Genomic DNA, 55,742 nt, shown 5'->3' with positions numbered 1-55,742 from the left:
AGATTCCTGGTTTTCCGGCAGCCGGGTTTGGAAAAGCCCAGGTCGGCGGGGGACAGGGAGGGAATGTGGTGCGCGCGGGGCCTCCGAGGGGCCTCAGCGGACCCACCGAGGGGCTTAATCCTCGGAGAAGCCGGCCTGGTTGAGCTCCCAGTAGGCGCCGCGGCGGGCGAGGAGAGAGGCGTGATCGCCTTGCTCGACGATGTGGCCGTCCTGCATGACCAGGATGAGGTCGGCGTCGCGGATGGTGGAGAGCCGGTGGGCGATGACGAAGCTGGTGCGGTCGGCTTGGAGGGCGGCCATGGCGTGCTGCACCATCAGCTCGGTGCGGGTGTCGACGCTGGAGGTGGCTTCGTCGAGGATGAGCAGGGACGGCTTCGATACGAAGGCGCGCGCAATGGTGATCAGCTGGCGTTCGCCGGCGGAGAGGGCGCCGCCGTCCTGGTCGATGACGGTGTGGTAGCCGTCGGGGAGGGTGTGCACGAAGCGGTCGACAAGGGTGGCTTTGGCGGCGGCGATGACGTCCTCGTCGGTGGCGTCGAGGCGGCCGTAGCGGATGTTTTCCAGGATGGTGCCTTCGAAGAGGGTGGCGTCCTGAAGCACCATGCCGACCTGGCTGCGCAGGTCCTGGCGCGACATCGACTGCGTATCGACGCCATCAAGGAGAATCTGGCCGGAGTCGATGTCGTAGAAGCGCATCAACAGGTTGACCAGGGTGGTTTTGCCGGCTCCGGTCGGCCCGACGATGGCGACTTTCTGGCCCGGTTGTACCTCGAGGTTGAGGTCCTGGATGAGGGGAGTGTCGGTGTAGGAGAAGTGGACGTCGATAAATTGGACGTGCCCGGAGGCGCGTGTGGGGGTGGGGTGTGACTCGCGGGGCTCCTCGGGGGCGTCGAGGAATTCGAAGACGCGCTCGGCGGAGGCGACGCCGCTTTGCACCATCTGGGCCATGCCGCCGAGCTCCCCGAGCGGCTGGTTGAACTGGCGCGAATACTGGATGAACGCCGTCGCCGCGCCGAGCGTGAGCGAACCGTTGGCGACTTTCAGGCCGCCGAAGACCGCGATGAGGACGTAGGAGAGGTAGGAAATGAACTGCATGATCGGCATCATGAGCCCGGAAAGGAACTGCGCGGAGGCGGAGGCGGTGTAGAGGTCGTGGTTGCGGGCGTCGAAAAGTTCTTGAGAGGCGTCCTGGCGGCCGAAGAGCGTGATCACCTCGTGGCCGGAGAAGGACTCCTCGATGTGCCCGTTGAGCTGGCCCGTTGCGCGCCACTGCTGCTTGAAGTGACGCTGCGACCGCTTGCCGATCACCCCAACCACCAGGCCCGTCAGCGGAATCGAGACGAGGGCGAGGAGGGTGAGCTGCCACGACACCGTAAACATCATCGCCATGATGCCCAACACCATCAACACCGACTGCAACGCCTGCGACAGCGCCTGCTGCAACGTCTGCTGCACATTATCGACGTCGTTCGTGGTGCGCGACAGGATATCGCCGCGCTGGCCGCGGTCGAAGTAGCTCAGCGGCACCCGGTTCAGCTTCGCCTCCACCTGGGCGCGCAGGTGGTAAATCTCGCGCATGACCATGCGGTTCAGCAGGAAACCCTCCAGCCACATCAGGAGGCTCGCGCCGACGTAGAGCGCCAGCACCGCCAGGATCAGCTCGCCGAGGCGCGAGAAATCGACGCCCACACCAGGGGTCACATCCATCCCGGACAGCATGTCCGCGAAGGTGTCCTGGCCGTTTGCGCGCAGGCCCTCAATCACCTGCTCCTGGGTGGCGCCGGCCGGCAAGTGGGCGCCGATCGCGCCCGAAAAGATGACGTCCATCGCGTGGCCCATCACGCGCGGGGCGTACACATTCAGCCCGACGGACACGCACACCAGCGCCACCACCAGGGCAAACATCGCCTTGTGCGGGGCCAGCAGGCCGACCAGGCGCTTCGCGGACGGCCAGAAGTTCTTCGCGGAGCGCGGGGCGCCGCCGAAGTGGCCGTCCATGGAACCCTCGAGCTTCTGGATTTCCTCGTCGGTCAACTCGACGTGGTCCTTGCTTTGGTGCGCGGCCATTATTTTGCCTCCACAGTCTGCTGGGAACGGACAATTTCCTGATACGTCGGCGAGGACTGCAGCAGCTCATCGTGGGTGCCGCGGGCAACGATACGGCCGGCGTCGAGAACCAGGATCTGGTCCGCGTTCTGGATCGAGCTGACACGCTGCGCCACCACGATCACCGTCGCGTCCGCGACGTGCTCGGCCAGCGCTGCGCGCAGCCGCGCGTCCGTGGTCATGTCGAGGGCGGAGAAAGAGTCGTCGAAGAGGAGGACGCCGCGCCGCTCCACAATCGCGCGCGCAATGCACAGGCGCTGGCGCTGCCCGCCGGACACGTTCGTGCCGCCCTGGGAAATCGGCATCTCGAGGTCATCCACGAAGGTGGCCTGCGCGATCTCGAGCGCCCGCCACAGCTGCTCATCCGTCGCATCCGGGCTGGCCACACGCAAATTCGACGCCACCGTCCCCGAGAACAAATACGGCTTCTGCGGCACCATCGCCACCGCGCCCACCAGCTGTGCACGGCGTAACGACGCCACATCCCGACCACCAACCAGCACCCGACCGCCCGTCGGCGCGTACAGGCGCGGAATCAACCCCAACAACGTCGACTTGCCCGAACCCGTCGAACCGATAATCGCGGTTGTTTCGCCAGGGTTGGCTTGGAAGGAAATGCCGTCCAGCACCGGCTCCTCCGCGCCCGGGTACGTGAAGGTCACGTCCTCGAAGGTGACGGTGCTGTTTGTCGGGGCGGCTGCGCTGGCCGGTGGCTCGATCAGCGACGGCTCGTGCTTCAACACCTCCGTGATACGGGTGGCGCACACCAGGGCGCGCGGCAGCATCATCGCCATGAACGCGCCCATCATCACCGCGGCGAGGATTTGTAGGAGGTACTGCAAGAACGCCGTCAACGACCCGACCTGCACCTCACCCGCGTCCACACGGTGGCCGCCGAACCAGAGGACCGCCGCCGTCGCCAGGTTCAGGATCAGCATGATCACCGGGAACATCATCACAAACAAATTGCCGATCCTCAGACTCAACCGCGTGAGGTCGGCGTTGGCGGCGTCGAAACGCTCGGACTCGAACTCCTCCCGCGTAAACGCACGCACCACGCGCACGCCCGCGATCTGCTCGCGCAGCACGCCATTAATACGGTCAATCTTCGACTGCATCGAGCGGAACAACGGTAGGAGGAGGCCGATCAGCACCGCCACGACCACCGCCAACACAACGACAGAAACCGCGACCAGCCAACTCATGCCCGGATCCTCCCGAACCGCCATGACCACGCCGCCGACCATCATGATCGGCACCGCAACCATAAAGTTCAAGAACATCAAGAACACCTGCTGGACCTGCTGCACGTCATTCGTCCCGCGCGTAATCAGCGTCGCCGATCCGAAGTGCGACATGTCCTCCGCCGAGAACCGCGACACCCGACCAAACACTTCCTCGCGGATATCGCGGCCCGTGCCCATCGAGGCCCTCGAGCCGAACCAGACGGCCGCACACGCCGCGATCACCTGCACAAACGCCACGGCCAACATCACGCCGCCGGTACGCCAGATGAAGGGGACGTCACCTTGGGAGACGCCTTCGTCGATAATTTTTGCGTTCAGGCTGGGCAGGTAGAGCGTCGCCGCAGTCGTGATTGCCTGCAGCAACACCACCGCGAGAATCGCGCCGCGGTATGGGCGCGCGTGCCTGCGCAGGAGCCTTACGAGATCCATGGGCGGTCCTTTACAGATCGTGGAATTGGAAAGTTTGATTGTAGACGTCATTTTTGGAGGGGGACAGGTAGTGATGATGAGTTTGCTCGAGATTTTGTGAACAGAATTGCGTTTTTGCTTGCGCCCCACTTTTCGCTTTCCGACGCCCACTTCGCCCCCACCGCGCCAACCGGGTACCATGGAATGCGGTCAGTCACCATTGCCTGTCACATTGCTAGTCTCTGATGACAGCAACAGCGTGACGACCTCCTTTCGGGTCTGGTGGGGCCCGAACCTAAAGGGCCTGGTGGGGCCCATGGTGGGGCAGCCCGCGCGGTACTACGGTACGGCGCGGGCTGTTTTGGTTGGGGGTGGGGCGGTGGTGCTGAAAAGCCTGTTAAACTGGCCCTCATCGGCTCATCCCCGCGGGCGCGGGCTGGGGTTCAGTTTCTAACCACCCTGATAGACTTCCGGTCTTGGTCACCAGGCGTGTCAACAATGCTGGGGTTCAGTTCCCAAACACCCTGATAGACTTCCTGTCCAGCTTGCCCGCCTCCTGCAACTGCTGGGGTTCAGTTCCCAAACACCCTGATAGACTTCGTTGCCAGTCGGGTAGGGATTCCCACAGGCTGGGGTTCAGTTCCCAAACACCCTGATAGACTTCCGACATGATGCCACCATCAGCGAACGCGGCTGGGGTTCAGTTCCCAAACACCCTGATAGACTTCATCCTGAAGCAATCAGACGGCAAAACCAGCTGGGGTTCAGTTCCCAAACACCCTGATAGACTTCCGTCAACGTCAGCTCCGCTGAACACATCGCTGGGGTTCAGTTCCCAAACACCCTGATAGACTTCCAATCATTCGAGCGCGTGACTTTCGCGACGCTGGGGTTCAGTTCCCAAACACCCTGATAGACTTCCCCCGTTGCCCCCGCCGACATGACCACGGCTGGGGTTCAGTTCCCAAACACCCTGATAGACTTCGCTCGAGCGCCACATCGAGCGCCCGGCGGCTGGGGTTCAGTTCCCAAACACCCTGATAGACTTCTCAGCAGCCGGTGAACTTGGTATTGCGCGCTGGGGTTCAGTTCCCAAACACCCTGATAGACTTCATCGGCCGACGTTGTCATGCTGCACCACGCTGGGGTTCAGTTCCCAAACACCCTGATAGACTTCAAGTCCCAACCGGCGGCGAGGCGGCTTGGCTGGGGTTCAGTTCCCAAACACCCTGATAGACTTCATATACCGCTCCGACCCGTCACCGGCACGCTGGGGTTCAGTTCCCAAACACCCTGATAGACTTCGGCCACGACCACGAGCACCCACGCGTACGCTGGGGTTCAGTTCCCAAACACCCTGATAGACTTCCGGCACGACATTTCCACGACACCCGCATGCTGGGGTTCAGTTCCCAAACACCCTGATAGACTTCTCCACCCCGGCGAGGATGGAAAAGGCGATGCTGGGGTTCAGTTCCCAAACACCCTGATAGACTTCTCTTCAATGATTGAAGAAACGGAAGATCGCTGGGGTTCAGTTCCCAAACACCCTGATAGACTTCTCAGCAGCCGGTGAACTTGGTATTGCGCGCTGGGGTTCAGTTCCCAAACACCCTGATAGACTTCGCCCGTCTGCGTGGCAATCGAGTTCAAGGCTGGGGTTCAGTTCCCAAACACCCTGATAGACTTCATGGCAAAGGCATTGTTACAGGCAGACTGCTGGGGTTCAGTTCCCAAACACCCTGATAGACTTCAAATCGGAGCGCTCGGCGTGGACTAAATGCTGGGGTTCAGTTCCCAAACACCCTGATAGACTTCAGAGGTAGAGCGCTAGCGATACCGAAAGGCTGGGGTTCAGTTCCCAAACACCCTGATAGACTTCGTCGTGGAGAGTTTCCGCCTGGCCAATTGCTGGGGTTCAGTTCCCAAACACCCTGATAGACTTCAATGCTCATGACGTGGTTATCGCACGCGGCTGGGGTTCAGTTCCCAAACACCCTGATAGACTTCCAACCCATTGACTACCAGGCCCGCTCGGGCTGGGGTTCAGTTCCCAAACACCCTGATAGACTTCACCTCCAAGACCGCTTCAATGTGGTGGAGCTGGGGTTCAGTTCCCAAACACCCTGATAGACTTCTCCACCCCGGCGAGGATGGAAAAGGCGATGCTGGGGTTCAGTTCCCAAACACCCTGATAGACTTCGTACCGGCGACTGCCTGATCATCACCGAGCTGGGGTTCAGTTCCCAAACACCCTGATAGACTTCCGTCAAGCGCCCGCTTGACACACTTTCCGCTGGGGTTCAGTTCCCAAACACCCTGATAGACTTCGCATCCGACCACTTGTCGAGCATGCCAGGCTGGGGTTCAGTTCCCAAACACCCTGATAGACTTCCGAGATGACAGCTGCGGTCGCTGCGATGGCTGGGGTTCAGTTCCCAAACACCCTGATAGACTTCATCCCCGCCGATGTGTGGAGCGCAGCCCGCTGGGGTTCAGTTCCCAAACACCCTGATAGACTTCTAAGGGCGTAACCCATATCGGTACCAGTGCTGGGGTTCAGTTCCCAAACACCCTGATAGACTTCTGTAAGAAATGGACAGCCGTCCGGACCAGCTGGGGTTCAGTTCCCAAACACCCTGATAGACTTCTCTTCAGTGCCATCTCGCCATCGTAGTAGCTGGGGTTCAGTTCCCAAACACCCTGATAGACTTCGTTCGGCGGGGGTGGTGTTGACTACCCCGCTGGGGTTCAGTTCCCAAACACCCTGATAGACTTCGGAAAGGGCACCATCGGCCCGGGCGAGAGCTGGGGTTCAGTTCCCAAACACCCTGATAGACTTCGAAAATGTGGGCGTGCGCTCGTATATCTGCTGGGGTTCAGTTCCCAAACACCCTGATAGACTTCGGTGTGGTAATGACCACCTCGAATAAACGCTGGGGTTCAGTTCCCAAACACCCTGATAGACTTCTGCCGGCGCGCAGCGCGCCGCTGGCTAGGCTGGGGTTCAGTTCCCAAACACCCTGATAGACTTCCCGCAACAGCGCGCAAGTACAAGGATGAGCTGGGGTTCAGTTCCCAAACACCCTGATAGACTTCGACCCGCAGTTCAAGGACCGCGAAGGCAGCTGGGGTTCAGTTCCCAAACACCCTGATAGACTTCAACCACATTGTTTCCTTGTGTGCGTCGAGCTGGGGTTCAGTTCCCAAACACCCTGATAGACTTCTCTTCGGCAGCAGCCCGCGCCTTTTCCGGCTGGGGTTCAGTTCCCAAACACCCTGATAGACTTCGGCGACATCACCCATGAAGTCATCGAACGCTGGGGTTCAGTTCCCAAACACCCTGATAGACTTCGGGTGACCGACGATGTCCGCCCAAGTCTGCTGGGGTTCAGTTCCCAAACACCCTGATAGACTTCAGGTCCCTCAAAAAAGGGCGTCTGAACAGGGTGTTTTTCGCATGCCTGCGTTAAAAAATTGTCAGTTGAGACGGCTGTTCCTCGGGGGTACTCTCCTTAGCATTAGAAAAACGAATAGTTTTCGACCACTGGTGATCCGTCACTGACATGATCCGAATGTCGCCACCAACAGGAAGACCCAGCTTTAAAGCTTTGACAGTAGACGAAATCCTTGAAGCTAACGGAAAATACTGCACGTAGACGCTGTATTGTGCTCTGCAGAAGCCTAAATCAAGCAAGTCATTTCGAAACCTGGTCGCCTCACGTCGCTGATTGGCAGTCTTTACTGGAAGGTCAAACATCACTACGCACCACATGGGTTCACTTCCCGTCGCTGGCATCAGCTGGTCCTTTCCACTGTGGGACAGCAAGATCAGTGATGTTTCCCTCCGCGTAAAGGCCAAATGACTGCGCGAACGACTCAAATACAGTGGAAACGGTCTCACCATTGGCAGCGAATGGCGCTGCCTTGATGTACTCGACGAGATGTTGCTTGTGCAAAGCGCCAAAATCCTTTGCAGTATCTAGTTCGCCGAACACCGAATAGTCAACGAAAGGACGGAATGGTTCCATGAGGTCATCGACGAGAGCAAAGCTGTTACTTCTACCACGATGGAAAACACCTAAAGCACCACTAAGACCAGCCGCACAGACAGCACGAATTCCGATTCCACGTAGCACGGTATAGCCGTAGTCCAATGCAGAATTGAGAAAGTCTACGCCGGAACCTGGAAGGCGCGAAAACTCTTGCTCTGAGATAGAAGCCCAGTAATGACGTGCAGCTTGCGCTTCTATGTTCGTAGTATCACCAGAAAGAACTAACGCTGGATAACCAGCGAGTTTGGTATCGACCTGCCCGGTCAACGCAAGTGCGGTAACTATCTGACCAGCGATTTTTGCCTTAATAATTGCCGCCCATGCTCGCTTCCTTGCTGGTTTCGACATACTCGCTTGTGCATTGGTCCGGGCCCCAATGCGGGTATGTGTTGACCAAGGATAGGCGCCTGCGACCGGGACATTCCTCCAGTCACAGATCAGCAAGGCAACATCATATTCGCCGAGTTTTGCTAAGACTGCTCCGGAGATTGACACCTGCACGCCCACGAGAACTACCGCTAGCTGAGCTATCGGCAGCTTCGTGGTTGTATCGGTTTGACTGCTTATTACAACCAGTTGACCGCGCTCATACCGCAGAGAACCGACCAACTGTGTGCAGTCAATCACCCTCCAGCCGGGATTCATTACTCATTCTCGACTTTCCAGCAAACTGGAAGATGGCTCTTGGAGAACCAACGCTCTTGCCCGAGGGTGTTTCTGCGAATAACGGAAACCGCTCCCGAGGAGAACAAGACGTTGACCGATGGTCGCCACCCAGGACGATCGATCAGTTTTTTCACATCGTTCGGGGAATCCTCACGTAGCCCTTCCGCTGACATCATTAGTGGGCGAAGGCGAATTTTGGACAAGTCAGCAAATCCATCGACACGCCAGCGTGAGATATCGCCGTATGTTTGTCGCAGCGTATTGATTTGGCCAGTCTTAAACCCTGAAACATCGATCACAAGCTCGTCATTCTCGGTTAACCAGCCGAGGTATTCCGCTGTACCTTCCTGCAGCGCTTTCCGGAGTTTCGGTTCAACCTGCCTCATCGAGATGCTCTGTGGCGGTAGTTCTACCGAAAAAACATCGGTGTTCCGGTGCCGAACCAGATCGTGGTCGTACACACGCAACATTGCGTACACCGGTTTCTTACCTGTCGTGATTCGGTAAATACGCGCATGGTGAAAACGACTCAGCTTGGCAAAACCGCCACGAACCTTGACCGCACCATCCTTGCCGGGGAAGAACTCGATAGTATCACTTGCGTCGAGATGTGTTCCGTGAACGCGAATCTTTCTATTTTGATCAGCTGGGAGCCCTTCTTTCTCATCGTAATCTGGGTGATACGTCAGGGCGCACCAAAGTGCTTCCGTCGCTGCTCGGTCAATCTGCCCTGGTGTGAGCGCGTCACCCACCCGTAACTTGTCGAGTGCACCAATGGTGTCCTCGTGAGCTCGACCGTTTCCTTGGCGGAGACGAAGATTGGAAGTAACTGCAATTTGATCATTGAGAAGCGCTGACTCCAGAAGTTCGGAAAGCTTATACATGCGAGTTTTCCACTTCCGCCACTCAATCTGATGCGCAGTATCATCACCCTCATACTCTTTCCACTGAAGAGGTTGTTTAGCCAAGTACTGAGCACGTTTCTTGTTTCTGCGCAATGCCAACACCTCTGCGACGTACGGGGTTGTCATACTGACCACGGCAGCATCAATCGCATGGTGGCGGCGATCGAGACGGGATTTGCCGGCCCCGTCGATAAACCGCAGCTTGCCAGAAATGCCAGATGCAAAACGTGCTTCATGCGTCAACTCACCCCGGTAAACATGAACACGCGTGCCATGCTGTCTCGTTGCCTGTGCGAGTCGAGCTCGTAATTCGTTTGCCATCCATGCAACTGACTCCAGCGATCGGTTATCCAAAGGTTCGTCAAAGCTTGTTCGACGAAGACGCGTTTGAACAGCTGATACGAACTTTTTGAACTGAGCTCTGGAAAGACCTGAGTCCTCATTCCAGTGACGGGTTCTTTCTAGTGCCTCTTCTAGGCTCACTCCAGGGATACCGCACTTGCTTGCCCACGTTGCAAAAGGAATATTCCCCTTTGCCAGATTGCATTGGTGGCAGACTGCCACGAGATTCTCTCGTACATTCGACGAACCAGGCCCGGCTTGCGGAACGATGTGGTCCATCTCTGCGGTGAAGTATGTGATTGTTTTACCGCAATAGGCGCAGCAGCAGTTTTGCCGCTGTACGGACTGGAAACGCCAGATATCTTCACGACGTACAGCGTTCTCAATGCCAAGCTTCTTATGCATTGCCTGGACAATTTCCTGATTCTGCTTGTGACGCTTTTCATTCTCGCGCTCTAACTCTCGGGCCTTAGCCGCACTCATGAAGCCGCTTCGGACATGTTCGATCACAATCCGTTGAGGGGCGCCCCACTCGCGTTCGGCAGCTGCAATCCACCGCGCGACGGCTTTGAGAACTCTGTCCACCGCGGGATTACCAACGGGTTCACCGACTTCTGGTGCTGGTGGAGTCCAGTCAGCAGGAACGTTGAATTCAAGTCGCCGTGCTTCGTAAAGGTCCACTCCGTCTTGCAGCATGCGCTCTGTAAGGCGGCACAGCGTATCCTCGCTGTAGGCTGCGCGACCAATCGGCAGGTGAACACTGTCAAGCTTTTCCTGGTCCTCTTCGGACAGTGTGGTGAAAAACGCTTGCACGAAGGCGCCTGCCTCAGAATCCCAGTCATCAACTTCAGCGTTTGAAAGGGCTTTGATCATAGCAGCACGTTGATCCTGAGCAGCCGATTTCCACCAAAGTTTGAGGGGCTTCACAGAGGTAGAGGACAAGAGTCGATCCGTGTCATTAACCGGTGGCCGTGCTCCAGCACGTTCGCCATCATCAGTCATTGTCGCAGTGCCAACGAGCCTTCCACGGTCAATATTGAGCACTTCCGCGACAGACACCCAGGAAGGCACCGTCGACGGCGGAAGATTGAGAAGATAGTCAAACACGAGCTGACGCTGTGTCACGTCAAGCGGGTGTTTTTCTTCTCCCGTCCGAATTCTGAGATTTCCGATTAGCGCAGCAATCCGGTAACGCTGGAATGCGTCGGATGCTTTCAGTGCCCGGACAAGGTGTGGCTGAAGAGGATCTTTACCTGCTCTTCCTGCTTGTGCGCCTTTCGGGGACTCGGCAGCGAAAACATAATCGATCAGTTGTTTCCGAAGGGAGTCGTCGATACGCTGCACCTCGCAGATCTTGTTGATCTCACGAGCAAGATCACTTTGGTGGAGACGTGCAGAGATCACTGCTTGTTTGACATCCTCAGGAGCCTTCTTTTTGTCTTTGAGCTTTCCTCCGCCACGCAAACGATCTTCACCGACTTTGGCAAATGAGATCAACTGGCCGACGGTGAGGTCGCTTAGGATATCAACGTGCAACTTCTGGGAAAGCTGTGCGCGAATCTCTTCAAAGTTGTCGCTTGGCCCTTTTGGCGCATAGAGCGACGACACTTTCGAGTACGGGTTTCGCCATCCACGATGATTGGCAATATGCCGAATCGCAATAGAGAGCTTTTCCTCCCGCACTTCTTTGGTCTCAATGTAGCGCGTTGCGAGTTGGGCTCGAGCTGTCCAAGGCAAGAAAGGGTCTGTGTATTCCTCAAATGGGACGACCGGCCAGCCGAGTGATGCAAGAAACTTGTCCAGACGAATGGAACGCTTCTTTCGGCGATGGTAGAGGCGACGGGTACGCCGGGCTACACCGGAAACGGCAAGTCGCGTAATACCTGATTTATTGGAATCCGGATCCACTCCAGAGTCATGAATGAGTGACATCGCGCTCAGGATGTTGCAGGGAATGCCTTGCTCGTCGAGTTCAATTGCGGCAAAGCCAACAGAGTGGGTACCAACGTCAATACCGATGTTGTATTTCTTCACAATATTTTCCTTTGAAAGAAAAAGCCGGCGTCCTGTTGGACACCGGCTGGAGCATTCAATACCGAAAGCGAGTCGGTATTTTACTGAGGTTCAGTTCCCTTTCAAGATAGCAGACTATTGCGATGAATTGAACTAAACTTTCAAAAAGAGACGAACCTCATAATAAGGGTAAGCTTGCGAAAACTATCGATTGCGCGAGAACTTTGTGAGGACAGGGGACGTGGCAGGGCCCTACGCCCCGGCCTTGGCCGCCCTCCGCACCTGCAGCGCGCCGACGAACCCGAGGGCCAGGAAGGCGGTGGCGGCGAGGAGGGACCAGCGGGCGGCGTCGGTCATGCCCTCGCTGAGGGCCTGCACGACGACTGCGGTTTGGTCCCCGAATGCGCTGGCTGCGCCCTCCATGCGGAGTTGGGTGATGGCGGAGCCGGCGGATTGGCGGGTGGTGGAGGAGGTGGCGTCGGCAAGGGGGCCGGTGATGCCGGCGGCCGTGAGGGTCTTGGGGAGGGTGATGGCGAGGGCCATCGAGAAGACGGAGCCGGAGACCGCGGTACCCAGGGCGGAGCCGATCTGACGGACGGTGCTTTGGGTGGCGGAGCCTTGGCCGGAGCGCTGTACCGGAATATCCCGAAGCACGGTGCCGGTGAGCTGCGCCGACGCAAGGCCCAGGCCGAGGCCGTAGAGGGTGAGTGGGGCGGCGATGAGCCAGCCGCTGGTATCGGCGCCCATGACAAGGGCGAGGATGACGACGCCCACAACCTCGAGGGCGAGGCCGATCAGGACGGTGCCCGGCGCGCCGAAGCGGGCGGCGACATGGCGGGCGGCCGCGCCGGAGAGGAACGCGCCGACGGCCATCGCAGCCAGGACTAGGCCGGCGGACATGACGGACAGGCCCAGCGCATTAATGAGGTAGAGCGGCAAGATGAAGATGATGGCGAACTCGCCGATGGCGACGGCGCCGGCGGTGATGTTGCCCCAGGAGAAGGTGGAGTAGGAGAACAGGCCCAAGTCCAGGAGTGCGGAGCGTTCCACGCGCTTGCGGTGTTGTTCCCAGCGGATGAAGAGCGCAAATGCCACGGCGGAAATCGCTAGGGCGACGGGGATGGGGGAGACCGGGGCGGTGGTGGGCCAGGTCCAGCCGAACACGGTCAGGGGTTCCTTGGGGGTCCACCAGCCAAGGTCGGGTGCCTCGATGATGGCGAAGACGAGGGTGCCGAAGGCGATGGCGCTGAGCTGGGCGCCGTCGACATCGATGCCGGGGAGCTTGTCGGGGCTGCGGGTCTCTCGGACGGTGAGCACCGCTCCGATGGCGACGAGCACGCCGATTGGCACGTTGACCAGGAAGATCCAGTGCCACGACACCCACTGCGTCAGTGCGCCACCGGCCAGGGGGCCGACGGCGGCGGCGCCCGAGATCACGGCGCCCCACACGCCGAAAGCGGCCGCGCGGTACTTCCCGCGGAACACCGCGTTCACCGTCGACAGAGTTGACGGCATGATGAGGGCCGCGCCCACGGCTTGCACTGCACGGGCGGAAATGAGGGTCGAGGCGGACGTCGAAAAGCCGGCGAGGACGCTGCCCGCGACGAATACCCCGAGCCCCGCGAGGAAGGCGCGCTTGCGGCCCCACGAATCCGCAATCTTGCCCGTGGACAGCAACAACGCGGCGAGCAACACCGCGTACAGGCTGTTCACCCACTGTGCCTGGGTGAGGTCCAGGCCGAGGTCAGTAATTATCGACGGCAACGCCACGCCAACGATCGTGCCGTCGAGAACGATGACCCCGAGCCCCACCGAGAGGACGGCGAGGCTGATCCAGTCGCGACGCGTTGGCGTGGTGACCTCTACTTCGCTCATCACTAGCGCCTTACTGATTCTGGCTCAACAGTCTTGAGCGCGCGACCGAGCGCCGCCATAAACAGGCCAAGCGCAACCGTGATCGCGATGTGACCCAGGCCCGCGATGCCTGCGATCATCGCCGTGGACTCCTTGCCCTGCACAGTGAGGATGCCGTGCCAGACCATCATTCCCGAGGTCATGAGCACGCCGACGTTGTACACCCAGAAGAACCACGTGAACAGCTTGCCGGACCGCGACACCTGGAACAGCTTCTCCAGTGCCAAGAAGATCAACGACATGATGAAGCCAAGCACCAGCAGGTGGGTGTGCGTCACGCCAAGCTGCGTGAACTGGCCCTCCGGGAAATCATTCGCGCGGGTGAACTCGCGGTAGAACAACCCCGCGCCCAACCCAAGCACCAAGTACAACACTGCTGCCCTGTACAACTTCTGCACCTTGCACACTCCTTCTACAACCGCCAACACGGGCGGGAAATCCATTGACACCATCAATGGTGCTGGAGCGGACGCAGAAAGTAATCGCGCCACAGGTTGAACATTGCGTCAACCGATCGGTTGAGTCGACATTGGTGACGATTCTAGAAAGACCAGTGATAATCAGCTATTTTGTGTTCTGGCCACCGGCGGTCGTGCCGCTCGTCGATGTGAAGCATGGTCCACACTCCGTCGATTTCGGATCCGTAGTGGCGAGCGAAGAGGACCGCCATCGAAAATTCCGTATCGATGACGGCTTCCTTCCACATTTGAAGCCCCTGCATCTCCTCGTCGGAGTAGCTCACAACTCTGATGTAACGGCCTTGTTCCAGTGGTTTTCCTGCTCGGGTAAACGAGCGTGGGTAGTGCGCGTACGGTGGTGTCTTAAAACTGTGTCCCCAAAACTCAGGGTATCCCTGGTAGTACAACAGCACAGTTGGCCACCCACAGCCTGACGTGTGTTGGGCTCGGTGGATCAGTTGATTGTTGCGAACTTCCGGACCAGTGTGGTCGATTTTCTCGCCGTCGCGAAAGTAGATGTGCTCAGACTGAGCGGGATAGGAGTGCACACGGTACACCGTGAAATCAGTGAACGGGCCCTCGGCGTCCGTGGTACCTCCGCTGTATTTCATGCAATCGAACGTCACCTCTGTCGAGGTGTTGTGCATCATGAGGTTTCTCAGCACGCCAGAAGCACTCAGGTCTGTAATATCTTCGAACTCGGTGAGCCCCTGGTTCTCACAGAAGTCATCCCACAGCGGACTTTCCATATTCAACCCTTCTTCCAATCGAGTTGCTCAGTGACGGGTTAGCGCTTGAGCCCATCCACGAACCGCGCGACCATCGGCTCTCCCGCCAGGTACGCGGCGTATAGGGCCAGTCCACTCACGCCGATCAGGATCGACAGCGTAAGCCCCAAGACCATGTCCTCCTGCTGTCGGCTCAGGGGTTCCCCGGCCTTGATCTTCGAGGACAACACCTCAAACTCGTTGGCCACTCGCTTCATCCAGGGCTGGCCGGGTGGGCGCGTCCTGGTTTCCGGGGCGAGGAGGCCAGGGGCGTCGTCGTGGATGCCGCACGACTCGGGCTGCGTGCGCGTGTAGGAGGGAACTTCCGTGCTGGCACGGCAGGACTTGTTTGTCACGGACGTGATCTTCCACTCGTACCAGGGCTTACCGTTCGGGGTTTCGGTAGTGCTGGTCTGCGAGATCACGCCGAGGAAGGAGACGGGGTTGCCGGAGTCATCGACAAGCCAGGCGGGCCCGCCGGAGTCACCCTGGATAAGGGTCTCGTCGGCCTCGACTTTGATCACGCCGTCGCCCGCGCCCTGGATATGCCCGCAGACGACCTTGCGTTGCTTCACCGAGTTGGCGCACACCTTCATGTCAGACTCCAGGGTGCCGTAATCCACGACGGCATCGCCTGAAAACACGTTCTGGCCTGCGATGACATCCTCGTAGAGCCTGACGGCCATGACGTCGTCGTTTTTGAAGCGGGCGTCGATAAGCCCGGCGCGAGTGCTGTAGCCCACCGCTTGACTGTTCTTATACAGGACCTCTCCTGGGCTCTGGGTGAAGCAGTGGCGCGCGACGTACACCGTTTTCGACGCCGCATCGACGTAGCCAACCTGGCACTTCGTGATACCGACCTCAACAATGTCGCCTTGGTTCACCACGACGCCGGCGGTGTAGCGCACGGAGCTGAGGTCCGCAGCAGCGTTGGGAGCGGCGGCGCCCGCTAGCGCCAGCGTTACTGCTAGCGCTGCAGCTCCGAGTTTAGTTGCGCGTCGCAACTGCGCTCCTTTTGGGTGAAAAACAACATAGTTAAAGACATCTTAGTCTAGTCCACCGCCACGTTTCCCATGTTTCACGTGAAACACACCGGGGTTAACCCATAGACCCGGGCGCACCACAGCTGTACTATGGGGTCAATCTTTAGGATGATGAAAGGAAAATCGTGCAGGGACAGCCAACGACAGACGAAATATTCGCAGCTCATGAGGGCGGCAAGCTCTCCATCCAATCACGGATGGAGGTGAACACCATGCGGGACCTCGCCATCTGCTACACGCCGGGGGTAGCGGAAGTGTGCGAGGCGATCGCGCAAGAACCCGCCAAGGCACGCCACTACACGGGGGCAGGGAACACCGTCGCCGTCGTCACCGACGGCACCGCGGTCCTCGGACTCGGCGACATCGGGCCTCAGGCATCACTGCCCGTCATGGAAGGCAAAGCCCAACTCTTCCAGCAGTTCGCTGGACTGAACTCCTTCCCGATCGTCCTCGACACCCACGACGTCGACGAAATCGTCGACACCGTCGTGCGCATCGCGCCATCCTTCGCCGCCATCAACCTCGAAGACATCGCCGCGCCGCGCTGCTTCGAGATCGAACGGCGCCTCGACGAACGCCTCACCATCCCCGTCATGCACGACGACCAGCACGGCACCGCCGTCGTCATCTATGCGGCACTGCGCAACGCCGCGCGCGTCCTCGACCGCACCCTCACCGACCTGCGCGTTGTCATCTCCGGCGCCGGAGCTGCGGGCATCGCATGCGTCGACATGCTTCTCGACGCCGGCATCCGCGACATCATCGTCCTCGACTCCCAAGGCCCCATCCACGCCGACCGCGTCGGCCTCACCCCCATCAAACAGTCCCTCGCCGCGCGCACCAACCCCCGCAACATCCACACCACCGTCGACGACGCCCTCCGCGACGCCGACACCTTCATCGGCCTCTCGCGCGGCCACATCACCGAAGAGCAAGTCCTCCTCATGTCTGAGGCACCGATCCTGTTTTCGCTGGCCAACCCCACCCCGGAAATCGATCCGGAAGTCGCGCGCAGGCACGGAGGGGTCGTCGCAACGGGGCGCTCGGACATGCCCAACCAGATCAACAACGTCCTCGCGTTCCCCGGCATCTTCCGCGGCGCCATCGACGCCGGCGCCACCCGCATCACCCGCCCCATGCTGCTCGCCGCCTCCGAGGCCATCGCCTCACTTATCGACGCCCCCACCGCCCACAACATCGTCCCCCAAGCACTCGACCCCCGCGTGGCACCGGCCGTCGCCAAGGCGGTAGCGGACGCCGTATGAGGCTGTATACCCTAGGGTTTTCCCACAAACGCGCCGAAGAGTTCTTCACGATCCTGCGAGACAACAACATCTCGCGGGTCGTGGATATCCGCAGGTCAAACACCAACCAGCTCGCAGGGTTCACCAAAATGCACGACCTGGAATACTTCCTGCGCACCATCCTCGACATGCCCTACCTCCACGAGCTGACCCTCGCATCAAGCCACGAGCTCATGCACGCCTACCGGCATAACGAGATCCCCTTCGACAAGTTCGCCGCGGCACTACGCGCCGAGTACGACGAACGCCACGCCGCCGACCTCGACCGCGACACCTTCTCCGACGTAGTACTACTGTGCTCCGAAGCCGACCCGAGCACCTGCCACCGCATCGTCGCCGCCAACTACCTTGCCGAACACTGGGACAACGTAGAAGTCATCCACCTATAGCCCCTGAGCTGGGACAATGCTAGGAGTTGTGTAATTATAGAAGGCACGCTACAATCGCGTATGAGCCTCCTGCCCACGGATTCCCCCCCGAGTCCGGTTGAGCACTCAACACCCCCCCATTTTCGAGTGCGAGAGCGCAGGGGGTTCACTCTTTGCGTTTTTATGTTTGAGGCCCTTGCAGGCAGGCCCCGGCCCCGCACCAAATTCCTGGATTTTGGGAAGTGGCGTTGGCAAAAGCCCAGGTCGGGGGTTGGCCAGGTGGGAATGTGGTGCGCACCAAGCACGGACTGACACCAAATTCCTGGATTTTGGGAAGCGCCGTTGGCAAAAGCCCAGGTCGGGGGTCGGCCAGGTGGGAATGTGGTGCGTACACAGAGGCCTCAGTGCCAAGAGACGCATGTTTGAATTCCGGCCTCCGCATTTCCGCAGGTCATAAATGTGCTATATGTTATCGGTTGCGTCCTTTGGCACTGGCACGCCGAGATACGACACCAAATCCCGGAATTTTGGAAGCGGCGTCGGCAAAAGACCAGGTCGTTGAGACTGCGTGAGGGAATTTGGTGCGCGGGGAGGGGCGGGTTCGGGCATGGGGGTGTCGGTGGGTACACTGCTGGCGTAATCACAACCCCTAAGAAGGAGTCCTTTCCTATGCGTCACCACGCCGTAGCCGCAACGTTGTTGACCGCAACACTGCTGGTCACCGGGTGTACCGCCGAAAACTCAGCAGAAAACTCAGCCGAAAACACAGCCGAGGAGACGACCCAAACAACCCAGGAGGACACGACCCGCCTGCTCACAGACATCGACGGCACAGACGTGCGGGTGCCGAAGCAGGTGACCCGGTTGGCGGACACGTGGGACGTCAATAATCAGTTTGTGCTGATGCTTGGTGGCGGGGACACCCTGGTGGCCACCACTGAGGAAGCGAAGCGGCTGCCATGGCTGACGAAGATCTACCCGCACGTCACGGAACTGCCGACGCCGGCCTCCGGGACGCGCCTCAACGTCGAAGAGCTGAAGGAAATCAACCCAGAAATGCTCCTAACCTCCTCGAAGGAACAGGTCGAGGCGGCACGTGCGCAGGGGATCCCGGCGGCGAGGGTCGACTTTGATGACTTTGAGCAGCTGATGAAGTCCGTGCGCATTACGGCGAACGCGCTGGGCACCGAGGAGGCCGACCAGAAGGCGACCGAGTACGTGACCTACATGGAGCGCAACCTGAAGATGGTCGCGGACCGCCTGGGCGGCATGCCGGGGGAGAAGAAGCCGAAGGTGCTGCATATCGTTGGCGGGGAGGACGTCACGCAGGCGGACGGGCCGGACTCCCTGGTGGGGGAGTGGATTGCAGCGACGGGGGCTCGCAATGTGATCGAGGAGGTTGTGGACGTCACGACCGTCACCCCGCAAGACATTGTCGACGCCGCTCCGGACTTCATCATCGTGGGCGGTATGGAGGCGCAGCTGGGCGTCGATAAGCTGGTGAATGATCCTGCACTGGCGAACGTGCCTGCGGTGAAGCAGGGCAACGTGGTGAAGAACCCGGTGGGGACGTCGAACTGGGGCCGCTACTCGGCGGAGGAAGCGCTGCAGCTGCTGTGGGCAGCGAAGCTGTTCCACCCGGAGAAGTTTGAGGACGTCGACCTGGTTGCTGAGACGCAACAATTCTACTCAACGTTCTACGGATACGAGCTGAGCACCGAGGACGCGCAGCGGATCCTGGACGGCGAGGGCCCGGCGGCTTAAAAAAATTCTAAGAAGGCAAAGAAAAACCCGGCACCTCGTGTTCTAGGTGCCGGGTCTCTGCTTCGAATTTCTCTCCTTGGGACTATACGGAACCAGCTGCGAAAAGGGGAATACCCGTGAGAAAATCGGCCTAAACTTTAAAGACAGGGGACAACGAAGGTTTCTTAACTTTCTCTTAATTTCGCGCTGACCTTGGGGTATTCCAAATAGAAAAAAGTTTGAAAAACGGGGACACGTCACGCAGTTCAGCCCCGTACGGGGGGAGGATGTAACGGGGGTAGCGGGAGTGTGACTCGCGACATAGCGAGTATGGGCTTGTGATTCCAGATGGTAGGTTAAGGGAGTACCTTATCCCCACTACGGAACGTTCGGCACGTACCTGCCGATGGAGGACCACATGGCATCAGTAACTTACGACAACGCAACGCGCATCTACCCGGGTGCGACCACGCCGAGTGTCGACAAACTCAACCTTGAAATCGCGGACGGGGAGTTCCTCGTCCTCGTCGGCCCGTCCGGCTCCGGTAAGTCGACCGCGCTGCGCATGCTCGCCGGTCTCGAGGACACCAACGAAGGCCACATCCGCATCGGCGACCGCGACGTCACCCACGTCAGCCCGAAGGACCGCGACATCGCGATGGTCTTCCAGAACTACGCCCTGTACCCGCACATGACCGTGCGCGAGAACATGGGCTTCGCGCTGAAGATCGCCGGCATGGACAAGGCCGAGATCGACAAGCGAGTGGAAGAGGCCGCGAAGACCCTTGACCTGACCCAGTACCTCGACCGCAAGCCGAAGGCACTGTCCGGTGGTCAGCGCCAGCGCGTGGCTATGGGCCGCGCCATCGTGCGCAAGCCACAGGTCTTCCTTATGGACGAGCCACTGTCCAACCTGGACGCGAAACTGCGTGTGCAGACCCGTACCCAGATCGCGAACCTGCAGCGCCGCATGGGCGTAACCACGCTGTACGTCACCCACGACCAGACGGAAGCCCTCACCATGGGCGACCGCATCGCCGTCCTGAACTTCGGCGTCCTGCAGCAGGTCGGCACCCCGCGTGAGCTCTACGATCACCCGAACAACGTCTTCGTCGCAGGCTTCATCGGCTCCCCAGCCATGAACCTGTCTACCTTCGACGTCGACCTGACCGAAAAGGTGGCCAAGCTCGGCCGCGCCTCCATCCCGCTTTCCGACGAGCACATCTCCCACCTCACCGTGGAAGACGACGGCCAGGTCATCCTCGGCTTCCGCCCAGAGTCCCTGCAGGTCGTCGACGAGACCGCGAAGCACTCCATCCCGGTCGAGATCGACTTCGTGGAGGAGCTCGGCTCCGACTCCTACCTGTACGGCCACCTCGCAGGCGGCGGCTGGAAGGAAGAGGGCCTCGAGGAGGAAACCTCCGGCCAGATCGTGGTGCGCACCGCGCCGCTGTCCGGCGTGATGAAGGGCGACGTCGTCCACGTCCAGATCGTTGACGGTGGGCTCCACGTATTTAGCAAGGCAACTGGCCAGCGGATCTAAGGACATACATTGCGCGAGAAACTCAGCGTTGTCTCGCCCGTCTACGCACCAACACTGCTGAAAATGCCGTGGGCGCAGCCACTCGAGGACTGGTCCTCCGACCTCCTCGCGGCGCTGCCCCGCGGCATTTCGCGACACACGGTGCGCCTCATCGAAGCTGACGGGCTAGTTTTCGCAGTCAAGGAAATCGGCGGGGAAGTCGCCTACCACGAGTACAACATGCTCCGGAGGCTCCAAGAGCTCGACGCCCCCTGCGTCGTCCCCGTGGCCGTCATCACGCACCGCGTCGACGAAAACGGAGAGGAACTCACCCCCTGCCTGGTCACAGAGCACCTGCGGTTCTCACTCCCGTACCGCGACGTGTTCTCCCGCGACATCACCGTCGACACCATCAACAAGCTAGTGCGCGCCCTGGCGGTGCTGCTGGTGCGCCTGCACCTGCTCCACTTCTACTGGGGCGACGTCTCACTGTCCAACACCCTGTTCCGCCGCGACGCCGACCAGTTCTCCGCCTACCTCGTCGACGCCGAAACCGGCGAATTCCACGACCCCATCTCCGACGGACGACGCCTCTACGACGTCGACGTCGCCCGTGTCAACATCATCGGCGAGATGATGGACCTGCAGGCAGGCGGCTACCTCAGCGAGGACGTCGACGTGATCACCCTTGGCAACGATATCGCCTCCACCTACAACGAACTGTGGGACCTGATGACAGGGGAGCTCATCGTCGAAGGTGATGCGTTCGGGGCGATCGCTGGGCGCGTCGCAAAGATTAATGAGCTGGGCTTCGACGTCGGCGAAGTCGAGATCGAACACGACGGGGAAGACACCTACCGGGTGATCATCGAGCCCGCCGTGTTCTCCACAGGCTTCTACCAGAAAAAGCTGCTGCGACTCACCGGGCTGGAGGTGCAGGACCGGCAGGCACAGCGCCTCCTCGGCGAGATGGAGGTCTACCGCGCCGTGCGCTACGGCGGCAAGCTCCCCCTCGAAGCCGTCGCGCACCGCTGGATGGTGAAGAACTACGAACCCATCGTGGAACTCATCCCGCCGCAGCTGCGCGAGAAGCTCGAACCCGCGCAGATTTTCCACGAAATCCTGGATCACCGCTGGTTCATGAGCCAAAACGACCAACGCTACGTCACCTTGGCCGAGGCGGCGCAGTCCTATTTCGATCATGTGCTGCCGGGGCATCCGGACGAAGCAATCGTCTATAAATTACCCCCGGAGATGTGACGCGGGCCATAATGTTTGCCGTGCTCCATAAATGGTCACTATGCTGAGGTAGTACCTTATAACGCGCCGTGAACCGCATCGGGTAACGCTGGCAAGGAGCACGGCTACACATGAAGGATGGCCCATGAAGAAATTCACGCGAGCTTTTGCCTCAACCGCTGTCGCAGCACTGGCAGCATCCGCCCTCGTCGCCTGTGGCGGCGGTGGCGACACCGAAGGTCCGAACGTCTACTTCCTCAACTTCAAGCCTGAGCAGGACGCGACCTACCAAGCAATCGCCGAAGAGTACACCGCAGAAACTGGCGTCCCAGTCAAGGTCGTCACCGCGGCATCCGGCAACTACGAGCAGACCCTGCGCACCGAGGTCGGCAAGTCCGACGCTCCGACGCTCTTCCAGATGAACGGCCCAACCGGCTTCAAGACCTGGAAGGACTACACCGCAGACCTGTCCGACTTCTCCCTCGCGCAGGACCTCAACGAGGACGTCACCCCGCTCACCGCGGAAGACGGCACCGTCCGAGGCATCCCGTTCGCGGTTGAAGGCTTCGGCATCATCTACAACGAGGAAATCACTGACAAGTACTTCGCACTGCCAAACCCGGCAGTCGCCTCCATGGACGAAGTCAAGAACTTCGAATCCCTGAAGAAGCTCGCCGAAGACATGCAGGCAAAGAAGGACGAGCTCGGCATCGACGGCACCTTCGCCTCCACCTCCCTCACCAGCGGTGAGGACTGGCGCTGGCAGACCCACCTGGCCAACGGCCCAATGCACTTCGAGTTCGAGGACCTCGGCACCACCGACGCAGAGGACGTCACCTTCAAGTACAACAAGGAGTTCAAGAACCTCTTTGACCTGTACCTGAACAACTCCACCGTCGCGCCGACCCTGGCACCGTCCAAGGCAGTGTCCGACTCCATGGCAGAGTTCGCACTCGGCCAGGCAGCCTTCGTCCAGAACGGTAACTGGGCATGGTCGCAGATCGCCGACGTGAACGGCAACGTCGTGAAGGAAGACAAGATCAAGTTCCTCCCGATGTACATGGGCCTCCCAGATGAGGAGAAGACCGGCATCAACGTCGGCACCGAGAACTACCTCGCCATCAACGCCAAGGCTCCAGAAGAGGACCAGCAGGCCACCAAGGACTTCCTGAACTGGCTGTTCACCTCCGAGGCAGGCAAGAAGCACGTCATCGAGGACCTCGGCTTCATCGCGCCGTTCAAGAACTACACGGAGACCGACGTCCCAGCAGACCCGCTGGCACGCCAGGTCCAGGAAGCCATCTCCAACACCGAGCTGAGCACCCTGCCATGGGACTTCCAGTTCTTCCCATCCCAGCAGTTCAAGGATGACTTCGGCGGCAACCTCGCCCAGTACGCATCCGGCAACATGGAGTGGGCAGACGTCGTCGCTAAGTTCAGCGAGGACTGGAAGGCCGAAAAGGGCTCCAACTAAGCACTGAACATGTTGTAAACCAGAGCGCGGGGTGTGCGAACAGCGCACTCCGCGCTTTTTATTCCCCAGATAGGCACCACAAATGCAGCAATCACTGAAGAAATACTTCCCAATCTTCGTACTGCCGACGCTGCTTGCGTTCTTGATCGCCTTCCTTGCCCCATTCGTCATTGGTTTCCTGCTGTCATTCACCAGCTTCCACACCATCACCGACGCAACCTGGGTAGGATTCGACAACTACGTCCAAGCGTTCCAAGCGCGAGAAGGCTTCGTCCGAGCGTTCGGATTCACCGCCCTCGTCTCCATCGTTTCCATCATCACCGTCAACGTCTTCGCGTTCGCAATCGCCTGGACACTGACACGGAAACTCAAAGGCACCAACTTCTTCCGCACCGTATTCTTCATGCCGAACCTCATCGGCGGCATCGTCCTCGGCTACACATGGCAATCCATGATCAACGCCGTGCTCGCCCAATACGGCACGACGATCGTCTCCGACTGGAAGTACGGCTACCTTGGCCTGGTCATCCTCATTAACTGGCAGCTCGTCGGCTACATGATGATCATCTACATCGCCGGCCTGCAGAACGTGCCACCAGAGCTCATCGAAGCAGCAGAACTCGACGGCGTCTCCAAGTGGGAAATGCTCCGCCACGTGACCATCCCAATGATCATGCCGTCCATCACCATCTGCCTCTTCCTGACCCTGTCCAACACCTTCAAACTCTTCGACCAGAACCTCGCGCTCACCAACGGTGCCCCAGGCGGATCCACCGAAATGGTCGCCCTGAACATCGTCAACACGATGTTCCTGCGCAACAACGTCGAGGGCGTCGGCCAAGCAAAGGCCGTCATCTTCGTCGTAGTGGTCGTCGTCATCGCAATGTTCCAGCTGCGCGCAACACGCAGCAAGGAAGTGGAGGCATAACCCATGACAACCAAAGCAAAGGCACCCGTCACCGCCTCCGAGGCGAGCGTCAGCGGCCCAGCCAAAGTACTCATCTACGCGGTGCTGGTGTTCCTCACCGTGGTCTTCCTCGGACCCATCGTGTTCATCTTCCTGAACTCCTTCAAGCAGAAGTTCGCGATCTCCAACAACCCATTCGCCATCCCACTCGGCGACATGTGGGCCGGACTCGAAAACTACATCACCGGCGTCCAAGGTGAAGGTTTCGCGTGGGCCATCGTGTGGTCATTTACCATCACGATCCTCTCCGTCGCCTCCATCGTCTTCTTCTCCTCAATGACGGCCTACTACATCACCCGCGTGAAAACGTGGTGGACGTCCACGCTGTACTACCTGTTCGTGTTCTCCATGGTCATCCCGTTCCAGATGGTGATGTTCCCAACCGTCACCATCGCCGACCGCCTCGGCCTGGCCAACCCGCTCGGCATGGTGGTGCTCTACACCGGCTTCGGTGCAGGCCTGTCCGTCTTCATGTTCGCCGGCTTCGTCAAGTCAATCCCACTCGAGATTGAAGAAGCAGCAACCATCGACGGCTGCAGCCCACTGCAAACGTTCTTCCGCGTCGTCCTCCCGATGCTCAAGCCAACCGCAGTGACCGTCGCCATCCTCAACGCAATGTGGGTCTGGAACGACTACCTGCTGCCATACCTCGTCATCGGCCTGTCCACCCCATACCGCACCATCCCAGTGGTCATCCAGCAGTTCGTTGGATCCCAGGGCAACCGCGACATGGGCGCAATGATGGCAATGCTCGTGCTCGCCATCGTCCCGATCATCATCTTCTACATGTCTTCCCAGAAGCACATCGTGGAAGGTGTCGCAGCTGGCGCCGTGAAGGGATAACATTCTGGCGTGAGCCTTTTCAATCCCGATTCCCGATTTATGTCCGCCTTCACCTTGATGGCGGACATTGTCATTGTCAACATGCTTTTCGTGCTGTCTAGCCTGCCCATCGTGACGGGCGGCATGGCGATCCGCGCCGCGAACGTCGTCACCGGATACATGGTCGAAGGCCGCGGCTCCCGCTACGGGCTGCACTACCTCCGCGAGTTCCGCTACGGCGGCGGCAAATTCGGCGGCGCTTCCACGCAGTGGTGGGGGGTCCTCGTCGCCATCGCCCTCGGCGTCATCTACCAACAGTGGGTCATCTTCCAGGCGGGTATCGACGGCCACCTCCTCAACCTCACGCAAGGGCTCACCCTGTCCGGCATCCTCATCATCGCCGGCATCAGCGTGTGGTTCTTCGCGCTCCAGGCGCAGCTGGACCTCCAGGCGACCTCAGAAGAGCAGCAAAAAGCGCCCCTGGGCGAAACCCTGGGGCGCTCCGTGATCCTCACGTTCCAGCAACTGCCACGCACCCTCGGCGCACTCCTGTGCATCGGGGCGGCGGCATCCCTGCCGCTGTGGACCTCAGTTGCCGTGTGGATCCCCGCCTACTTCTTTTTGGTGCCGGCGCTCACGCTGTTTCTTGTACAGCTGCTCGTCGCGGCACCGCTCGGGCGGGGGCTCGCTAGCGACTAGGCGTCCTGCGCCTGAATCTCCTTGGCGCGTTCCATATCCTGCGTGACGATCTTGCCCTTCGCGAAACGGTTCACAATCATCGCGATCGCACCGTCACCGGTCACGTTCGCCGCGGTGCCGAAGGAGTCAACCACAATGTAGGCGGCGATCATCAGGGAGATCATCGACTCGTCGAAGCCCAGGTTCGCCTGCAGCAGGCCGACCGCGGCCATGATCGCGCCACCAGGCACGCCCGGCGCAGCGATCATCATGATGCCAAGCAGCAGCACGAAACCGACGACAGCGCCACCGGTGATCGGCAGCTGCGCCATGAACACAATCGCCAGGGCGTAGAGCGTAATCTTCATCATCGAACCAGACAGGTGAATCGTCGCGCACAGCGGCACGATGAAGCCCGCCACGTTCTCGTCCACCTTGTTCTTCAGGGTGGACTGGTAGGTGACCGGAATCGTCGCCGCGGAGGACGACGTACCCAGCGCCGTGAAGTACGCCGACAACATGTTCTTCAGCGCCGTGAACGGGTTCTGACCAGCCACCGCACCCGCGATCAAGTACTGGCCCAGCACGATCACGATCGTCATGCCGACCGAGAGCAGCAGCACCACGCCGAACGCGGCCATCGTCGAACCGAAGTTCTCGTTCATAGCCAGGTTCAGGAACGTACCGAAAATGAACAGCGGCAGCAACGGAATGACGAAGCTCTGGACCACCTTCATGATCACGTCACGCAGCTCGTTGAGCACCTCGTGCATCGTGCGGGACTTCACCGTGGTCATCGCGATACCAATCACGAACGCGAGCAGCAGCGCCGACATCACCTCAAACGGTGCAGGCATCTCCACCTCGAAGAACGGCGACAGGCCGCCCTCGGAGGGGTCGTCGATATCTGTACGCAGCTGCGTACCAGCCAGCAACGTTGGGTAGAGTGCTGAAGCCACACCCCAGGCAATCAGGCCGGAAATGATCGTGGATCCGTAGGCGACCCCGGCCGTGATACCCAACCACTTACCCGCGCCCTTGCCCAGGCCCGCAATCGCGGGGGCGATCAGGGAGAAGATGAGGATTGGGACGAAGAATCCCAGGAAGTTCGAGAACAGGCCATTGAACGTCACGAAGACGCGCGCGAGCCAGTCAGGAAAGAAAAAACTGCACAGAAAGCCGGCGACGATCGCCACGACAATCCAGAAGAGCAGCGAGCTCAACACTTTCGATTTCATTGTTGCACCTTTAATACGAGGCGATGGACAGATCCACAGGCGAAAAACCTGTGATGGTTATGCTATACGGTATGTTGCTTGCACAGAGCCCTAATGGGCCATTTTCTGACACAAGTTCCATAAATACTATCATTGGGATACTCCTTATAGTATTCACTGTGGCACTTCTCATACCAGGCGTCCTCGCGACCGCCGGGAAGCTGCCCGGCAACGGCGTCATCGGGCTGCGTGTCCCGGAAGTTCGCAAGCACGAGTCCACTTGGCGCCAAGCACACCGCGTCACCGGCCCCTTCTGGGTGCTCGCCGCAGTCGCCTTCGCCATCGGCGCCGCCTTTGCATTTATTGCATACGGCTGGATGTGGATTCTCGTCGCCGTGGCGGTCATCGCCGCACTCGTGAGCATCTCCGTCGGCGGCAACTTCGGGGCCCGCGCCGCCGCGCTTGTCGACGCCGCCCTGGACGCCTCAGACTCAGACTCCTCAGACGAGCCCGCCGTGGACCTCGGCGCACTGCGTAAGGCCGCCGGGAAGGCGGACGAACAGCAGTAGCCGTTTTATATTCACGCTGTACGCAGGGAGTTTGGTGGTTCCGCGTACAGCGTTCGATCTCTCCGCTACCTTTACACCTATGACTTTCACGACTCAGAAGAACTGGTGGTGGCTCCCGAACACGGCGAGCCGCCTCTTCTAGTACGTTCTAGAGTCCCAACAACGGCCCGCCGGCTTGTAACCACAAGCACCGCGGGCCGTTTGCTTTGGCTCACACGCCCTCGGTGTACCAACACCCGAAGGACGACCATGAGCACACACACCACCCGCCGCGTGAAGTACCACGCGGACGCCGCCAGCCTCTTCGCGCACCTCGGCGGCACCACGAATCAGGACACCGTCCTGCTTGAATCCGCCGACATCACCACCCGCTCCGGTATCCAATCGGTCGCGGTGCTGCGGGCCGCGGTGCGCGTCACCTGCTCGGGCATCCACGTACACGTCGAGCCGCTGACCGCCTTCGGGCGCACGGTGGCTGCTCAACTGCGGGAGCAGCTGGGGGAGTACCACGTCGGCGAGAACGTCTACGCGTTTCCGCCTGTTGCCGCTGCTGTTGTTGCGGACGAGCGCGAGCGCCTCACCGCCACCTCCACCGTCGAGGTATTGCGCGCGCTCAGCCGCTTCGGGTTCCTCGCCGGCGGGTTCGCCTACGACTACCTCGAAACCTTCGAGGAGCTCCCGGCCGTCGCCGACGGCTCCAACACCTACCCCGACTACCAGTTCGTCCTCGCCGAAGTGCTCCTGCGCATCGACCACCAGGCACAGACCGCGACGCTCAGCGGAGTTGGGATTGACGCGTTCGCCGAGCGTATCGACGCCGCTTCGCCCACACCCTTACGTTCTTCGGAGGGGCCCGGCGGCACCCTGGTTGCTCGCGCCGACATCCCCGACGCGCAGTTCTGCGCCGACGTGGAGCGACTCAAGGAGCACATCTACAACGGGGACATCTACCAAGTCGTGCCCGCCCGCAGCTTCATCGCCGACTGCCCGGACGCGTTCGCCGCGTACCTCCAACTGCGCGCGACTAATCCTTCGCCGTACATGTTTTACCAAAGGGGCGTCGATAAGCATGGTGACTCTTTCGAGCTGTTCGGCGCCTCGCCCGAGTCCAACCTGAAGTACACCAACGCCGACCGCGAGGTGCAGCTGTACCCGATCGCGGGGACGCGGCCGCGCGGGCTCGCCGAGGACGGGACGGTCGACCACGAGCTGGACACGCGGATGGAGCTGCAGCTGCGCACCGACGCCAAAGAAGTCGCCGAGCACACCATGCTCGTGGACCTCGCGCGCAACGACGTCGCCCGCGTTGCGGAGCCCGGCACGCGGCGAGTTGCCGAGTTGCTGCAGGTAGACCGGTATTCGCGCGTCATGCACCTCGTGTCCCGGGTCACCGCGCGGCTGGCTGGGGACCTCGACGCACTCGACGCGTACCGGGCGTGCATGAACATGGGCACGCTCACCGGGGCGCCGAAGCTGCGCGCCACTTCGCTGATCCGCTCGCTCGAGGGCGCGCGGCGCGGGTCTTACGGCGGAGCAGTCGGCTACCTGGACAGCAACGGCGACTTTGACACCTGCATCGTGATCCGTTCTGCGTACGTCACCGGCGGGAAGGCGATCGTGCAGGCGGGCGCCGGAGTCGTGCGCGACTCCAACCCGCAGTCCGAAGCCGAGGAGACGCTGCACAAGGCGTACGCGGTACTCAACGCGATCGCGCTGGCCGCCGGCGCAGAACTGGAGGTAATCAAATGATTGTGCTGCTGGATAACCAGGACTCGTTCGTTTACAACTTGGTGGACGCGCTTGCTGAGTATGAGTCAGTAGTGTTCCGTAACACCGTTGATGAGGACTCAATACTGGCGCTGGATCCTTCACTGATCGTGCTTTCACCAGGCCCTGGGTACCCGGCCGATGCCGGCTGCATGCCCGAGCTGATCCGCCGAGCGCAGGGCAGCGTGCCGATGCTCGGCATCTGCCTCGGCTACCAGGCCCTCGTGGAACACTTCGGCGGCACCGTCCAGCCCTGTGGGCCCGTCCACGGCGTCTCGGACACCATGAGACTAACGTCAGCTGGACTCGCGTCCGGGCTCTTCCGCGGCATGACCAGCCAGCTCGGACACCCCGGGCGCGACGTGCCGGTCGCGCGCTACCACTCGCTCGGGGCGGTGTCGCTGCCTGCAGGGATGCACGCGCTGGCCCGGACCGGGGACATCGTCATGGCCGCTGAAACCGACGACGGCATGTCCATCGGGCTGCAGTTCCACCCCGAATCGATCCTCACACCCGCAGGCCCGACGATGCTGCGCCGGTGCGTCGACAAGCTGAAGAAAGGAAACTAACCATGGCAACCGAACGATCCCTCACCATCCTCAAGCGATTTATGGACAACCGCGAACCGACGCTCGAGGAAGCTATCGAGGCATTCACCCCGCTCACCGTGGGCGACTACGACGACGTCCACATCGCAGCGCTCCTGGCCACGATCCGCACCCGCGGCGAAACCTTCGCTGACATCGCCGGCGCGGCCCGCGCGTTCCTCGCCGCGGGCCGACCGTTCCCGGTGACGGGGGAGGGGCTGATGGACACTGCTGGCACCGGTGGCGACGGCGCGAACACCATCAACATCACCACCGCGGCGTCACTGGTCGCCGCCGCTGGCGGAGTGCCCATGATCAAGTGCGGCAACCGCTCGGTGTCCTCGAAGTCCGGCTCCGCTGACGTCCTCGAGGCCCTGAACATCCCACTCGACCTCGACCCCTCGCGCGCGGTGCGACAGTTCGAATCCTCCAACTTCACCTTCCTCTTCGCACCGGCGTACAACCCGACCATCGCGCACGTGCAGCCGGTGCGCAAGGCGCTCGGCGTGTCCACGCTGTTTAACACGATGGGACCGCTGCTCTCGCCGGCGCGGCCGGAATACCAGATCATGGGCATCGCCAACCCGGCGCAGGGACGCGTCATCGCTGAGACGATGCGCGAGCTGGGGCGGGGGCGCGCGCTCGTCGTCCACGGAGCAGGAACCGATGAGCTGGCGGTCCACGGCCAATCGCAGGTCTGGGAACTGGGCCGGGACGGTTCCATCACCGAGTACGTGCTTACGCCGGAGGAGCTCGGCCTCAAGCGCTGCTCACTCGAGGGCCTGCGCGGCGGCGACGGCGTGGAGAATGCCGCCGCCATCCGCGCGACGTTCGCGGGGGAGGGGCCGGAGGCGCACCGCTCGGCCGTCGCTGCTGGTGCGGGTGCCATGTTCTACCTGAACGGCACAGCGCCGACCATCGCCGACGGCGTCACCCACGCCCTGAACCTGCTTGCCGACGGCACCGTCCACGCATGGTTGCAGCAACACGAGGAGGCTGATTACAGTGCCTAAGCAATTACCCACCGTGCTCGAAGGGATCGTGGCAAGCCGACGCGGCGATCTGGCAGCGATCCGCGAGCGTCTTGCCCACGTGAATGTCGCTGCACTCCCACGCTCGGAGCGTTCACTCTACGACAACCTGAAGCGCGAGGGCACCAGCTTCATCATGGAGTGCAAGTCCTCCTCGCCGTCCCTCGGCCTGATCCGCGCCGACTACAAGCCCGGCCAAATCGCCTCGGTGTACTCGCGCTACGCCGCCGGCATCTCCGTGCTGTGCGAGCCCTCCCGCTTCGGCGGCGACTACGACCACCTGGCCACGGTCGCCTCAAGCACGCACCTGCCCGTGCTCTGCAAGGACTTCATCATCGACGAGGCCCAGGTCTACGCCGCGCGCTACTTCGGCGCCGACGCCATCCTGCTCATGCTCTCGATTCTTGACGACGCCAGCTACGCCTACCTCTCCGGCCTCGCCGAGTCCCTCGGGATGGACGTGCTCACCGAAGTGATTAGCGAGGAGGAGGCCGTGCGGGCTGGTCGACTCGGCGCGCGGATCTTCGGCGTGAACCACCGGAACCTCCACGACCTGTCGATTGACCTAACGCGCTCCGCCCGGTTGGCGCGACTCGCTCCTGCCGAAGCGGCGGTGGTGTCGGAGTCCGGCATCCGGTCCGTGGAGACTGTGCGTCAGCTCGGCGGGCACTCGGACGGGTTACTGGTCGGGTCGCAGCTGACCGGCCAGCCGGACATCGACCTGGCCGCCCGGAAACTGGTGTACGGGCCAAACAAGGTGTGCGGGCTGGCGTCGTGGAGCGCCGCGCAGGCCGCCAAGGCGGCGGGCGCCGTGTACGGCGGGCTCATCTTCGAGGAGTCGAGTCCGCGCAATGTTTCACGTGAAACATCGGCGGACATCATCGCACACGAGCCGGGGCTGCGGTACGTCGCGGTTTCCCGCCGCACGTCCGGGTACGGCGAACTGGTCCAGCCGGGCATCCACGCGGTGCAGGTGCACGCTCCGTACCAGGGATCGCTCGAGGCAGAACGCTCCCTGGTCGAGCGGGTGCGCGCAGAGATCGGGGAGGACGTTGAGCTCTGGAGGGCGGTCTCCATGACTTCAGGGGCTGGCGTGGAGGTTGCGCTGGGGATCCGAGGGGGCGTCGACAAGCTGGTGCTCGACGCGCGCGACGGCGGGTCCGGCGAGACCTTCCGCTGGGCCGACATCCCGGACGAGGTGCGCGGCGACTCGCTCCTCGCCGGCGGGCTGCACCCCGACAACCTCCGGGAGGCGCTCGGCGTCGGCTGCGCGGGCGTCGATCTCAACTCGGGCGTCGAATACCCTGCTCAGGCCGGGCGTAAGGACGCGGGCGCGCTGCGGCGGGCCTTCGAGATCATCGGCAACTACCACTACCCAAGGACAGAAAATGACTGACTACACCCACGGCGGCAGCACGATCCTGCCCGCATACTACGGCGAATTCGGCGGGCAATTCGTCCCCGAATCGCTCCTGCCGGCGCTTGACCAGCTCGAGCGAGCGTTTGTCGACGCCCTCGCCGACGAGAGCTTCATGGCCGAATACCGCGCGCTGCTGCGCGACTACCTCGGCCGACCGACCCCGCTCACCGAATGCCGCAACCTGCCCCTCAACGGGGCGAACGCGCGCATCTTCCTCAAGCGCGAGGACCTCGTGCACGGCGGCGCACACAAGACGAACCAGGTCATCGGTCAAGCACTACTGGCGAAGAAGATGGGCAAAACTCGCATCATTGCCGAGACCGGCGCCGGCCAGCACGGCACCGCCACCGCGCTCGCCTGCGCTTTACTGGGTTTGGATTGCGTCATTTACATGGGCAAGACCGACATGGCGCGGCAGGAGCCAAACGTTTACCGCATGCGGCTGATGGGTGCTGAGGTAGTGGGCGTCGACTCCGGCGCCGGCACCCTGAAAGACGCCGTCAACGAAGCACTACGCGACTGGACCGCCACCTTCCACGAGTCCCACTACCTGCTCGGCACCGCGGCCGGACCGCACCCGTTCCCCAAGATCGTCAAGGAGTTCCACCGCGTGATCTCCGCCGAGGCGAAAGCCCAGATGCTTGAGCGTACCGGCGGGCTGCCGGACGTCGTCTGCGCCTGCGTCGGTGGCGGCTCCAACGCCATCGGAATGTTCGCCGAGTTTATCGACGAGGAGGGGGTCGAACTCATCGGCGTCGAACCCGGGGGAGAGGGCGTGGGCGTCGGCAAGCATGGCGCCGCAATTGCCGCCGGAACCGTCGGCATTCTGCACGGCACGCGCTCCTACCTGATGCGCGACAGCGACGGCCAAGTTGCTGAGTCTTACTCAATATCCGCCGGCCTGGACTACCCTGCGGTCGGACCCGAGCACGCACACCTTGCCAAGACGGGACGCGCGCAGTACGTTCCCGTCACCGACGAATCCGCCCTGCGTGCGTTCCAGTTGCTGTCACGGCACGAGGGCATCATCCCGGCGCTCGAGTCCTCGCATGCGTTGGCGTACGCGCTGCAACGCGCGGCGTCCCACCCGGCTGACGCGGAGCCCCTCACAATCCTCGTTTCCCTTTCGGGCCGCGGCGACAAGGACGTCGCTCACGTCCGTAGAACACTCGCCGAACACCCGGAATGGGTTGAAAATGTGCGAAAGGAGACCAACTAACATGTCCACCCCTACAACGTCACGTTACGAAAGACTCTTCGCCTCCCTACAGGAAAAGGGAGAGGGAGCATTCGTCCCATTCATCATGCTTTCCGACCCAACCCCCGACGACGCCCTCCAAATCATCGACGCCGCCGTCACCGCCGGAGCCGACGCCCTCGAACTCGGCGTCCCGTTCTCCGACCCCGTCGCCGACGGCCCCGCCATCCAGGCGGCACACGTGCGGGCACTCGATGGCGGAGCGACCGTCGATAAGGCACTGGCACAAGTTCGGACGATCCGCGAGCGATACCCCGACCTGCCGATCGGCATGCTGATCTACGCCAACGTCGCCTACGTGCGTGGTCTTTCCTCGTTCTACGAGGCGTTCCGAGAGGCCGGCGCGGACAGCGTGCTACTCCCGGACGTCCCTGTGCGCGAATCGGTGCCGTTCAGCGAAGCTGCTCTTGCCGCGGGTGTCGACCCGATCTACATCGCCCCTGCCAAAGCCAGCCCGCAGACTTTGGAGGGCGTCGCCGCCCAGTCCCGCGGGTACATCTACGCCATCTCCCGCGACGGCGTGACCGGCGCCGACAAGGAAGCCTCCGTCGACGGCCTTCGCGAGGTAGTGGACAACGTGCAAGCATACGGCGGCGCCCCGGTGCTGCTCGGGTTCGGGATCTCCACACCGCAGCACGTCGCGGACGCAATCGCAGCCGGGGCAGTAGGCGCAATCACCGGCTCCGCGATCGCGAACATCGTGGCCAAATACACCGAACACTCGCACCCGAACCCCGCGCGCATTACGGACATCGACGCGCTGACCGCCGAGCTGTCCTCCTACGTCACGGCAATGAAACAGGCTACTATCAGGGCATGACTTGTTCACGACGCATGTTCCTCCTCGGCACCGCCACCACCTTCGCCGGCGCGTTCCTCGCCGCCTGCGGATCTGAACCAACCGCCGAGGTAGCCAAAACCCAAGTACCCGTCGGCAGCGCCGTCATCCTCGACGGCTTCATCATCGCCCAACCGACCGCCGGCGAGTACGTCGCCTACTCCCAAACCTGCCCGCATCAGGGCCAGAAGATCACCAAGGTCGATGGGGACACTGTTCGCTGCACCGGCCACGGCTCCGTCTTCAGCATTATCGACGGCTCCGCAGTCTCCGGCCCAACACAGAATCCACTGACCCCAGCGCAGCTGACAGAAGCGGGCGAGACGCTGAACGCGTCGATGTAAAACTGCTGCTTTCTCGGCCTGCCTGGCGTGGCCTGCGTGGCTATCATGTGTGCATGCCAGGTTTTCTTCGCCGTATTGACCCCTTGCTCCTCGGCATCATCCTCGCCGCGGTACTCGCGTTCATTGCGCCCGCCCGAGGCTCGTTTGCCGAGGGCTTTTCCATTGCTGTCAAACTTGCAATCGGTCTGCTGTTTTTCCTCTATGGTGCGCGTCTTTCCACCCGCGAGGCGCTGCAAGGTTTGACGAATTGGCGCCTGCATTCGATCATCCTCGCCTTTACGTTCATCGCGTATCCTTTGATCGGCCTGGCCATGCGCCCCACAACCGCGTTCATTTCCGACTCGGTATACCAGGGGATCCTCTATCTTTGCCTGGTGCCGTCGACTGTCCAGTCCTCGGTTGCACTGACAGGCATCGCGCGTGGCAATGTGCCGGGAGCGGTGGTGGCGGCGAGCCTGTCGTCGATAGTTGGTGTCGTAGCGACGCCCGCCCTCGTTATGGTCCTGATGGGTGCCGACAGTGGCATTCATATCGATGCATCCGTGTTCCGGAATGTTGCATTACAGTTGCTCCTTCCTTTCGTGCTGGGTCAGGTCGCTCGGGCAGTGGTGCCTGGTGTTGCTGGCTTCGCTGCGCGGAAAGCTACCAAGCTTGTTGACCGCGGGTCCATTTGGATGGTCGTGTACTCGGCGTTCTCAGCCGGTGTTGTTTCTGGCGTGTGGTCGAATGTTTCTGCGCTCGAGTTGGTCTTCCTCTCTGCGTTCGCTCTGGTTCTGGTTTGCGTCATGCTGTGGGTGACGCGGGTTGTCCCGGAGGCCTTGAGTTTCTCGAGGGCGGACACGGTAGCCATCCAGATGTGCGGGACGCAGAAGTCTTTGGCGGCGGGGCTGCCGATGGCGTCGGTTATCTTTGGCGGCGGTCAACTCGGTGTGCTGATTGTGCCGTTGATGGTCTACCATCTGATTCAGTTGATGACGTGCTCCGCGTACGTCTCGCGCCTTGCCCAAACCACAGCTTCGAAGGAATAGTTTCACGTGAAACATTACGTCCGGATTCATTACAGCGCTCCAGATCTTGGGGGAGAGCTTCTCAATATTGCCGAACTTGAGGAGCTGAACCCTCGCGAATGTACGATGGTTCGGATGATCGAGCTGGACCCGAGCGAGACCATTACTGGCATTTATACCGACGGCAAAGTGATTGGTCAGGCGAATGAGCCGATGTCTATCGTTCCGCACCCAGACCTGTACGCACAGTTCGAGGGCATTTCTGCGACAGCCATTGCGGTAGAGCAGTTCGAGGCGCTGTGGGCTGAGGCTTGTAGTCTGCTGAGGCATGCTTAAACCTTGGGTGTGTCCCAATCCCACGTCGGTGCGGCTTCATCCGCAAACGAATCCACACCCCACCCATCCAACTCAATCTCGGCAGCATCATCGCGATACCCCACCCGACCAGGCTCACACACCCACTGCTCACCACTTACAAACCGGAAATACAACACAGGCCCCGGCTTGACCACACGGATAAACCCATCCGTGACCAACGAATGACACCTCGAGCACAACGGCACCAAATTCTCCAAATCCGTGGTGCCGCCCTCGGCCCAATCCCGAATATGATGCATCTGCAAGAACCTGGTATGCCCACAGCCTGGCACCGCGCACTTATGCCCCCACATCCCTAGCAGCACCTGCACCTGCTTCGGGCTTGCCAAACGGCGTTTGCGCCCAAACTTGATCACCTGCCCGTCGGCGTCATAGAGCACACCCATCAAATCTGCATGATCTACCAGATTGGCAAGCCGTGCGGCAGGAGCGGCCATGTGATTCGGTAAAAACGCTCGCCCATCTGATGTCATATGCACCATCACTTGTGCTGCCGGCGCCATGGTTGCGTGTGTGGCGGCCCCGGTGCGCACCATGTGCACCATCCCCATCAGTGATTGCAGCATTAATCGTGCCGGTGGCAGCCCGAAGGTCGAGCGCATCATCTGCGCATCAGCCTCATCCATCGCGTTGTCATCCGCATAGGCGTGTGCGCCTGCGCGCAGGGCTGCTTGAAAGGCCACACCGTCGGTCGCGTTCATGCAAAACCAGCCGCGTAGGTATTGGCCGTCTTCGCGGATGGTCAGCCCGCAGTGTGCACCAGCATCCTCGGGCTGTTTGTCGGTGGGGGTTGCGCCTGCCAGGGCGTGTACGAGGCCTTGGTAGCCAGATTCGGCGGCTATCTCTACGAGTTCGTGTTGGTTTGTGTCGGTGGCGTAGTCGAGCATGTAGCGCACGCTGGTGTAGTCGATGGTTCCTTGTCGCAGCGCGTCGAGGATGGTGGGAAAGGCGGTGAGTTTGCGTGCGACGGCGGCGTATTCGTAGGCGCGGGTGCGTTTCATTTTTAACACTCTGGCAAGCCATGCCCCGGTAGAAGCGCAGCCGTAGTGCTCGGCGAGGTTGTGGGCGTCGAATTCGGCGATCGCAGTGAGTATTTCTGCGTGTGAGTATGCGAACAGGCGTGCGCTTTCTACGATGGTGTTGATGATGGTGTCGGCGTCGATGGTGGTGTGCATGGTTCCCCCTGGTGTTTTGGTTGTTGTTTAGTATACGTGTTCGAATGGTGGTGTCAAGAGGTTTATTCAAATATTTGTTGGTGGGTGTCCGCGCGGCGGACAGTGCGCGGGGTGCTTTGCGACGCCACTTTCGAGCACGGGTGTGTGGGTGGGTGTCCGCGCGGCGGACACCTTGATGCAATCGTTTGGGTATTGAGCTGAACTCGCTCTGTCCGCGCCGCGGAATGCTACTGGAGTCGACTAAAGCTTCGTTGGAGTCCGCGCAGCGGACTGTGCGCGAGGTTGCTTTGCAACAACGGATAGATTGTCCGCCCCGCGGAATGCGTGCTTCGCCGATGCAATTCGCGAAGTGGTGTCCGCCCCGCGGAATATCGAAACACGCAATCACCTGTCCGCCCCGCGGACAATCGGAGCCGTTCGACGGCCCCATGGGAGTAGCAAGTTCTCAACCCACTCTGACCTATTGGTCCGAGCCCGCGCAGGGCAGGGGAGCGCTGTTCCCAAATCACCTCTCGGAATCATTTGATCTCCGAAGTAACGCACAGGACGTTCCGATCGATGTTAGTTGCAGACATGCCAAAACTTTGGCGAGTCCCTAACTTTAACCGATCCCACAAAGGAGCTACCCATGAAGCGTTTTACCTCCGTAGCAGCTGCTGCAACTCTGTCCCTGTCCCTGGTCGCTGGCCCTGCATTCGCGGCTGAGGCTCAGCCTTCCGACAAGGATGCCAAGGTTGGCTCCTCGGTTGCCTACGCGCAGTGCAAGGTCAAGGCTGAGGCCGCAGAGAAGGAAAAGGAGGCTAAGGCAAAGAAGAAGGCAGCTGAGGCACAGACTGCTGGTGACATCGCTAAGAACAAGGCTGATCAGACTCGTCAGGAGATCCGCGAGGAGCTGACCTCTTCTTCTGACGAGCTGGATTGTGTCAAGGAGCTGATCAACGACAAGGATTACAAGGCAGGCATTCTCGGTCTCCTGATCGGCGTTCCGGCTGCGCTCGTTGCACTTCTTGGTGTCGTTGCTGCAGTCTCCGGCGTCATTCCGGGCATTCAGCTTCCAGCGCTGCCGTTCTAATTCACTTATCGACGCCACATTCTGACCCAGCCTCTCGTATAAGGCTGGGTTTTTCAATTTGATTGGCGCCTATTAATTCCCAGTCAATAGCTCGGCCCCATCAACCCGCTCGTGGATCATCTCAGCCCCACACCACACTGTTGAGTGACTATAAATATAGGCACAACATCCCCTGGGGACGCTTCAGACCTGGCAAGTAAGTGGCAGAAATTGAAGCTTCGCCCCTACCAAGACTATGGACCAGTCTAACGTATGTGACGTTATTAAACCCTGTGGCATATACGCGAAAGCGCCCGGCCCGAAACCCGAGCCGAGCGCAAAATCTTGAAATCTACTTTGCGTTCAGTGCCAGAAACGCAAGACCACCAAGAGCCGCAACACCGAGCAAGGAACCCCAGATGATGTCGAAGGTGCGGCCGATAGGCCAATCCTTTTCACGGTCATTGTCGAAAGAGCTTTGCAGTGCAGCGAGACCGAACTCAGCCTCGGCGATTGCCTTCTTGGCGTCAGCTTCGTTCTCGGCAGCGCCAATCTTACCGATCTGCAGAAGGGTCAACGCTGCGACAGACGAAGTGACCTCGTCTCCGCTCGAAGTCTCCCCAGCCTGTGCCGGTACAACAGCGAGCGAGAAGGCAGTGGTGGCTGCGATGGCAGCGGTAGCGAAACGCTTCATGGGAATCTCCTGAATAAATGTTAGAACGGAAGCTGAATGAGGCCTTGCTGAGCAGCGATGCCGCCCACCAAGGCAAGAATGGCGGCAGCAATACCGGTACCGACTAGGATGTCGTAGGTAGTCCCGAGCTTGTAGCCGTTGTTCGCGTCATTCTTATAGGACGACAAGATAATGGCATCGGACTTTTTATTGTTCTCCCCAGCCTTGGTCTTGAATACGCCTGCTTCGGAGGAGCCCTTGAATGGCGCTGACATGCCGATGCCCGGCTTAGCAAACTCAGCTACAGCCAGCAAAACTGCGTAACCGACTGCCTCATCTTCAGAAACCTTCGAAGAAGAGTCATATCCAAAACCCGGAGGGGTCTTATCACCTGCGTTAACAGCACCCGCCGGAACAACAGCGAGCGAAAGGGCAGTGGTGGCTGCGATGGCAGCGGTAGCGAAACGCTTCATGGGAATCTCCTGAATACAGAGGGCGACATTGCCAGGCTTTTAACAACAACCGCTAATGTATCAGGCAGTTTCTAACTCAGCAACACTTCTATTCACAAGACAAGGTTGACGAGCGCCACGTACAACCCTGTGCCGAACAGGATTGAAAGGGCGGGGGAGCGTCGCCAAGCGTGGAGGGCGAGTGTCACGAGGCCGACGAGCACGCCGGCCCACACGGGCTGGTCGGAGCTGGTGAAGGTGTATAGCACGAGCACGACCATGACGCCGACGGGCATGTAGAGGCGGAGGAAATCGAGAAGGGGGCTGCCGTCCAGCCAGCCACGAAAGGCGAATGGCAGCGCTCGGAGCAGCACGGTGACCACGGCGATCGGCAGGATGACGGCCCACACCATGGGCAGATCAACGCCGGCGGGAAGTCCGTTCATCGCTTCCACTCCAATCGCTTATCGACGCCAGGTACCCAAAATCGAACCAGCAGGACAAGGAAGTACGCGATGAGCGCCACCATCAGCATCTGCCCGGGGACGACGAAGGCTGCAACGAGCGCGATCCCAGCGGCGATGAGCACGGCGCTCATGTCTCGCGAAGCCTGGAACGCTTCGTAGGCGAGGACGATGAACAGTGCGGTGAGGGCGAAGTCCATGCCCTCGATTGTGCCTGGAAGGCGTTCGCCGGCAAGCGCCCCGACGAGCCCGGACACGACCCAGAGCGCTTGACACATCACGTGGATGGCAATGAGGCGCGGGCCGGTGATGCGCGTGGTCTGCTGTCGGGCGCTGATGACGGCGTAGGCTTCGTCGGTTAGTGAATACATCGAATAGAGGCGGCCGAACGTCGAGCGGATCGCGTTCCGCGGGTAGGTGAGGCCGTAAAAGAGGTGTCGGAAGTTCACCATGAAACCGGTCATCGCGGCGGAGGCGGGGCCGACGCCGCCGAGCACCATCGGGATTGCGAGGAATTCGGTGGAACCGGCGTAGATAAGCATCGAGAAGACCGGTGTCCACCACCAGGCGAACCCGGATTGCACCATGAGCAGCCCAAACGCTAGCCCGAGGGGCACAACGCCGAGCCCGACGAGCCACATGTCGCGCACTCCGAGGCCGAATTCTCGCAATGTTTCACGTGAAACATTCATCTAGTTGTCCTCGATGTCGGATGGGAAGGTGGCAAACAGGGGTAGGGGCATGGGTTGGCGGCGTAGGACGTCGGCCCACAAATCGACACTCGCGGGTGTGATGACGTCGGAGGGGAGGGCCGGGGCGACGTACCAGTCGCCGCGTTCGATCTCCTCGTCGAGCTGACCCGCGTCCCAGGACGAGAACCCGGCGAACAGGCGGAAGCCCTCCAGCAGCCCAGTGAACTGCTCAGCCGACGCATGCATGTTCACGTGCACAAGCTTGTTCGCGAGGCGCGTCAGGGTCGGGTGCTCGGCGATGTCGACGTCGTTGCGCGTGACGCCCAGGCCAACGGCAGCGTTCGGGCTGACGGGTCCGCCGTAATACATCACCGCCGGCTCGCTGGCGAGCGACTCCCACTCGGGCAGCACGTTTACAACGGCGGCGTCGGAACGACGATTCAAGATGACGCCGAGCGTGCCCTGCTCGCCGTGCTCGATAACAAGGACAACCGTGCGGGCGAATTCAGGCGAGTACATCCCCGGAGCGGCGACGAGCAGCATACCGCTGTCGGGTTCCGTGCGCTCGAGTGACGTAAACAGGCGGTCGCCGTAGAAATACTCAGGCATTACGTTCCTCCCACCAAGACTTCAGCGCAGCGACGGCCTCGTCGTGCTCGAGTTCGCCGCGCTCCAGACGTAGTTCCTTCATATACTTCCAGGCCTCGCCGACCTCCGGGCCGGGCTTGAGATCCAGGATCTGCATGATTTCGTTGCCGTCCAGGTCAGGGCGGATGCGCGCAAGATCCTCCTGCTCGGCGAGCGTCGCGATTCGCTCCTCGAGGTTCTGGTACGCACGCTGCAGGCGGCGCGCCTTGCGTGGGTTTCGCGTCGTGCAGTCGGCGCGCACGAGTTTGTTCAAGCGGCCGAGGAGGTCGCCGGCGTCGGTGACGTAGCGACGCACCGCCGAATCGGTCCACTTGCCTTCGCCGAAACCATAGAAACGCATGTGCAGGAACACCAGTTGGCCGACATCGCTGATCACGTGCTTCGGGTACTTCAGCGCGCGGAGGCGCTTGCGCACCAGCTTCGCACCCACGACCTCGTGGTGGTGGAAGCTCACGCCACCGCCTTCCTTGAGGGCGCGGGTGGCGGGCTTGCCGACGTCGTGAAGCAGCGCAGCGAGCCGCAACTTGAGGTCGGGGCCGTCGTCCTCGAGCTCGGTGGCCTGTCGAAGCACTGTCAGTGAGTGCGCATAGACGTCCTTGTGCTGCATGTGCTCGTCCTGCTCGAGCTGCAGCGCCGGCACCTCAGGCAGCACGAACTCGGCGATGCCGGTGCGAACCAGCAGGTCAATGCCGTCCCAGGGGGCGATGCCACACATGAGCTTGTCCAGCTCGGCTTGGATCCGCTCGACGGTGATGCGCTGAATCTCACCTGCCATGTCGCGCATCGCGTCGAAGACGCGCGGGGCGACCTCGAAGCCGAGTTGGGAGGCGAAACGGGCGGCGCGCAGCATGCGAAGCGGGTCGTCGCGGAAGGAAATCTCGGGGGCCTGCGGGGTGTCAAGGCGGCGTTGCAGCAGGTCACTGATACCGTCCACCGGGTCGTGGAAGATTGGACGGAGTGCGCCGTCGACCACGTCGAGCTCGATGGCCATTGCGTTGCAGGCAAAGTCGCGCCGAATGAGGTCACCCTCGAGGGTGTCGCCGAACGTCACCTCGGGGTTGCGTGTCACGCCGTCGTAGAGGTCGGAACGGAACGTCGTGATCTCCACCTGCTGGCCCTCGCGCACGGCGGCCACGGTGCCGAACTCGATGCCGGTGTCCCAGGTCGTCTCGCCCCACTCGTCGAGAATTTCCTGCACGGTGGGGGGCAGGGCGGACGTCGTGAAGTCGAGGTCGTGCCCGAGCTTGCCAAGCATCGCGTCGCGCACGGGCCCGCCGACAAGGTAGAGGTGCTCGCCGCGCTCCACGAAGCGCTGGGCGAGGGGCGTCAGCAAGCCACTGAGCTTTTCGACGCCCTCTTCGGCCCGAACCTGCAACGCCGCGACGGCGTTCGGGTCGGAGGGGTCGGGGAGGTCGAACGGGCACCGGTGTGTTTCTTCAGTCTTTGTCACCTCTCACACGATACTTTGCTTCCCTGGTGCTGTTAAGTACCACAAAGGTGGCCAGTGCGGATACCATGAATTGAATGACTGAGAACACTCGGCCGAAGCCGGTTCCTCCGTCGGAGCGGAAGTCTTCGAACTCTGGCGGGAAGGGGCGCGGGGACGGCGCTAACTCGAAGGCGGGGGGTGACTCCCCGAAGCGGCGGCGTGGCCGTCGGCGTGGTTCGCACGCCAAAAAGCGGGGGTCACAGCAGCAGCGTCGTCGCGGGTCGAACCGGCGGGGGCGGGGCGCGTCGGCGCGGAAGAGGCAGCAGCGGCCGGTTGATTCGTCGCTGGAGACCAGGAACGAGACGAGTGCGGGCGGCCTGGTGGTGTCTGGTATGGCGGAGGCTGTGGACCGGCACGACAAGGTGGACCTGTCGAAGATTTACGTCGCGCTCATTGGGCGGCTGGACCGTCGGGGTCGTCTGTTGTGGTCGATGCCGAAAGGCCACGTGGAGGAAGGCGAGGAGCAGTGGCGCACTGCGGAGCGTGAGGTGTGGGAGGAGACCGGGATTACCGGAGAGGCCTTCAACACGCTCGGTGTGATTGATTATTGGTTCATTTCTGAGGGCGTCCGCATTCATAAGACGGTGCACCATAACTTGTTGCGCTACGTCGATGGAGTGTTTAACGACGAAGACCCGGAGGTCACGGAAGTCGCGTGGGTGCCGATGAACCAGCTGATCGAGCGCCTGGCGTACGCGGACGAGCGCAAGCTCGCGCGGATCGCGGTGAACAGGATGCCGGACTTGGCGCGCAAGGAAGCCGCGGCCGGAAGGTTGACACCGCGATGAGCAGCGTGCGTAGCGGAGCCGCGGCGATTGCGGTGGCGCTGGGCCTGCTTCCGGTCACGGCGGGCGCCCTACCAGCGCCAACGTCGCCCGAGGACCCGGCGGTGGCGTCGCAGTGGGTGAACCCGGCAGTGCGTCCGGGGGAGGGCACCCGCGCGTCCATCACGCTTGTCGACGCCCCCTCGGCCCTCAACGCCGGCGAAATGTTTCACGTGAAACTTCGCATCCACAACAACACGGACGCGCCGCTGGCGAACCTGCGCGTGGTCCCACGGCGTGGCCCGGCCACGGGTTCCGTGCTGGACCAGCGCGCGGCGGCGGTCGCCTCGGTGAGCGAGTACGGCCCGGTGGGGCGCGGAGTGGACGTCGATAAGGAGTTGGGCGCGGGGGAGTCGGCAGAGGTCGAGCTGGATGTTGAGCTGCCGGGCGCGGGGACGTACCCGCTGCTCTTCGAACTCAAACAGAGCCTGACGACGCTGGACACTGAGCGCTTCCACATCTCGGTGCGCGGCGAGCCGTCGGAGGACCCGGCGCCGGCTATGACCGCCCTGTACCCGATTACCGCACCTATTGACATCGTGCCCGGGGAAACAGGGGAGGCGCCGGAGCGCTCCCCGCTGCTGCTGAAGTCGGAGACGTTGGCGAGCCAGCTCGCGCCCGGCGGGCGCCTTGAGCGGCTGCTCAGCCAGTACGAGGACGCGGTGGAGGAACCTGGCGTTGGCTTCGCCACGTGCGTGGGGCTGGACCCGGCGCTCGTGGACACGGTGGCGCGGATGGCGGAGGGCTACCGCGTCACCACCACGCGCCCGCCCGTCGCTGAGGAGCCCAAGCGGCTCCGCGACAGCTGGACCACCGACGACACCACCGCCCAGGGCGAGATAGGCAAGGGACAAGCAGACGCGCAGGCGTGGCTGGCTCAGCTGCGCAGCGTCGCAGCGAAGGGCTGCACGGTGGCGCTGCCGTGGCAAAACGTAGACGTCAACACGCTGGCTCGCACCGGCGACCAGTGGCTGATGCGTGAGGCGTTGGAGCGTGGCCCGTTCGTGCTCGAGCGGGAGCTCGGCACGGCGGGCACGCTCAACGCCGTCATCCCGGGCGCCGGCTACATCACGCCGGACGCGGCCCCCGCCTTCGGCTGGGCCAACCACATCGACTCCGCGATCCCGGAGCACGGGCTGCAGGGGGAGTGGGAGGCGGCTCGGGCGGAGCGGGCGTCGACAAGTGGGGACGGGCAGGCTGCGCTCGACCGCAACGAACTGCCGGACCCCGCGGACGTGTTCCCGGCGGCGCCTGCGCACCCGGTGCACGTGCTGGCGGCGCGAAGCAGCGTCGACCACCCGGGCCCCGGCAACGCCGCGTGGGTGGCGCCGGGGGTGATGGCGGTGCAGTTCCAGGACTCGCTGGCCTCGGTCTTAGCGACGGTCGGCTCCGCCCCCGCCACCGTCGGCTACTCGAATGACGCGCTGCGGTACCGCTACGAGATGGACTCCCAACGGGCGCGCGCGATCAACGCGGCGTCCGCGCTGCGGCTGGCGGTGCAGGAGGCGACGCCGGAGGAGCCGGTGTTCGTGAACCCTCCGGCGAGCTGGGACGCGGACTCGGCGGCGATGCTGCTGGGGACGGTCGCCGAGCTGGTCCGGGAGGGTAAGGCAGCGCCGATGAGTTTCGGCGACTTCCTGAACACGCCCGACCCGGCGGAGGTGCCGGCGGCGACGCGCGTGGGCACGCTGTTTCCGGATCCGACAGTGGTCTCGGACGCGGAGGTGCTGACGGCCTCCCAGCAGGCTGAGTTCACAGATGACTTGACGCAGCTGCTCGCGAACGACCCACAGGTGGCGCTGACGCGTTACGGGTTCACGCTGCCGCTGCGCCGCGATGTGCTGGCGGCCCTGAGTATGCAGGAGCGACAGTCGCTGTCGCGGTACGACGCCGCCGTGCGCACCACGGCCGAGCGGTTGCGGGGCAGCCGCGACGTACTGCAGGCGCTGCGGGCGTCGGTGACGCTGATTCCACCGGGCAACGTGTACACGCGGACCTCCCCGTCAAGCCCGCTGCTGATTGTGGCGCAGAACGGGATGCCGCTGCCGGTGCAGACGACCATCCGGTTCCAGGCGGCGAGCGGCCCGATCACGCTGCACGTGCCAACGACGATGCGGATCCCGGCCCGCGGCTCGCAGACGGTACAGATGACGGCGGACTACCCGGAGGACCAGCGCAGTATTGACCTGCAGCTGTACCTGGCGGGTTCTGATGGCAGTCCGATCTCGCAGCCGGTGAACATTTCGGTGCGCACGGCGGGCGCCGCCGTGGAGGGCTGGGCGCTGGTCACCGGGCTTGGCGTGCTGGTGGTGCTGATGCTGATGTATTCGGTGGGCCGCCGCCGCCGGGCGCGGGCAGCGCCACGCAGCCCAACAACACAGCAACGTTTGGACAATGAACACCCACCTTTGATTGGAGACTGACGTGGTTGAGCAACCTCGGGCTGGTACGCGTGGCCGAATCGTGCCCCCTGCACCGCCGGCGCCGGTGCCCACCCCGCGAGAAAACCCAGAGCTTATCGACGCCACCGAGGCCGAGGCCCCGGACCGTTCGACGCTGACCGCGGACCCTTCGGCGGCGGTGCCGGATCCCGCCCCGGAGAGCAATTCCGTGGTGCGGGCGACGGGATCGATGGCGATCGCGACGCTGATTTCGCGCATCACGGGGTTCATCCGCACGGTGCTGATCGGCGCCGCGTTGGGCCCGGCGGTGGCGTCGGCATTTAATACGGCGAATACGCTGCCGAACATTATTACGGAGATCGTGCTGGGGTCCGTGCTGACGGCCCTGGTGGTGCCGGTGTTGGTGCGCGCGGAGAAGGAGGACCCGGACCGCGGGGAGCGCTTTATCCGCCAGCTGTTCACGCTGACGCTGACGATCCTGACGGTGGTGACGGTTGCCGCTGTGGCCGCCGCGCCGCTGCTGACGCGCGTCTTCCTCGACGATGAGGGCCAGGTGAACGTCGCGCAGTCGACGTCGTTTGCGTATTTGGTGTTGCCGCAGATTTTCTTCTACGGCATGTTCTCGCTGTTCATGGCGGTGCTGAATACGAAGGAGCATTTCCGGCCGGGTGCGTGGGCGCCGGTGGCGAACAACGTGGTGTCGATTGCGGTGCTGCTGGGGTACATGATGTTGCCGGGCAGTTTGAATCCCGCGGCGCCGGCGTCGATATCGAATCCGCATGTGCTGTTGCTGGGCGTCGGCACGACGTTGGGTGTGGCGGTGCAGTGCCTGATTATGCTGCCGGCGCTGCGCAAGCTCGGCATTAACCTGCGGCCGCTGTGGGGTATCGACGACCGCCTCAAGGTGTTCGGCGGGATGGCCCTGGCGATCGTGACCTATGTGGGGATTAGCCAGGTCGGCTACATCGTGACCACACGTATCGCGTCGATGGCGAGCGACGCCGCCCCGATTATTTACCAGCAGCACTGGATGCTGCTGCAGGTGCCCTACGGCATCATTGGCGTCACCTTGCTGACGGCGATCATGCCGCGCCTGTCCCGCAACGCCGCCGATGGTGATGACGCCGCGGTGGTCCGGGACCTGACGTTGGGCACGAAGCTGACGTTCATCGCCCTGATCCCGATCATTGTCTTTATGACGGCGCTCGGCCCCGACATCGGGCACGCGTTGTTCGCGTACGGCAACTTCGACGGCAACACGGCCCGCACGTTGGGCCTGACGGTGAGTTTCTCCGCGTTTACGCTGATCCCGTACGCCTTGGTGATGTTGCACCTGCGCGTGTTCTACGCGCGGGAGGAGGCATGGACGCCGACGTTCATTATCGCCGGCATCACGATTACGAAGGTGGTGCTGTCGTACCTTGCGCCGCTGGTTGCGGATTCGACGCAGTCCGTCGTGGTGCTGTTGGGCGCTGCGAACGGCTTCGGTTTCGTCGCCGGCGCGGTGATCGGCGCGCTGCTGTTGCGTCGGAAGTTGGGCACGCTGGAGGCGCGTTCGGTGCTGCACACGTCGCTGTGGGCGACGGCCTCGGCACTGATCGGTATCGCGGTGATGTTCCTGGTGCGCTGGCTCGTGCGCGATGTCGCGGGTATCGACGCCCCATCCTTCCTCGGCGGCCTCATCGGCTTGCCGTCGCTGGGCTTCTTGTTTGAGGTGATGGTCCTCGGCGTGCTGTTCGTGGTGGCGACGGGCCTGGTGCTGTCGCGCTCTGGTCTGCCGGAGGTGCAGAACCTGGGCCGTGCTCTGGCGCGCATCCCGGGCATGGGTCGCTTTATCCGCCCGGACGAGGACGCCGCGATCGAGGTCGGCGAGGTGGACCTGCGGGATGTGTCGCAGCAGTTCCTGGCCGCCGATACGTTCAATGCGTCGCCGGTGCCGCCGCCGATGTCGGCCGGTGTCGTGCGCGGCCCGCGCTTGGTACCGGGTGCGTCGGTGTCGGATGGCCGCTTCCGCCTCATCCGCGATCACGGCTCTACCACGGGCGCGCAGTTCTGGCAGGCCCGCGAGGTGTCGACGGGCCGCTCCGTGGCGCTGACGTTCGTCGATACGACGGGCATGGCCCCGATGGCTCCGGCGACGCCGCGCCAGGCCGCTATCGACGCCGCGGGTGTGTCGCGCCGCACGCGCAAGCTCGCGATGTTGCGCCACCCGGCGCTGCCGGAGAACATCGAGATCGTGTCGTATCGCACGGGTGCCCTCGTGGTCGCTGACTGGGTGGAGGGCTCCTCGGTCCGCGCGGTCGCCGAGTCAGGCCAGACGTTGCACACGGACGCGGTGGCGAACGCGCTTGCCCCGTTGGCGGGCGCGATCGCCGCGGCGCACGAGGCTGGGGTGCCGCTCGGGTTGGATAACCGCCAGCGCCTCCGTATCGACCGCGAGGGCCACGTGCGCCTCGCGTTCCCGGCCGTCTTGCCGGACGCCTCCGCCGCCGACGACGCCGACGCCTTCGCCTCCGCGCTGCAGCTGCTGACCACCAACGTCGACTCCGATGACCTCGCCGACGTCGCCAGCACCACCCGCGCCCTCGTCGACGCCGACGCCATCGAGTCCCACGACTTCCGCGAGCTCGAGCGCCAACTCACCCGCGACGAAGCCGAGGACGCCCCCGCCGAAGCAATCGACCCCGTCGAGCCGGTCGAGGAGCAGTCTGAGGAGCCGAAGGACCTGCGCGGCGGTTTCGGATCCCGCCGCTACGGCCCGGTCACACTCGCGGTGTTGCTGTCGCTCGCGGTTGGCGCGGTGATCATCATCGCGGCGCTCACCGCGTACCTGGTCGGCTTCCTCTCCGGCGACGACACGAACGCGCCCGTCACGGTGGACTCGGTCCAGACCGGGGTAGAGGAGGTCGAGGAGGAGGTCACGGGCCTGCCCGTGTTGCTCACCCCGATGCGCGCGACCATCGAAGGTGCTTCCGCGCCCGAGCTTGTCGACGCCGACCGCTCCACCACCTGGACCGGCTCAGACAACGTGAGCGTCGAGCTCCGACCCGCCAAGGGCGCGACCGCCCGCAAAGGGTTCACCCTGGAGCACGTGATCGTCGATACCCCGTCCAACGGCGACACCTTCCGGGTCTACGGCCTGCCCGCCGGCGCCTCGTGGAACGGCGACGTCGCCGACCTGCCGCTGCTGCAGGAGGGCACGTTCCTCAACGGCCAGAACGGCATCGACGTGGAGGACTCACCGGAACTCACCGGCCTGGTCCTCAGCGTCTCCGGCCAGGACATCATCCTCCGGGACGTCACCCTCATCGGGCGCACTAGCCTCCGATGATGTCCACCATGGTGGACAAAAAACGCTTCCTCTTCCGGCGCTGATGCATCACACTGGATGCATCAGCAATGGGAGGGTGCATCATGCGCAGAAAAACGGACCACCAACTCGTCCACGAATACATCGCAGGCGACATCCACGCCTTCAACCTCATCGTCCGGCGCCACGAACGCAACATGCTCGGCGTCGCCCTTCGCTACTCACGCAATGAGTGCGACGCCGAAGACATCGTCCAAGACGCCCTGCTCAAGGCGTCCCGCCACCTTTATGGCTTCCGCTTCGAGTCGAAGGTGTCTACCTGGCTATACCGGCTGGTCGCCAACGCAAGCTTGGACCACCAGCGCCGCCGCAAGGCCGAGTACACCGTGTCCCTCGACGACAACGATGAGCTCTCCCAGGACAAGGATCCTCGCCTGGCCCACGACCCAACCGCCAACCTGGATCGCCTCATCGCTGTCAAGGACGCGCTGCGCGTCGTACCGGAGGCGCACCGGAAGGCTGTCTTCCTCATCGACATCATGGGCATGTCGCTCCAGTCCGCCGCCGACACCTGCGGCGTCCAGCCCGGCACCATGAAGTCCCGCCGCGCCCGGGCTCGCGCCATGATGCTCGAGCACATGGAAGAGGTCTGTTAGCTCCTCGCTGGGGACTCGCACCACATTCCAGGATTTTGACCATCCCCGAGGCGTTTCCCCAGGTCGCGTGCTTCGCGTGGGGGAATTTGGTGTCCAGGAAACGGGGCGAGTGACAAAAGACGCAATTCGAAAAAACGCGACCTACATACCTGCAGGTCGCAAAAGGGCTAGGCAACAAGGGGTGTGTCTTTTGGCACTGGGTCCCATCAAGGAGACACCAAATTCCTGCTTTCCCCTTAGTGCCAGCAGGACGCTCGGCGTTTCCCCAGGTCGCCAACCCCGCGGACGGAAATCTGGTGCACTCCCCGCAAGCACACGTCTGGAACAAACAGTAGACTGGCTACGTTTACACCCCTGACAGAGCAAATCTACGAGGAGTTTCCATGACCAACGAGGCCAGCGAACAAGCAGAACAAATTCATGACGTGATTATTGTCGGCTCGGGCCCGGCGGGGTACACGGCGGCGCTGTACGCGGCGCGTGCGGAGCTGAACCCGTTGGTGTTTGAGGGTTACGAGTACGGCGGCGAGCTGATGAACACCACTGAGGTGGAGAACTTCCCTGGCTTCAAGGATGGGGTGATGGGCCCGGATCTGATGATGCAGATGCGCGAGCAGGCGGAGAAGTTCGGCGCGCGCCTGGAGTCGGAGCTGGTGGACAAGGTTGATCTCTCCGGTGACGTGAAGAAGGTGTTCGTGGGGGATGACGTCTACCAGGCCCGCGCGGTCATTCTCGCTACTGGTGCGGCACCGCGTCACCTGGGCATTCCGGGTGAGGCTGAGCTGACGGGTCGCGGTGTGTCCACGTGCGCGACCTGTGACGGCTTCTTCTTTAAGGATCAGCACATTGCCGTTGTCGGTGGTGGGGATTCGGCGATGGAGGAAGCGACGTTTTTGACCAAGTTTGGGTCGAAGGTCTCCATTATTCACCGTTCGGAGAACTTCCGCGCGTCGCAGATTATGTTGGAGCGCGCCCGGGCGAATGAGAAGATTGAGTTTATTACGCATTCGGTGGTCGAAGAGGTCGTCGAAAAGGATGGCAAGGTTGGCGGCCTGAAGGTGCGCAACGTGCAGTCGGGCGAGGAGTCGGTGCTGGACGCGACGGCGTTGTTCGTGGCGATCGGGCATGATCCGCGTTCGGCGTTCCTGGAAGGCCAGGTGGCCACGGACGAGGGTGGGTACGTCCTTGTCGACGCCCCTTCGACCCGCACGAACGTGCCGGGCGTGTTTGCGTGTGGCGATTTGGTGGATAACCACTATCGTCAGGCGATTACGGCGGCTGGTTCGGGGTGCCGGGCGGCGTTGGATGCGCAGCATTTCCTTGCGGCGCTTTAGAATAGAAAGAACTGTGTTCAAGGAGGAACGATGAGTGCACCTGTTGATGTGACGAAGAATACGTTTAAGGCTGAGGTCGTTGAGGCTTCGACGCCGGTGTTGGTGGATTTTTGGGCTGAGTGGTGCGCTCCGTGCCGGAAGTTGTCGCCGACGTTGGATGAGATTGCGTCTGAGCTGGATGGCAAGGTGAAGGTCGCGAAGGTGAATGTGGATGAGGAGCGTGAGCTGGGAATGATGTTCCAGGTCATGTCGATCCCGACTGTGTTGATCTTCAAGGATGGCCAGAAGGTGGATGAGTTTGTGGGGGCGCTCCCGAAGGCGCAGATCGTCCAGAAGGTTGAGTCGTATCTGTAGGCTGTCCGTCGTAGGATGGACTGCATTGTTGGTTTTGTAGAAAGGTGCCCAGTGGGTGACATTCTCCGCGTAGGTGATTCGAGTGCTCGCGTGGCCGAGGCGCGTGCGACGCTTGCGCGTTTGGGCATGTTGGAGGACTTCGATGGGGACATCGAGGACTTCAACTCGCGGCAGTTCACTCCCGACGAGATGCTTTTCGACGCCCCTTTGGCGGAGTCCGTGAAAGCATTTCAGCAGTCGCGGGGAATTATGCCGACTGGCGCTATCGATGACTTGACGTTGCGTGAGCTGCGTGAGGCGTCGTATACGTTGGGGGCGCGTGTGTTGCAGTACCAGCCGAATCAGGAGTTGGTGGGCGACGACGTGGGGCAGTTGCAGACGCAGCTGCATGAGCTGGGGTTTTATTCGGATCGTGTGGATGGGCGGTTCGGTCCGCGCACGCACGAGGCCGTGATGAATTACCAGCTGAATTCGGGCTTGGAAGACGATGGGGTGTGTGGCCCGGATACGTTGCACGCGTTGAGTCTGTTGGGCCGCCGGATTACGGGCGGTTCGGCGCACGCGATTCGCGAGCGTGAGCATGTGCGCGCGGCTGGCCCGCAGTTGGCGGGCAAACGCGTGGTGATTGATCCGCATCTTGGTGGTGCGGATAAGGGCGCGCTTGTCGACGGCCCCTTCGGCCAGATCACGGAGGAGGAGATCCTGTGGGATTTGGCGCAGCGCGTGGAGGGCCGCATGATTGCGGCTGGTGTGGAGACGATTATTTCGCGTCCGCGTGGTGATAATCCGTCGTGTAAGGAGCGCGCCGATCTGGCGAACGGCTTCGACGCCGACTTGGTGATTTCCCTGCAGTTAGACCGTTATGCCAATGAGAAGGCGAATGGTGTGGCGACGTTCTACTTCGGTTCGGAGAACGGGACGTCGTCGATGACGGGGGAGACGCTGTCGGGCTATATTCAGCGTGAGATTGCGGCGAGGACGTCGCTACGGAATTGCTGGAATCATGCCCGGACGTGGGAGATGCTGCGGATGACGCGGATGCCGTCGGTGGAGATCGTGGCTGGCTATGTCACGAATCCGCACGATGTTGAGGTGGTGACGGATCCGCAGCAGCGTGACGCGATCGCGGAGGCGATTGTGGTGGCGGTGAAGCGCCTGTACTTGCTGGATTCTGATGACCAGCCGACAGGCACCTACTCTTTCCAGGACTTGCTCCGCCAGGAGCACCTGTAGTTAATCGGTGCCCTGGATGAGGCCCATGATGCGCTCGAAGTCCTGACGGTCGCCGAATTCGACGACGATTTTGCCTTTTCGTTTGCCCATGGTGACGGAGACTTTGGTGTCCCATTCGTCGGCGAGTTGGTCGGCGGCCCGGGTGAGGTATTCGGGCTGGGGGACGGGTTCGCGGCGTTTCTTTTGTGGGACGCCGCCTTCGTTATTCATGAGCGTGACGGCTTCTTCGGTGGCGCGGACGCTTAAGCCCTCGGAGACGATGCGTTCGGCGAGCAGGGTCTGGCCGTTGGAGGTCAGGGCGTCGCTGCCGAGCTTGAGGCCGAGGAGTGCGCGGGCGTGGCCCGCGGAGAGCACGCCGGCGGCGACGCGGCGCTGCACCGGCACCGGGAGGCGCAGGAGACGGATCGCGTTGGTGATCACCGGGCGGGAGCGGCCGAGTTTGTCGGCGAGTTGCTCCTGGGTGACGCCGAACTCTTCGAGGAGCTGCTGGTAGGCGGCGGCTTCTTCGAGTGGGTTGAGTTGGACGCGGTGGATGTTCTCCAGGAGGGCGTCGCGAAGCATGTCCTGGTCGGAGGTTTCGCGGACGATGGCCGGGATGTGTTTCAGGCCGGCTTTGGAGGCGGCGCGCCAGCGGCGCTCGCCCATGATGAGCTCGAAGCCTTCTGGGGTGTCGCGGACGACGATGGGCTGCAGCAGGCCGAACTCGCGGATGGAGTGGACCAGCTCGTTAAGGTCGTCTTCGTCGAAGACCTGGCGGGGCTGCTTCGGGTTCGGGATGATCTGCCCGACCGCGATTTCCTGGTAGCGCGCGCCGACCGGCACCGGCTGGATGACGTTCTCTGGCGTGGCGCCGACGGTTGGCGCGCCCGCAACCTTGGGCCGCTTTCCGCGCGGCGGAAGCTTGTCGCCGCCACCGGAAGCCCCGGAAGCCCCGGAAGCCCCGGAAGCCCCGGCGGCGCCGGCTGCGCCGAAGATCACGTCGGAGGCTTTGCCGCCGATGCCGCCGGTTTTGCCGGTTTTGTCGGTCGCGGCTGGTGCCTGCGGGATGAGTGCTGCTAGTCCGCGGCCGAGGCCGCCTTTACGCTCTTGTGCCATGGTTATTCCTCGCCCTCGTCAAGTTGTTGGGCCACCTGGGGGCTGACGCCGATGGGCCCCGTGGTGGCGTGTGGTTGGTAGTCGCCGCGTGTTGCCAGTTCGCGGGCGGCGTCGTAGTAGGCCAGCGCTCCGCTGGAGAGTGGGTCGTAGTCGATGACGGTTTGGCCGTAGCCTGGCGCCTCGGAAACCTTCACGGAGCGCGGGATGACGTTGCGCAGCACCACTTCGCCGAACTGGTTGCGCACTTCGCCGGCAACGTCCGCAGCGAGGCGCGTGCGGGCGTCGTACATGGTGAGCACGATCGCGGAGATGTGCAGGTTGTGGTTGAGGTGCTCGCGGATCATGCCGATGTTGCCGAGCAGCTGGCCGACGCCCTCAAGCGCGTAGTACTCGCACTGGATGGGGATCATGACTTCGTCGACGGCGGTCATGGCGTTGATGGTGAGCAACCCGAGTGATGGCGGGCAGTCGATGAAGACGTAGTCGAAGTTGTGTTCTTCGAGGAAGCCGCGCCGGATGGCGTCGTGCAGCCGGTATTCGCGGCGCACCATGGACACCAGCTCGATTTCGGCACCGGCGAGGTCGATGGTGGCAGGGATGCAGTAGAGGTTCTCGTTGTTGGCGTGCGCCTGCAGTGCTTCCTCGGGCGTTGCTTCGCCGATGAGGACTTCGTAGCTGGAGGTGGTGCCGGAGGTGTGCTCGGCGCCGAGCGCGGTGGAGGCGTTGCCCTGCGGGTCCAGGTCGATGACGAGGACGCGCATGCCTTGGCGGCTCAGTGCCGACGCCATGTTCACCGATGTCGTCGTCTTGCCGACGCCGCCCTTCTGGTTCGCAACGGTGAACACGCGGGTGTGCGCGGGGCGTTGCAGCGTGGCGTTGTCCATGCTGGTGGTGTTCCTTTCCGCTATTTCCGCACGATTCGGATGAGGGTGGTCGGCTGGTCGAGGACGTCGGCGCCAACCTGGAAAATGTTCGGCGTGATCCCCCCGGCTTTCTTAATCGCCCGCGCGTCGCGTGCGAGTTCTTCTGCAACACTAGCGCCTTTCAGTGCCAACATCGAGCCCCCGTGGCGGACCAGTGGCAGGCTCCAGCCGGCCAGCTTGCCCAGGGGTGCGACGGCGCGGGAGGTAACCACGTCGAACTGCCCGCCGGGCTGTTCCTCGGCGCGGCCGCGGACGACGGTAACGTTGTCCAGTCCCAACTCGTTTTTGACCTCGGCGAGGTACGTGGAGCGCTTCAGCAGCGGCTCGATGAGGGTAAAGGAGACGTCGGGGCGGGCGATGGCCAGTGGGATGCCGGGCAGCCCTGCGCCGGAGCCGATGTCGGCGACGGTGGTGGCGTCGTCAAGTGCTTCGGAGACCACCGCACAGTTGAGGATGTGCCGTTCCCACAGGCGGCTGACTTCTTTGGGGCCGATGAAGCCGCGCTCGGCG

At 62.0% G+C, this 55,742-nt stretch carries 47 protein-coding genes and 1 CRISPR repeat array (1 of these 48 cut by a window edge); of the genes, 27 read left to right on the top strand and 20 right to left on the bottom strand.

The window, feature by feature from the left end:
• Positions 1-114 precede the first annotated feature (114 nt).
• The 9 genes from QP752_RS06090 to QP752_RS06050 all read right to left on the bottom strand — a co-directional run bounded on the left by QP752_RS06090 (position 115) and on the right by QP752_RS06050 (position 15,885).
• Entirely contained in the window at positions 115-2,067 is a 1,953-nt protein-coding gene (locus QP752_RS06090) for an ABC transporter ATP-binding protein (protein ID WP_284804901.1), read from the bottom strand.
• Positions 2,067-3,782 (bottom strand): ABC transporter ATP-binding protein, encoded by a 1,716-nt coding sequence (locus tag QP752_RS06085; protein ID WP_284804899.1) that lies wholly within the window; start codon positions 3,780-3,782, stop codon positions 2,067-2,069. Before QP752_RS06085 ends, QP752_RS06090 begins: the two co-directional genes overlap by 1 nt.
• A 414-nt stretch (positions 3,783-4,196) precedes the next feature.
• A CRISPR array of direct repeats spans positions 4,197-7,180; the repeat unit is 36 nt; unit sequence GCTGGGGTTCAGTTCCCAAACACCCTGATAGACTTC.
• A 50-nt stretch (positions 7,181-7,230) separates the two neighbouring features.
• On the bottom strand, positions 7,231-7,536 hold the full coding sequence (cas2, locus tag QP752_RS06080) for a CRISPR-associated endonuclease Cas2 (RefSeq protein ID WP_255364828.1): 306 nt from the start codon (positions 7,534-7,536) through the stop codon (positions 7,231-7,233).
• Positions 7,537-7,540: 4 nt separating this feature from the next.
• Positions 7,541-8,461 (bottom strand): type II CRISPR-associated endonuclease Cas1, encoded by a 921-nt coding sequence (gene cas1, locus QP752_RS06075; RefSeq protein ID WP_284804897.1) that lies wholly within the window; start codon positions 8,459-8,461, stop codon positions 7,541-7,543.
• On the bottom strand, positions 8,461-11,766 hold the full coding sequence (cas9, locus tag QP752_RS06070) for a type II CRISPR RNA-guided endonuclease Cas9 (protein ID WP_284804907.1): 3,306 nt from the start codon (positions 11,764-11,766) through the stop codon (positions 8,461-8,463). The genes cas1 and cas9 overlap by 1 nt, the downstream gene beginning before the upstream one ends.
• Positions 11,767-11,994: 228 nt before the next feature.
• Positions 11,995-13,617, bottom strand: a complete 1,623-nt coding sequence (locus QP752_RS06065; RefSeq protein WP_284804895.1) for an MFS transporter — start codon at positions 13,615-13,617, stop codon at positions 11,995-11,997.
• Between the two features lie 2 nt (positions 13,618-13,619).
• Complete coding sequence (locus QP752_RS06060) at positions 13,620-14,054, bottom strand: DUF2871 domain-containing protein (RefSeq protein ID WP_284804893.1); 435 nt, start codon at positions 14,052-14,054, stop codon at positions 13,620-13,622.
• A 143-nt stretch (positions 14,055-14,197) separates the two neighbouring features.
• Positions 14,198-14,863: a hypothetical protein gene (locus QP752_RS06055; RefSeq protein WP_284804891.1), complete on the bottom strand. Its 666-nt coding sequence runs from the start codon at positions 14,861-14,863 to the stop codon at positions 14,198-14,200.
• Positions 14,864-14,901: 38 nt separating this feature from the next.
• A complete protein-coding gene (locus tag QP752_RS06050; protein ID WP_284804890.1) occupies positions 14,902-15,885 on the bottom strand; it encodes a hypothetical protein in 984 nt (327 codons plus the stop codon).
• Between the two features lie 164 nt (positions 15,886-16,049).
• Here QP752_RS06050 and QP752_RS06045 point away from each other — a divergent pair, with 164 nt between their 5' ends.
• The 9 genes from QP752_RS06045 (at position 16,050) to QP752_RS06005 (ending at position 26,062) form a co-directional block, all read left to right on the top strand.
• On the top strand, positions 16,050-17,189 hold the full coding sequence (locus QP752_RS06045; protein WP_284804889.1) for an NADP-dependent malic enzyme: 1,140 nt from the start codon (positions 16,050-16,052) through the stop codon (positions 17,187-17,189).
• The gene (locus QP752_RS06040) at positions 17,186-17,617 is read left to right on the top strand and encodes a DUF488 domain-containing protein (protein WP_070361630.1); all 432 of its coding nucleotides are present in this window, start codon (positions 17,186-17,188) and stop codon (positions 17,615-17,617) included. The genes QP752_RS06045 and QP752_RS06040 overlap by 4 nt, the downstream gene beginning before the upstream one ends.
• A 648-nt stretch (positions 17,618-18,265) precedes the next feature.
• On the top strand, positions 18,266-19,360 hold the full coding sequence (locus QP752_RS06035; protein ID WP_284804886.1) for an ABC transporter substrate-binding protein: 1,095 nt from the start codon (positions 18,266-18,268) through the stop codon (positions 19,358-19,360).
• A 397-nt stretch (positions 19,361-19,757) separates the two neighbouring features.
• The gene (locus QP752_RS06030) at positions 19,758-20,882 is read left to right on the top strand and encodes an ABC transporter ATP-binding protein (RefSeq protein ID WP_070975516.1); all 1,125 of its coding nucleotides are present in this window, start codon (positions 19,758-19,760) and stop codon (positions 20,880-20,882) included.
• A 9-nt stretch (positions 20,883-20,891) separates the two neighbouring features.
• Positions 20,892-22,121, top strand: coding sequence for a DUF4032 domain-containing protein (locus tag QP752_RS06025; protein WP_070478637.1), 1,230 nt, complete (start codon positions 20,892-20,894; stop codon positions 22,119-22,121).
• Positions 22,122-22,245: 124 nt separating this feature from the next.
• Positions 22,246-23,574 (top strand): ABC transporter substrate-binding protein, encoded by a 1,329-nt coding sequence (locus QP752_RS06020; protein ID WP_284804881.1) that lies wholly within the window; start codon positions 22,246-22,248, stop codon positions 23,572-23,574.
• 82 nt (positions 23,575-23,656) lie between these two features.
• Positions 23,657-24,502 carry a carbohydrate ABC transporter permease gene (locus QP752_RS06015; RefSeq protein ID WP_284804879.1) on the top strand — a complete coding sequence of 282 codons (846 nt, stop codon included), beginning with the start codon at positions 23,657-23,659 and terminating at the stop codon, positions 24,500-24,502.
• Between the two features lie 3 nt (positions 24,503-24,505).
• Positions 24,506-25,384 (top strand): carbohydrate ABC transporter permease, encoded by an 879-nt coding sequence (locus QP752_RS06010; RefSeq protein WP_284804877.1) that lies wholly within the window; start codon positions 24,506-24,508, stop codon positions 25,382-25,384.
• Between the two features lie 9 nt (positions 25,385-25,393).
• Positions 25,394-26,062 (top strand): hypothetical protein, encoded by a 669-nt coding sequence (locus QP752_RS06005; RefSeq protein ID WP_141742231.1) that lies wholly within the window; start codon positions 25,394-25,396, stop codon positions 26,060-26,062.
• On the opposite strand, the gene QP752_RS06000 is transcribed toward QP752_RS06005, so the two are convergent.
• The gene (locus tag QP752_RS06000) at positions 26,059-27,279 is read right to left on the bottom strand and encodes a dicarboxylate/amino acid:cation symporter (protein WP_284804875.1); all 1,221 of its coding nucleotides are present in this window, start codon (positions 27,277-27,279) and stop codon (positions 26,059-26,061) included. The two genes, QP752_RS06005 and QP752_RS06000, sit on opposite strands and share 4 nt — an antisense overlap.
• 158 nt (positions 27,280-27,437) lie before the next feature.
• On the opposite strand from QP752_RS06000, the gene QP752_RS05995 reads away from it, so the two are divergent.
• The 10 genes from QP752_RS05995 (at position 27,438) to QP752_RS05950 (ending at position 36,415) form a co-directional block, all read left to right on the top strand.
• Complete coding sequence (locus QP752_RS05995) at positions 27,438-27,827, top strand: SdpI family protein (RefSeq protein ID WP_256005797.1); 390 nt, start codon at positions 27,438-27,440, stop codon at positions 27,825-27,827.
• A 249-nt stretch (positions 27,828-28,076) separates the two neighbouring features.
• Positions 28,077-29,576, top strand: a complete 1,500-nt coding sequence (locus QP752_RS05990; protein WP_284804873.1) for an anthranilate synthase component 1 — start codon at positions 28,077-28,079, stop codon at positions 29,574-29,576.
• Entirely contained in the window at positions 29,573-30,163 is a 591-nt protein-coding gene (locus QP752_RS05985; protein ID WP_284804872.1) for a gamma-glutamyl-gamma-aminobutyrate hydrolase family protein, read from the top strand. The genes QP752_RS05990 and QP752_RS05985 overlap by 4 nt, the downstream gene beginning before the upstream one ends.
• A 2-nt stretch (positions 30,164-30,165) precedes the next feature.
• Entirely contained in the window at positions 30,166-31,194 is a 1,029-nt protein-coding gene (trpD, locus tag QP752_RS05980) for an anthranilate phosphoribosyltransferase (protein WP_284804870.1), read from the top strand.
• Positions 31,187-32,608, top strand: a complete 1,422-nt coding sequence (gene trpCF / locus QP752_RS05975) for a bifunctional indole-3-glycerol-phosphate synthase TrpC/phosphoribosylanthranilate isomerase TrpF (RefSeq protein WP_284804868.1) — start codon at positions 31,187-31,189, stop codon at positions 32,606-32,608. The genes trpD and trpCF overlap by 8 nt, the downstream gene beginning before the upstream one ends.
• A complete protein-coding gene (gene trpB / locus QP752_RS05970) occupies positions 32,601-33,851 on the top strand; it encodes a tryptophan synthase subunit beta (protein ID WP_284804866.1) in 1,251 nt (416 codons plus the stop codon). Before trpCF ends, trpB begins: the two co-directional genes overlap by 8 nt.
• A 1-nt stretch (position 33,852) precedes the next feature.
• Entirely contained in the window at positions 33,853-34,710 is an 858-nt protein-coding gene (gene trpA / locus QP752_RS05965) for a tryptophan synthase subunit alpha (RefSeq protein ID WP_284804863.1), read from the top strand.
• A gap of 14 nt (positions 34,711-34,724) precedes the next feature.
• Positions 34,725-35,072, top strand: a complete 348-nt coding sequence (locus tag QP752_RS05960; RefSeq protein WP_256008439.1) for a Rieske (2Fe-2S) protein — start codon at positions 34,725-34,727, stop codon at positions 35,070-35,072.
• Between the two features lie 53 nt (positions 35,073-35,125).
• Positions 35,126-36,100 carry a bile acid:sodium symporter family protein gene (locus QP752_RS05955; RefSeq protein WP_284804862.1) on the top strand — a complete coding sequence of 325 codons (975 nt, stop codon included), beginning with the start codon at positions 35,126-35,128 and terminating at the stop codon, positions 36,098-36,100.
• 6 nt (positions 36,101-36,106) lie between these two features.
• On the top strand, positions 36,107-36,415 hold the full coding sequence (locus QP752_RS05950; protein ID WP_284804860.1) for a hypothetical protein: 309 nt from the start codon (positions 36,107-36,109) through the stop codon (positions 36,413-36,415).
• Here the strand turns inward: QP752_RS05950 and QP752_RS05945 are convergent.
• Entirely contained in the window at positions 36,412-37,632 is a 1,221-nt protein-coding gene (locus tag QP752_RS05945; protein WP_284804858.1) for an HNH endonuclease signature motif containing protein, read from the bottom strand. The genes QP752_RS05950 and QP752_RS05945 overlap by 4 nt on opposite strands.
• A gap of 628 nt (positions 37,633-38,260) precedes the next feature.
• On the opposite strand from QP752_RS05945, the gene QP752_RS05940 reads away from it, so the two are divergent.
• Entirely contained in the window at positions 38,261-38,704 is a 444-nt protein-coding gene (locus QP752_RS05940; protein WP_284804856.1) for a hypothetical protein, read from the top strand.
• Positions 38,705-39,035: 331 nt separating this feature from the next.
• On the opposite strand, the gene QP752_RS05935 is transcribed toward QP752_RS05940, so the two are convergent.
• The 6 genes from QP752_RS05935 to QP752_RS05910 all read right to left on the bottom strand — a co-directional run bounded on the left by QP752_RS05935 (position 39,036) and on the right by QP752_RS05910 (position 42,987).
• A complete protein-coding gene (locus QP752_RS05935) occupies positions 39,036-39,377 on the bottom strand; it encodes a hypothetical protein (RefSeq protein WP_070478334.1) in 342 nt (113 codons plus the stop codon).
• 20 nt (positions 39,378-39,397) lie between these two features.
• Positions 39,398-39,829: a hypothetical protein gene (locus QP752_RS05930; protein WP_070478332.1), complete on the bottom strand. Its 432-nt coding sequence runs from the start codon at positions 39,827-39,829 to the stop codon at positions 39,398-39,400.
• A gap of 92 nt (positions 39,830-39,921) precedes the next feature.
• Positions 39,922-40,254: a branched-chain amino acid transporter permease gene (locus tag QP752_RS05925; RefSeq protein ID WP_284804854.1), complete on the bottom strand. Its 333-nt coding sequence runs from the start codon at positions 40,252-40,254 to the stop codon at positions 39,922-39,924.
• Complete coding sequence (locus QP752_RS05920) at positions 40,251-40,964, bottom strand: AzlC family ABC transporter permease (protein WP_284804852.1); 714 nt, start codon at positions 40,962-40,964, stop codon at positions 40,251-40,253. Before QP752_RS05920 ends, QP752_RS05925 begins: the two co-directional genes overlap by 4 nt.
• Positions 40,965-41,573, bottom strand: a complete 609-nt coding sequence (locus QP752_RS05915; RefSeq protein ID WP_284804850.1) for a YqgE/AlgH family protein — start codon at positions 41,571-41,573, stop codon at positions 40,965-40,967.
• On the bottom strand, positions 41,566-42,987 hold the full coding sequence (locus tag QP752_RS05910; RefSeq protein WP_284804905.1) for a CCA tRNA nucleotidyltransferase: 1,422 nt from the start codon (positions 42,985-42,987) through the stop codon (positions 41,566-41,568). The genes QP752_RS05915 and QP752_RS05910 overlap by 8 nt, the downstream gene beginning before the upstream one ends.
• A 149-nt stretch (positions 42,988-43,136) precedes the next feature.
• Here QP752_RS05910 and QP752_RS05905 point away from each other — a divergent pair, with 149 nt between their 5' ends.
• The 7 genes from QP752_RS05905 to QP752_RS05875 all read left to right on the top strand — a co-directional run bounded on the left by QP752_RS05905 (position 43,137) and on the right by QP752_RS05875 (position 53,214).
• Positions 43,137-43,889 carry an NUDIX hydrolase gene (locus QP752_RS05905; RefSeq protein ID WP_084028641.1) on the top strand — a complete coding sequence of 251 codons (753 nt, stop codon included), beginning with the start codon at positions 43,137-43,139 and terminating at the stop codon, positions 43,887-43,889.
• Positions 43,886-46,348: a DUF6049 family protein gene (locus QP752_RS05900; protein WP_284804849.1), complete on the top strand. Its 2,463-nt coding sequence runs from the start codon at positions 43,886-43,888 to the stop codon at positions 46,346-46,348. The genes QP752_RS05905 and QP752_RS05900 overlap by 4 nt, the downstream gene beginning before the upstream one ends.
• Before the next feature lies 1 nt (position 46,349).
• Positions 46,350-49,658: a murein biosynthesis integral membrane protein MurJ gene (locus QP752_RS05895; protein WP_284804848.1), complete on the top strand. Its 3,309-nt coding sequence runs from the start codon at positions 46,350-46,352 to the stop codon at positions 49,656-49,658.
• Between the two features lie 83 nt (positions 49,659-49,741).
• Positions 49,742-50,293 (top strand): sigma-70 family RNA polymerase sigma factor, encoded by a 552-nt coding sequence (locus tag QP752_RS05890; protein WP_284804846.1) that lies wholly within the window; start codon positions 49,742-49,744, stop codon positions 50,291-50,293.
• Positions 50,294-50,676: 383 nt separating this feature from the next.
• Positions 50,677-51,627 carry a thioredoxin-disulfide reductase gene (gene trxB / locus QP752_RS05885; protein ID WP_284804845.1) on the top strand — a complete coding sequence of 317 codons (951 nt, stop codon included), beginning with the start codon at positions 50,677-50,679 and terminating at the stop codon, positions 51,625-51,627.
• A gap of 30 nt (positions 51,628-51,657) precedes the next feature.
• The gene (gene trxA / locus QP752_RS05880) at positions 51,658-51,981 is read left to right on the top strand and encodes a thioredoxin (RefSeq protein ID WP_070478319.1); all 324 of its coding nucleotides are present in this window, start codon (positions 51,658-51,660) and stop codon (positions 51,979-51,981) included.
• Positions 51,982-52,032: 51 nt separating this feature from the next.
• Positions 52,033-53,214, top strand: a complete 1,182-nt coding sequence (locus QP752_RS05875; RefSeq protein WP_284804844.1) for an N-acetylmuramoyl-L-alanine amidase — start codon at positions 52,033-52,035, stop codon at positions 53,212-53,214.
• Here the strand turns inward: QP752_RS05875 and QP752_RS05870 are convergent, their stop codons facing one another.
• The 3 genes in view from QP752_RS05870 to rsmG are tightly spaced (at most 20 nt apart) and all read right to left on the bottom strand, a layout consistent with a single transcriptional unit that may run on beyond the window.
• Positions 53,215-54,309, bottom strand: coding sequence for a ParB/RepB/Spo0J family partition protein (locus QP752_RS05870; RefSeq protein WP_284804843.1), 1,095 nt, complete (start codon positions 54,307-54,309; stop codon positions 53,215-53,217).
• Positions 54,310-54,311: 2 nt separating this feature from the next.
• On the bottom strand, positions 54,312-55,193 hold the full coding sequence (locus QP752_RS05865; RefSeq protein WP_070363382.1) for a ParA family protein: 882 nt from the start codon (positions 55,191-55,193) through the stop codon (positions 54,312-54,314).
• Positions 55,194-55,213: 20 nt separating this feature from the next.
• Positions 55,214-55,742, bottom strand: partial view of a 16S rRNA (guanine(527)-N(7))-methyltransferase RsmG gene (gene rsmG / locus QP752_RS05860; protein WP_284804841.1) — the 3' portion only. 89 nt of this gene lie beyond the right edge of the window; only the last 529 of its 618 coding nucleotides appear in the window; its start codon lies beyond the right edge, outside the window — the gene reads right to left on this strand; its stop codon occupies positions 55,214-55,216.

Source organism: Corynebacterium sp. UMB10321 (genome assembly GCF_030228725.1).
Lineage (GTDB): Bacteria > Actinomycetota > Actinomycetes > Mycobacteriales > Mycobacteriaceae > Corynebacterium > Corynebacterium pseudogenitalium.
Note: the sequence above shows the minus strand (reverse complement) of the source record. Positions and strands in the feature narration are given on the sequence as shown.

Bases quoted from the DNA above. Each gene is read 5' to 3' on its own strand.
- QP752_RS06035 (WP_284804886.1), top strand. From the start codon at position 18,266: ATGCGTCACCACGCCGTAGCCGCAACGTTGTTGACCGCAACACTGCTG.
- QP752_RS05930 (WP_070478332.1), bottom strand. From the start codon at position 39,829: ATGAAGCGTTTCGCTACCGCTGCCATCGCAGCCACCACTGCCCTTTCG.
- QP752_RS06020 (WP_284804881.1), top strand. From the start codon at position 22,246: ATGAAGAAATTCACGCGAGCTTTTGCCTCAACCGCTGTCGCAGCACTG.
- QP752_RS05925 (WP_284804854.1), bottom strand. From the start codon at position 40,254: ATGAACGGACTTCCCGCCGGCGTTGATCTGCCCATGGTGTGGGCCGTC.
- QP752_RS05900 (WP_284804849.1), top strand. From the start codon at position 43,886: ATGAGCAGCGTGCGTAGCGGAGCCGCGGCGATTGCGGTGGCGCTGGGC.
- QP752_RS05870 (WP_284804843.1), bottom strand. From the start codon at position 54,309: ATGGCACAAGAGCGTAAAGGCGGCCTCGGCCGCGGACTAGCAGCACTC.
- trpB (WP_284804866.1), top strand. From the start codon at position 32,601: ATGACTGACTACACCCACGGCGGCAGCACGATCCTGCCCGCATACTAC.
- QP752_RS05945 (WP_284804858.1), bottom strand. From the start codon at position 37,632: ATGCACACCACCATCGACGCCGACACCATCATCAACACCATCGTAGAA.
- trpD (WP_284804870.1), top strand. From the start codon at position 30,166: ATGGCAACCGAACGATCCCTCACCATCCTCAAGCGATTTATGGACAAC.
- QP752_RS06085 (WP_284804899.1), bottom strand. From the start codon at position 3,782: ATGGATCTCGTAAGGCTCCTGCGCAGGCACGCGCGCCCATACCGCGGC.
- QP752_RS06040 (WP_070361630.1), top strand. From the start codon at position 17,186: ATGAGGCTGTATACCCTAGGGTTTTCCCACAAACGCGCCGAAGAGTTC.
- QP752_RS06015 (WP_284804879.1), top strand. From the start codon at position 23,657: ATGCAGCAATCACTGAAGAAATACTTCCCAATCTTCGTACTGCCGACG.
- QP752_RS06000 (WP_284804875.1), bottom strand. From the start codon at position 27,279: ATGAAATCGAAAGTGTTGAGCTCGCTGCTCTTCTGGATTGTCGTGGCG.
- QP752_RS05920 (WP_284804852.1), bottom strand. From the start codon at position 40,964: ATGAATGTTTCACGTGAAACATTGCGAGAATTCGGCCTCGGAGTGCGC.
- QP752_RS05990 (WP_284804873.1), top strand. From the start codon at position 28,077: ATGAGCACACACACCACCCGCCGCGTGAAGTACCACGCGGACGCCGCC.
- QP752_RS06030 (WP_070975516.1), top strand. From the start codon at position 19,758: ATGGCATCAGTAACTTACGACAACGCAACGCGCATCTACCCGGGTGCG.
- QP752_RS06055 (WP_284804891.1), bottom strand. From the start codon at position 14,863: ATGGAAAGTCCGCTGTGGGATGACTTCTGTGAGAACCAGGGGCTCACC.
- QP752_RS05985 (WP_284804872.1), top strand. From the start codon at position 29,573: ATGATTGTGCTGCTGGATAACCAGGACTCGTTCGTTTACAACTTGGTG.
- cas2 (WP_255364828.1), bottom strand. From the start codon at position 7,536: ATGTGGTGCGTAGTGATGTTTGACCTTCCAGTAAAGACTGCCAATCAG.
- QP752_RS06065 (WP_284804895.1), bottom strand. From the start codon at position 13,617: ATGAGCGAAGTAGAGGTCACCACGCCAACGCGTCGCGACTGGATCAGC.
- QP752_RS05960 (WP_256008439.1), top strand. From the start codon at position 34,725: ATGTTCCTCCTCGGCACCGCCACCACCTTCGCCGGCGCGTTCCTCGCC.
- QP752_RS05940 (WP_284804856.1), top strand. From the start codon at position 38,261: ATGAAGCGTTTTACCTCCGTAGCAGCTGCTGCAACTCTGTCCCTGTCC.
- trxB (WP_284804845.1), top strand. From the start codon at position 50,677: ATGACCAACGAGGCCAGCGAACAAGCAGAACAAATTCATGACGTGATT.
- QP752_RS05865 (WP_070363382.1), bottom strand. From the start codon at position 55,193: ATGGACAACGCCACGCTGCAACGCCCCGCGCACACCCGCGTGTTCACC.
- trpA (WP_284804863.1), top strand. From the start codon at position 33,853: ATGTCCACCCCTACAACGTCACGTTACGAAAGACTCTTCGCCTCCCTA.
- QP752_RS05915 (WP_284804850.1), bottom strand. From the start codon at position 41,573: ATGCCTGAGTATTTCTACGGCGACCGCCTGTTTACGTCACTCGAGCGC.
- QP752_RS06010 (WP_284804877.1), top strand. From the start codon at position 24,506: ATGACAACCAAAGCAAAGGCACCCGTCACCGCCTCCGAGGCGAGCGTC.
- trxA (WP_070478319.1), top strand. From the start codon at position 51,658: ATGAGTGCACCTGTTGATGTGACGAAGAATACGTTTAAGGCTGAGGTC.
- QP752_RS05890 (WP_284804846.1), top strand. From the start codon at position 49,742: ATGCGCAGAAAAACGGACCACCAACTCGTCCACGAATACATCGCAGGC.
- QP752_RS05955 (WP_284804862.1), top strand. From the start codon at position 35,126: ATGCCAGGTTTTCTTCGCCGTATTGACCCCTTGCTCCTCGGCATCATC.
- cas1 (WP_284804897.1), bottom strand. From the start codon at position 8,461: ATGAATCCCGGCTGGAGGGTGATTGACTGCACACAGTTGGTCGGTTCT.
- QP752_RS05905 (WP_084028641.1), top strand. From the start codon at position 43,137: ATGACTGAGAACACTCGGCCGAAGCCGGTTCCTCCGTCGGAGCGGAAG.
- QP752_RS06090 (WP_284804901.1), bottom strand. From the start codon at position 2,067: ATGGCCGCGCACCAAAGCAAGGACCACGTCGAGTTGACCGACGAGGAA.
- QP752_RS05935 (WP_070478334.1), bottom strand. From the start codon at position 39,377: ATGAAGCGTTTCGCTACCGCTGCCATCGCAGCCACCACTGCCTTCTCG.